40 protein-coding genes, 1 tRNA gene and 4 pseudogenes are annotated in these 52,769 nt (G+C 68.8%); 20 read left to right on the top strand and 25 right to left on the bottom strand.

All coding sequences use genetic code 11. From position 1 onward, the window contains the following. Nucleotides 1-85 precede the first annotated feature (85 nt). From trbF to ABTU92_RS05650, 8 genes and pseudogenes are all read left to right on the top strand, one after another. Nucleotides 86-772, top strand: coding sequence for a conjugal transfer protein TrbF (gene trbF / locus ABTU92_RS05685; RefSeq protein ID WP_408088506.1), 687 nt, complete (start codon nt 86-88; stop codon nt 770-772). Further along, complete coding sequence (gene trbG / locus ABTU92_RS05680) at nt 772-1,761, top strand: P-type conjugative transfer protein TrbG (protein WP_408088504.1); 990 nt, start codon at nt 772-774, stop codon at nt 1,759-1,761. The genes trbF and trbG overlap by 1 nt, the downstream gene beginning before the upstream one ends. 77 nt (nt 1,762-1,838) lie before the next feature. Next, on the top strand, nt 1,839-2,978 hold the full coding sequence (locus ABTU92_RS05675) for a TrbI/VirB10 family protein (RefSeq protein ID WP_408088502.1): 1,140 nt from the start codon (nt 1,839-1,841) through the stop codon (nt 2,976-2,978). A 32-nt stretch (nt 2,979-3,010) separates the two neighbouring features. Then, nucleotides 3,011-3,226: a DUF2274 domain-containing protein gene (locus tag ABTU92_RS05670; RefSeq protein WP_408088500.1), complete on the top strand. Its 216-nt coding sequence runs from the start codon at nt 3,011-3,013 to the stop codon at nt 3,224-3,226. Between the two features lie 276 nt (nt 3,227-3,502). Further along, complete coding sequence (locus ABTU92_RS05665; protein ID WP_408088498.1) at nt 3,503-4,588, top strand: alpha/beta hydrolase; 1,086 nt, start codon at nt 3,503-3,505, stop codon at nt 4,586-4,588. Nucleotides 4,589-4,788: 200 nt separating this feature from the next. Further along, nucleotides 4,789-5,805 (top strand): annotated as a pseudogene (locus ABTU92_RS05660) (alpha/beta hydrolase). A 145-nt stretch (nt 5,806-5,950) separates the two neighbouring features. Then, a complete protein-coding gene (locus tag ABTU92_RS05655) occupies nt 5,951-6,310 on the top strand; it encodes a carboxymuconolactone decarboxylase family protein (protein WP_145912062.1) in 360 nt (119 codons plus the stop codon). 1 nt (nt 6,311) lies between these two features. Then, nucleotides 6,312-6,794, top strand: coding sequence for a cupin domain-containing protein (locus ABTU92_RS05650; protein ID WP_408088496.1), 483 nt, complete (start codon nt 6,312-6,314; stop codon nt 6,792-6,794). Nucleotides 6,795-6,847: 53 nt separating this feature from the next. On the opposite strand, the gene ABTU92_RS05645 is transcribed toward ABTU92_RS05650, so the two are convergent. From ABTU92_RS05645 to ABTU92_RS05635, 3 genes are all read right to left on the bottom strand, one after another. Further along, complete coding sequence (locus ABTU92_RS05645; protein WP_408088494.1) at nt 6,848-7,642, bottom strand: SDR family oxidoreductase; 795 nt, start codon at nt 7,640-7,642, stop codon at nt 6,848-6,850. A 104-nt stretch (nt 7,643-7,746) separates the two neighbouring features. Next, nucleotides 7,747-8,736 carry an aldo/keto reductase gene (locus ABTU92_RS05640; protein WP_408088492.1) on the bottom strand — a complete coding sequence of 330 codons (990 nt, stop codon included), beginning with the start codon at nt 8,734-8,736 and terminating at the stop codon, nt 7,747-7,749. A gap of 85 nt (nt 8,737-8,821) precedes the next feature. Continuing rightward, the gene (locus ABTU92_RS05635; RefSeq protein ID WP_408088512.1) at nt 8,822-9,652 is read right to left on the bottom strand and encodes an oxidoreductase; all 831 of its coding nucleotides are present in this window, start codon (nt 9,650-9,652) and stop codon (nt 8,822-8,824) included. A gap of 311 nt (nt 9,653-9,963) precedes the next feature. Here ABTU92_RS05635 and ABTU92_RS05630 point away from each other — a divergent pair, with 311 nt between their 5' ends. Continuing rightward, nucleotides 9,964-10,860 (top strand): LysR family transcriptional regulator, encoded by an 897-nt coding sequence (locus tag ABTU92_RS05630; RefSeq protein ID WP_408088490.1) that lies wholly within the window; start codon nt 9,964-9,966, stop codon nt 10,858-10,860. Nucleotides 10,861-10,881: 21 nt separating this feature from the next. Here ABTU92_RS05630 and ABTU92_RS05625 read toward each other — a convergent pair whose 3' ends face one another. From ABTU92_RS05625 to ABTU92_RS05605, 5 genes and pseudogenes are all read right to left on the bottom strand, one after another. Then, complete coding sequence (locus tag ABTU92_RS05625) at nt 10,882-12,219, bottom strand: multidrug effflux MFS transporter (RefSeq protein WP_408088488.1); 1,338 nt, start codon at nt 12,217-12,219, stop codon at nt 10,882-10,884. 19 nt (nt 12,220-12,238) lie between these two features. Then, nucleotides 12,239-13,228 (bottom strand): aldo/keto reductase, encoded by a 990-nt coding sequence (locus tag ABTU92_RS05620; protein ID WP_408088486.1) that lies wholly within the window; start codon nt 13,226-13,228, stop codon nt 12,239-12,241. A 568-nt stretch (nt 13,229-13,796) separates the two neighbouring features. Beyond that, a pseudogene (locus ABTU92_RS05615) lies at nt 13,797-14,051 on the bottom strand (transposase); the annotation flags it as partial. 60 nt (nt 14,052-14,111) lie between these two features. Then, complete coding sequence (locus tag ABTU92_RS05610; protein ID WP_408088484.1) at nt 14,112-14,816, bottom strand: Bug family tripartite tricarboxylate transporter substrate binding protein; 705 nt, start codon at nt 14,814-14,816, stop codon at nt 14,112-14,114. Next, a complete protein-coding gene (locus tag ABTU92_RS05605) occupies nt 14,816-15,028 on the bottom strand; it encodes a hypothetical protein (protein WP_408088514.1) in 213 nt (70 codons plus the stop codon). Before ABTU92_RS05605 ends, ABTU92_RS05610 begins: the two co-directional genes overlap by 1 nt. A 264-nt stretch (nt 15,029-15,292) precedes the next feature. Here ABTU92_RS05605 and ABTU92_RS05600 point away from each other — a divergent pair. Both ABTU92_RS05600 and ABTU92_RS05595 read left to right on the top strand, forming a co-directional pair. Beyond that, a pseudogene (locus tag ABTU92_RS05600) lies at nt 15,293-16,328 on the top strand (IS630 family transposase). Between the two features lie 305 nt (nt 16,329-16,633). Next, entirely contained in the window at nt 16,634-17,572 is a 939-nt protein-coding gene (locus tag ABTU92_RS05595; protein ID WP_408088510.1) for an IS630 family transposase, read from the top strand. Nucleotides 17,573-17,620: 48 nt separating this feature from the next. Here ABTU92_RS05595 and ABTU92_RS05590 read toward each other — a convergent pair whose 3' ends face one another. Beyond that, complete coding sequence (locus ABTU92_RS05590; RefSeq protein ID WP_408088482.1) at nt 17,621-18,982, bottom strand: tyrosine-type recombinase/integrase; 1,362 nt, start codon at nt 18,980-18,982, stop codon at nt 17,621-17,623. A 113-nt stretch (nt 18,983-19,095) separates the two neighbouring features. On the opposite strand from ABTU92_RS05590, the gene ABTU92_RS05585 reads away from it, so the two are divergent. After that, nucleotides 19,096-19,207: transfer RNA gene (locus tag ABTU92_RS05585), tRNA-Ser, on the top strand. A gap of 553 nt (nt 19,208-19,760) precedes the next feature. On the opposite strand, the gene ABTU92_RS05580 is transcribed toward ABTU92_RS05585, so the two are convergent. Continuing rightward, nucleotides 19,761-22,553, bottom strand: a complete 2,793-nt coding sequence (locus ABTU92_RS05580; RefSeq protein ID WP_408088480.1) for a cation-translocating P-type ATPase — start codon at nt 22,551-22,553, stop codon at nt 19,761-19,763. 289 nt (nt 22,554-22,842) lie between these two features. Further along, nucleotides 22,843-23,313, bottom strand: a complete 471-nt coding sequence (locus tag ABTU92_RS05575) for a MarR family winged helix-turn-helix transcriptional regulator (protein WP_408088478.1) — start codon at nt 23,311-23,313, stop codon at nt 22,843-22,845. Nucleotides 23,314-23,846: 533 nt separating this feature from the next. Between ABTU92_RS05575 and ABTU92_RS05570 the strand changes: the two genes are divergently transcribed. The 3 genes from ABTU92_RS05570 (at nt 23,847) to ABTU92_RS05560 (ending at nt 28,328) form a co-directional block, all read left to right on the top strand. After that, nucleotides 23,847-25,763, top strand: a complete 1,917-nt coding sequence (locus ABTU92_RS05570; RefSeq protein WP_408088476.1) for a DUF4914 family protein — start codon at nt 23,847-23,849, stop codon at nt 25,761-25,763. Between the two features lie 3 nt (nt 25,764-25,766). After that, on the top strand, nt 25,767-26,693 hold the full coding sequence (locus ABTU92_RS05565; RefSeq protein WP_408088474.1) for a hypothetical protein: 927 nt from the start codon (nt 25,767-25,769) through the stop codon (nt 26,691-26,693). A 102-nt stretch (nt 26,694-26,795) separates the two neighbouring features. Next, complete coding sequence (locus tag ABTU92_RS05560) at nt 26,796-28,328, top strand: pyruvate kinase (RefSeq protein ID WP_408088472.1); 1,533 nt, start codon at nt 26,796-26,798, stop codon at nt 28,326-28,328. A gap of 194 nt (nt 28,329-28,522) precedes the next feature. Here the strand turns inward: ABTU92_RS05560 and ABTU92_RS05555 are convergent, their stop codons facing one another. Together ABTU92_RS05555 and ABTU92_RS05550 are read right to left on the bottom strand one after the other, a co-directional pair. Further along, nucleotides 28,523-29,320 (bottom strand): Crp/Fnr family transcriptional regulator, encoded by a 798-nt coding sequence (locus ABTU92_RS05555; RefSeq protein ID WP_408088508.1) that lies wholly within the window; start codon nt 29,318-29,320, stop codon nt 28,523-28,525. Between the two features lie 92 nt (nt 29,321-29,412). Then, nucleotides 29,413-29,718 (bottom strand): hypothetical protein, encoded by a 306-nt coding sequence (locus ABTU92_RS05550; protein ID WP_408088470.1) that lies wholly within the window; start codon nt 29,716-29,718, stop codon nt 29,413-29,415. Nucleotides 29,719-30,032: 314 nt separating this feature from the next. Between ABTU92_RS05550 and ABTU92_RS05545 the strand changes: the two genes are divergently transcribed. Next, on the top strand, nt 30,033-30,758 hold the full coding sequence (locus ABTU92_RS05545) for a response regulator transcription factor (RefSeq protein WP_408088468.1): 726 nt from the start codon (nt 30,033-30,035) through the stop codon (nt 30,756-30,758). Here the strand turns inward: ABTU92_RS05545 and ABTU92_RS05540 are convergent. From ABTU92_RS05540 to ABTU92_RS05525, 4 genes are all read right to left on the bottom strand, one after another. Next, entirely contained in the window at nt 30,725-33,748 is a 3,024-nt protein-coding gene (locus ABTU92_RS05540; RefSeq protein WP_408088466.1) for a PAS domain S-box protein, read from the bottom strand. The two genes, ABTU92_RS05545 and ABTU92_RS05540, sit on opposite strands and share 34 nt — an antisense overlap. 635 nt (nt 33,749-34,383) lie before the next feature. After that, nucleotides 34,384-35,160, bottom strand: a complete 777-nt coding sequence (locus ABTU92_RS05535; RefSeq protein ID WP_408088464.1) for an HpcH/HpaI aldolase family protein — start codon at nt 35,158-35,160, stop codon at nt 34,384-34,386. A gap of 28 nt (nt 35,161-35,188) precedes the next feature. Then, entirely contained in the window at nt 35,189-36,103 is a 915-nt protein-coding gene (locus tag ABTU92_RS05530) for a hypothetical protein (RefSeq protein WP_408088462.1), read from the bottom strand. Between the two features lie 63 nt (nt 36,104-36,166). Next, nucleotides 36,167-37,093 carry a DUF6282 family protein gene (locus ABTU92_RS05525; RefSeq protein ID WP_408088460.1) on the bottom strand — a complete coding sequence of 309 codons (927 nt, stop codon included), beginning with the start codon at nt 37,091-37,093 and terminating at the stop codon, nt 36,167-36,169. Between the two features lie 487 nt (nt 37,094-37,580). Here ABTU92_RS05525 and ABTU92_RS05520 point away from each other — a divergent pair, with 487 nt between their 5' ends. Continuing rightward, entirely contained in the window at nt 37,581-39,653 is a 2,073-nt protein-coding gene (locus ABTU92_RS05520) for a sigma 54-interacting transcriptional regulator (protein WP_408088458.1), read from the top strand. Here the strand turns inward: ABTU92_RS05520 and ABTU92_RS05515 are convergent. From ABTU92_RS05515 to ABTU92_RS05480, 8 genes are all read right to left on the bottom strand, one after another. Then, complete coding sequence (locus ABTU92_RS05515) at nt 39,643-40,629, bottom strand: D-isomer specific 2-hydroxyacid dehydrogenase family protein (protein ID WP_408088456.1); 987 nt, start codon at nt 40,627-40,629, stop codon at nt 39,643-39,645. The two genes, ABTU92_RS05520 and ABTU92_RS05515, sit on opposite strands and share 11 nt — an antisense overlap. Beyond that, complete coding sequence (buk, locus tag ABTU92_RS05510; RefSeq protein ID WP_408088454.1) at nt 40,626-41,753, bottom strand: butyrate kinase; 1,128 nt, start codon at nt 41,751-41,753, stop codon at nt 40,626-40,628. Before buk ends, ABTU92_RS05515 begins: the two co-directional genes overlap by 4 nt. Before the next feature lie 171 nt (nt 41,754-41,924). Continuing rightward, nucleotides 41,925-42,851, bottom strand: coding sequence for a bifunctional enoyl-CoA hydratase/phosphate acetyltransferase (locus ABTU92_RS05505; RefSeq protein WP_408088452.1), 927 nt, complete (start codon nt 42,849-42,851; stop codon nt 41,925-41,927). A gap of 194 nt (nt 42,852-43,045) precedes the next feature. Next, on the bottom strand, nt 43,046-44,635 hold the full coding sequence (locus ABTU92_RS05500; protein WP_408088450.1) for an FAD-dependent oxidoreductase: 1,590 nt from the start codon (nt 44,633-44,635) through the stop codon (nt 43,046-43,048). A gap of 11 nt (nt 44,636-44,646) precedes the next feature. Next, complete coding sequence (locus ABTU92_RS05495) at nt 44,647-45,189, bottom strand: 2-oxoacid:acceptor oxidoreductase family protein (RefSeq protein WP_408088448.1); 543 nt, start codon at nt 45,187-45,189, stop codon at nt 44,647-44,649. A gap of 42 nt (nt 45,190-45,231) precedes the next feature. Then, the gene (locus ABTU92_RS05490) at nt 45,232-46,110 is read right to left on the bottom strand and encodes a thiamine pyrophosphate-dependent enzyme (protein ID WP_408088446.1); all 879 of its coding nucleotides are present in this window, start codon (nt 46,108-46,110) and stop codon (nt 45,232-45,234) included. Nucleotides 46,111-46,132: 22 nt separating this feature from the next. Beyond that, nucleotides 46,133-47,257: a 2-oxoacid:acceptor oxidoreductase subunit alpha gene (locus tag ABTU92_RS05485; protein ID WP_408088444.1), complete on the bottom strand. Its 1,125-nt coding sequence runs from the start codon at nt 47,255-47,257 to the stop codon at nt 46,133-46,135. Nucleotides 47,258-47,318: 61 nt separating this feature from the next. Beyond that, nucleotides 47,319-48,740, bottom strand: a complete 1,422-nt coding sequence (locus tag ABTU92_RS05480) for an SLC13 family permease (protein WP_408088442.1) — start codon at nt 48,738-48,740, stop codon at nt 47,319-47,321. Between the two features lie 457 nt (nt 48,741-49,197). On the opposite strand from ABTU92_RS05480, the gene ABTU92_RS05475 reads away from it, so the two are divergent. From ABTU92_RS05475 to ABTU92_RS05465, 3 genes and pseudogenes are all read left to right on the top strand, one after another. Beyond that, the gene (locus ABTU92_RS05475; RefSeq protein WP_408088440.1) at nt 49,198-50,544 is read left to right on the top strand and encodes a nicotinate phosphoribosyltransferase; all 1,347 of its coding nucleotides are present in this window, start codon (nt 49,198-49,200) and stop codon (nt 50,542-50,544) included. A 234-nt stretch (nt 50,545-50,778) separates the two neighbouring features. Next, nucleotides 50,779-52,347: a sigma-54-dependent transcriptional regulator gene (locus ABTU92_RS05470; protein WP_408088438.1), complete on the top strand. Its 1,569-nt coding sequence runs from the start codon at nt 50,779-50,781 to the stop codon at nt 52,345-52,347. A gap of 219 nt (nt 52,348-52,566) precedes the next feature. After that, nucleotides 52,567-52,769: pseudogene (locus tag ABTU92_RS05465) on the top strand (hypothetical protein); the annotation flags it as partial.

Raw genomic sequence — 52,769 nt, 5'->3', positions numbered from 1 at the left:
ATGGCGCCTCGGTCGCCGCACATGCCGTGCGGTCTGGCGACCACGGCGGCGGCGGCAGCTCGATTCCCTTGTCGGAGGATCGCCGATGACTCTCATCCGCCGTCCCTCGGTGCGTTACGGCCGCACCCCCGAGCCCGAGACCCCGTACCAGAAGGCCGGCCAGGTCTGGGACGAGCGGATCGGCTCCGCCCGCGTCCAGGCTCGCAACTGGCGGCTCATGGCCTTCGGCAACCTCGCGCTGGCCGGGGGCCTTGCGATCGGGCTCGTCTGGCAGCACGCCCGCGGGGCCGTCACCCCCTGGGTGGTCGAGGTCGACCGGCAGGGTCGGGCCCAGGCCGTCGCCCCGGCGCTCGGCGACTATCGTCCGACCGATCCGCAGATCGCCTGGCACCTCGCCCACTTCATCGAGAACGTGCGGGCGATCCCAGCCGATCCGGTCATCGTCCGCCAGAGCTGGCTCGCGGCCTACGACTTCGTCACCGACAAGGGCGCGCTCGCCCTCAACGACCATGCCCGCGTCCACGACCCCTTCGCCAGGATTGGCAAGGTCCAGGTGACGGTCGAGATCGCGAGCGTGGTGCGCGCCTCGCCGGACAGCTTCCGGGTCGCCTGGATCGAGCGGCGCTACGAGAACGGCAGCCTCGCCGTGACCGAGCGATGGGTCGCCATCCTGACCATCGTGCTCGACCTGCCGCGCGACGCCGAGCGGCTGCGCAAGAATCCGCTCGGCATCTACGTCCATTCCCTCGCCTGGTCCAAGGAGCTCGGCTGATGCAGCCTCGTTCGCTCGTCCTCTGCGTCGTCTCCGCATCCCTGCTCGCGGGCTGCGCGACCTTCAAGCCGCCCGGGATCGCGTATGACGATCCGCCCGAGCCCGCCTCGCTGGTCGCCGAGCCGCCGCGACCCGTGGAGGTGGTGGAGCTGCCGAAGCCGCTGCCCCTCCCGGGCCAGCTCAAGCCGCTGCCGGGGGGCAGGTCGCCGCCCGAGCCGCGCGATCCCCGCCAGCGGGTCGATCGCGCCAACACGGCGGCGCGGGTCGAGCCGAGCCGGGCCGGCTACATCAACGCGGTCCAGGTCTATCCCTTCTCGGAGGGCGCCCTCTACCAGGTCTATGCCGCGCCCGGACAGGTCACCGACATCGCCCTGCAGGAGGGCGAGCAGCTCGTCGGCTCCGGCCCGATCGCGGCCGGCGACACGGTGCGCTGGATCATCGGCGACGCCGAGAGCGGCACCAGCGCGGCGAAGCGGATCCACATCCTGGTCAAGCCGACCCGGCCCGACCTCGTCACCAATCTGGTGATCAACACCGACCGCCGGACCTACCACCTCGAGCTGCGCTCGACCGAGAAGACCTACATGGCCTCGGTCTCGTGGGACTATCCGCACGACCGCCTGATCGCGCTCCACCAACGCAACGCGGTAGCCGAGACGGTCGCTCCGGTCGCGACCGGGCTCGAGGTCGAAGCGTTGCGGTTCCGCTACGTCATCGACGGCGACGCGCCGCCCTGGCGGCCGCTCCGCGCCTTCGACGACGGCAAGAAGGTCTACATCGCGTTCCCGCGCGGCATCGGGCAGGGCGAGATGCCGCCGCTCTTCATCGTCGGCCCGGAGGGCAAGACCTCGGAGCTCGTGAACTACCGAGTCCGCGGCAATCACATGATCGTCGATCGTCTGTTCGCGGCGGCCGAGCTGCGCCTCGGCGACGGCGGCTCCGAGCGCCGCGTCCGCATCGTGCGCACCGACGGGAGAGCGGCGTGGTGAGCGAGCGCGCCGACCATTCTTCCGGAACGAACGATCTCGCAGCCGGGCTCCGCCTCCGACCCGAGCATCCGCCGGTCATGCGCCTCTCCCGCAAGGTGCTGGTCGGGCTTCTCGCCGGCGCGTCTATCGTCGTGTCGGGAGCGCTGATCTGGGGACTGTCCCGCGACAAGCCGAAGCCGACCGGCGGCAGCGAGCTCTACAGCACCGAGCACAAGCCGCTGCCCGACGCGATCGCCGCCTTGCCGCGCGACTACGCGGCCGTCGCCAAGCCAGCTGTATCGACTGTCCCTGCCGGCGTGCCCCAGCTCGGGCCGCCGCTGCCCGGCGATCTCGGCCGGCCGATGCTGAGTGCCGGCGTCACCCCGCCCGACCCGTCGCACGCGGCGGATCCGGCCCAGCAACGCTCCGCCCAGGAGCAGGAGGCGGCGCGCACCAGCCGGCTGTTCGCTTCGGCGACCACGACGGCGCGGGCGGCTGCGCCGACTGCACCGGCGCTCCAACCGGCGGACCCCGCTGCCGCACCACCGGCGCATTCCGACACGCAGCCGCTCGACGCCGACTGGGGACAGAACCTCCAGGACCGCAAGCTCGCCTTCCTCAACGCCGCCGTCGACCGCAAGACCGTCAGCCCCGATCGCCTCGCCGCACCGCCATCGCGTTATGTGGTCCAGGCCGGCGCCGTGATCCCGGCCGCGCTGATCACCGGCATCCGCTCGGATCTGCCCGGCCAGGTCACGGCCCAGGTGACCGAGCATGTCTACGACAGCCCGACTGGCCGATACCTGCTCGTGCCCCAGGGATCGAAGCTGATCGGCGTCTACGACAGCCAGGTCGCCTTCGGACAGGACCGCATCCTCCTGGTCTGGACCCGGCTCATCCTCCCGAACGGCCGCTCGATCGTGCTCGAGCGTCAGCCCGCCGCCGACCCGCAAGGATTCGCCGGTCTCGAGGACGAGGTCGACCACCATTGGGGCCGCCTGTTCATGGCGGCGGCCCTCTCGACGCTGCTCGGCGTCGGCTCCGAGCTCGGCGCGAGCGACACCGAGAGCGAACTCTTCCGCGCGATCCGGCGCGGCGGCAGCACCAGCCTGAACCAGACCGGCCAGCAGGTCGTGCGCCGCAACCTGAACATCCAGCCGACCCTGACGATCCGGCCGGGATTCCCGGTCCGGGTCATCGTCAACCGCGACCTCGTCCTCGCGCCGTATCGGGGATGACGTTGACCGAGCCCTACTGTGGAGGATGAAACATGGACAAGCTGAAGCTCTCGGAGCTGCTCGACGACAAGCCCGTCAAGCTCACCCTCGACCTGCCCGCCCAGGTCCACCGCGATCTCGTCGCCTATGCCGAGCTGCTCGGCCGCAACACCGGGCAGGCGGTCGAGCCTGTGCGGCTGATCCCGCCGATGATCGCCCGATTCATGGCGACCGATCGGGCGTTCATCAGGTCGAGGAAACCCAAGTAGCAGGTTGTGCGGAGTTGGCGCAAAGGCGGCAATCTGCGCGACGGTGGGGCAATCCGGCGCCCGCAGGTCGTTTCGCGCATTCTGCTCGTAGGGCTTGAACGCGCCGACGAACTCCCTTGCCGAATGACGATGTCGTCGAAGACAATCGGCATCCGGACTCGGACGTCAACGGACCTCGTGCGCATTCATCAGCCACACTTATCAGTCTTAGTGCAACTCATCGTCTAATCGTCGTAGCGCACCCGCTATAGGATCGCTCTCATAGAGGTGAGCCGCATGAAAACGTCACGAACCGTCTTGGCCGCAATGGTCGCGCTGTTTTTCTGCGCGACCGGGTTCGCGAGCGCGGCCGATCAGGCCGGTCGCCGGTCGCCCATCGCGCTCGAAGACCAGGGGAGCTTCGCCGTCGGTGGGACCGTGCTGACGGCACCCGGCGCCTTCGATCCCCAAAAGCCTCTCGACCCGGCGGGGCAGACCTATCACGGAGACCACCTCTACGCCTTCTATCAGGTGCCGGTGAATGCGCGCCCTCTGCCGCTGGTCATGTGGCACGGCGCGGGCCAGTTCTCGAAAACCTGGGAGACGACGCCGGACGGCCGCGAGGGCTTCCAGACGATCTTCCTTCGCCGCCGCTTCGCCACCTATCTCGTCGACCAGCCCCGTCGCGGCGACGCCGGGCGCAGCACCGTCGAAGCGACGATCAAGCCGACGCCCGACGAGCAGATGTGGTTCAACCAGTTCCGCATCGGCGTCTGGCCGAACTACTTCGACGGCGTGCAGTTCGCGCGCGATCCCGAGACGCTGAATCAGTACTTCCGGGCGATGACCCCGAACACCGGGCCGTTCGACATGAACGTCGTGTCCGACGCCGTCGCCGCGCTGTTCGCGAAGATCGGCCCCGGCATCCTCGTGACCCATTCGCAAAGCGGGGGACCGGGCTGGCTCGCCGCCATCAAGAGCCCGAACGTCAAAGCCATTGTCGCCTTCGAGCCGGGAAGCAATTTCCTCTTCCCGCAAGGCGAGGTGCCGGCGCCGATGCCGAGCGCTTTCGACACCCTTCAGGGCGTCCCCGTGCCGGTGCCGGATTTCATGGCGCTCACGAGAGTTCCGATCGTCATCGTCTACGGCGACAACATTCCGTCGGCGCCCGTGGATCTTCCGGGTCAGGACAGCTGGCGCGTCCGCCTCGCCATGGCCCGGCTCTGGGTCGACGCCGTCAACCGGCACGGCGGCGACGCGCGACTCGTCCATCTTCCGGAGATCGGGATCCGGGGCAACACCCACTTCCCGTTCGCGGATTTGAACAATGTCGAGATTGCGGATCTGGTCTCGAAGTTCCTCGCTGAAAAACGCCTGGATTGATCGTGAGCCCATTGGACCAGAGCATGTCCGCAAACCGGGGCTCTGAACCAAGACACCAAACCCTCAAGCGACTGCGGACGGCGCCCGACCCGCCTAGCCAGGAGACCATCATGACCGACGACGTGATCACCAAAAATCGACGCGAGTTCCTCGGAGCCTCCGCGCTCGTTGTATCGGCCACAGCAATAGGACTTTCAGCGATGACCAACGCCCCGGCGTCCGCAGCGGATCACAAGCAGAATCCGTTCACCCTGGTCTATGACGGCGCGATCACGAAGAACGAGCCGGGCAAGGTCAACATCCACCCGGTCACCTACAAGCTCAACGGCCTGGACATCGTCGCCAATGTCTACACTCCGGCGAACTACACGCCGCAGCAGAAATATCCTGCGATCGTCGTGGCGCACCCGAACGGCGGCGTGAAGGAGCAGGTCGCCGGCCTGTAGGCCCAGCATCTCGCCGAGCAAGGCTACATAACGATCGCGGCGGATGCGGCATACCAGGGCGGGAGCGGCGGCCAGCCCCGCAGCATGGACAAGCCTCAGTTCCGCACCGAGGACATCCACGGCATGGCGGACTTCATCACCCGCTATGCGGGCGTCGGCACCGCGCGCCTGGGCCTGCTCGGGATCTGCGGCGGCGGGGGCTACGCGCTGGCGGCCGCGAAGGTCGACAAGCGCTTCAAGTCGATCGCGACGCTGAGCATGTTCAACTCCGGTCGCGTTCGCCGCAACGGGTATGTGGACTCGCAGCTCGCGACAATCCAGCAGCGCCTGCAGCAGGCGTCGGCCGCCCGCGCCCAGGAGGTGGCGGGCGGAGCAGTTCTGTATGCCGGCGACGCCAATCTGACGGACGCGCAGATCGCCGCACTTCCGTTCGATCTGTATCGGCAGGGTTACGAGTACTACTGGAAGACGCACGCGCATCCCGGCTCGACCTTCAAGTACACCATGAGCAGCTTGCTGGACCTGATGCGCTGGGATGCCACCGATCAGATCGATCTGATCGACACGCCGCTGCTGATGATCGCCGGAAGCAAGGCCGACAGCCTCTACATGACCGAGGATGCGTTCGCCAAGGCCACCGGCACGAAGACCAAAGAGCTGTTCAAGATCGACGGCGCGACCCACATCGAGACCTACTGGGTCCCCAAATACGTCGATGCCGCGATGGGCAAGCTGAAGACCTTCTTCGGCCAGCATCTCGCGTCCGCCTGAAGGTTTTGTCCGCTTTCGCCTTCGGCCAGGGAACGGGCGCTCGGTGCCCATTCCCGCCCCCGACACGAGGAACACAGCCGTGAAGCAAAGCGCCAGACGTCTCGTCCTCGCCGCCGCCATCCTGGCGGGCGGCGGCATCGCCACCATGGCCCACGCCCAGGCGCCGACCGCGCCGAACCCCGGCGCCGCCCCGCCGCCGTCCCGGGCGCAGCAGCTGATGGGGACCGTCGCGCCAAAACTCGCGGAGCTGACCGACGAGGTGCTCTACGGCGACATCTGGAAGCGCCCGCAGCTGTCCCCGCGCGACCGCAGCCTGATCACCGTCGCGGCGCTGATCGCAATGAACCGGCCCGATCAGCTCCGCTCCCACCTGGCGCTCGCCCGCCAGAACGGCGTCACCGAGGAGGAGCTGGTCGAGACCATCACGCATCTCGCCTTCTATGCCGGCTGGCCGAACGCGGTGTCTGCGGTCGCGATCGCCAAGGACGTCTTTCAGAAGAAATGACATGAACCCTCTCGCCGCGAAGATCCTTCCCATGGTCCTTTCCATCGCGCTGTGTGCGTCGGCCGCAGACGCCAAGGCTGATCCGATGATCACTGTCATGCCGGCCGGATCACAGCCGTCCACCGCTGGCGCCGCCGGCAACTTCACCGGCTCGGTTCGCGTCGACCAGCGTTTCCAGGCCACCGCGCCCGCCCGCGTCGGCGGCGGCGTCGTGACCTTCGAGCCCGGCGCGCGCACGGCTTGGCACACGCACCCTCTCGGGCAGACCCTGATCGTCACCGCCGGTGTCGGTCGGGTGCAGCAATGGGGCGGCCCGGTTCAGGACATCCGGCCCGGTGACGTCGTGTGGATCCCGCCCGGGATCAAGCACTGGCACGGCGCGACCGCGACCAATGGCATGTCGCACATCGCGATCGCCGAAGCGCTCGACGGCAAGTCGGTCGAGTGGATGGAGCAGGTCACCGACGAGCAGTACCGGCGCTGACGCGCCCGGCGCAGCCGCCCCCACGCGCACGGAAGCGATGCCGGCTCGCGATGCTATCGCGACTGGACGCCATCCAAGGAGGCATGCCGCAGCTCGACCGCCTTCAGATCGTCGAGCACCCGGCGCGGCTCCCGATCGAGTGGCATGTTCGCAGCGTCGGAAACGGCATCGACGGTGCTGGGCCTATCGGGGTCCAGGTCAGCGAACAGCCGGTCGAGGTCCGCCTGCTGCGGTCCCTTCTCCGAGACGAACTCGAAGGTTTTGCCCACGGCGGCCGGCGACGTCAGGCTGCGCACCAGTACCTCCGCGAGCTGGCCTCTGGCGATGACTCCGTCGCGCGGCGTGCCAGACTGCCGTTTGTCCCCCTGCAGGAAAACGAGCCGCCGCTGGTCGGGCTCGTTGTAGTCGAACCAGCCGGGCCGAACGATCGTGTAGGGAAGCCCGCTCGCCCGGACCAATCGCTCCGCCCGCCGCTTCCAGTCGTGCGTGCCCTTGCGGTCGGTGACGCCGATCGCGGTCATCAATGCGATGCGCGTTTTGCGGTGTTCCAGCGCGGCGAGCACGTTGCGCACGCCGCCGTAATCGACGGCCTCGGCGGCGGCGGCGGTCCAGCCGTGGGAGCCGTGCGTGAACACGATGGCGTCGATGCCATCCACGGCGGCCAGGAGCGTGTTCGGCCGGGTCAGGTCACCCGCGGCCACCTCGACACCATCCGGGAAGCGGTGTTCCGCAGGATTGCGGACCAACGCGCGGACGCGGTGCCCGCGACGGAGCGCGTCCTCGACGACGTGGCGGCCGATGCTTCCAGTCGCGCCGACGGCGAGGACGGAGATCCGAGGATCGCTCACGGCATGTCTCCTGGTGCTGGTGTGGACGGACTTTCCCAATGCCGCAAACCTCGACGTCATGGTTGGCAGCCGACGGACGACCGGTCGGCCTCTCCCTGTGCTGCTCAGCGCCCGGTCGTCTCCAGGAAGGCTTCGGGCAGGCGCTCGCCCTCGAGCTTCAGCTTCGACAACGCCTCGTCGATCGTCCGAAGATCGTCTGGGGTGAGCACGAGGTCGACGGCGCCGAGATTCTCCTCCAGGCGATGCAGCTTGGTGGTGCGCGGAATCGGCACGATCCACGGCTTCTGCGCCAGCAGCCAGGCGAGCGCGACCTGTGCCGGTGTCGCCCCCTTGGGGACCGCGACCGTCTTGACGATGTTCACCAGCGCCATGTTCGCCTTGCGGGCCTCTGCCGAGAACCGCGGAACGATGTTGCGGAAGTCGGAAGGATCAAAGGTCGTGGTCTCGTCGATCTTGCCGGTGAGGAAGCCGGCACCGAGCGGGCTGAACGGCACGAAGCCGATGCCGAGTTCCTCCAGCACCGCCAACGTCCCGGCCTCCGGCCCGCGATAGAACAGCGAATACTCGCTCTGCACCGCAGTCACCGGCTGGACGGCATGGGCACGGCGGATGGTCTCGACGCCTGCCTCGGACAGGCCGAAATGCTTCACCTTGCCTTCTGCAATCAGCGCTTTGACCGTGCCGGCGACATCCTCGATCGGCACCGCGGGGTCGACGCGATGCTGGTAGAGGATGTCGATGCGATCGGTCTTCAGGCGCCTGAGCGCCGCCTCGACGACCTCCCGGATGTGCTTCGGCCGGCTGTCGAGGCCCAGTCCGCGTTCCCCGGTCGGGGAGATGTCGAAGCCGAACTTGGTGGCGATCACCACTTGGTCGCGGATCGGGGCAAGTGCCTCGCCGACGAGCTCCTCGTTGAGAAACGGGCCATACGCTTCTGCGGTGTCGAACAAGGTCAGGCCGCGGTCGTGAGCGGCGCGGATCAGCCTGATCATCTCGGCCTTGTCGGACGCCGGGCCGTAGGCGGAGGTCATGCTCATGCAGCCGAGGCCGAGCGCCGAGACCTCGAGCGTGTCGCCGAGCTTTCGTGTCTTCATTGTCGATCTCCAGTCGTTGTTGGAACGGCGCAACCCAGTCGGCCGGTCGCGCCTTCAGGGCGCCACCTGCCGCACCGTCCGTTTTTTAGCTCGGAAAGTCGGTGGCGACGCTGGTCGCTTTCCAGGCATCGATCTCGCGGCGCTGGTCATCGACCTCGGCGCCGACGATCCGGACGGCATCGCTGCCGAGCAGCAGCCGGACAGGCAGGGCCGAGCCGGCGACCAGCGCGATGATGGCCTGCGCCGCGCGGGCCGGGTCGCCGGGCTGCGTGCCGTGCGTCTTGTCGTTCTCTTTCCGCCGGGGTCCGGCGGTGTCGCGATAGTCGGCGATCTCCGCCTTCGCCTGCTGCAAGGAGCGCCCGGCGAACTCTGTTCGGAACGCGCCCGGCTCGATGATCGTCACCCGGATGCCGAGCGGCCCGACTTCCTTGCGCAATGCGTCGGACATCCCTTCGAGAGCGAACTTCGTGGCCGAGTAGTAGCCGGAGCCGGGCGCGGCCAGCCGGCCGGCGATGGACGAGACGTTCAGGATTGTGCCGCTTCGACGCTCCCGCATTCCTGGCAGGACCGCCTTGATCATGGCGACGGCACCGAAGAAGTTCGCGGCGAAGAGGTCGTTCACCTCCCGCTCGTCGCCTTCCTCGACCGCGGCGCGGTAGCCGTGGCCGGCGTTGTTGACCAGCACGTCCACGCCTCCGAACCGATCCTTCGCGGCTGCGACCGCCCGCGCCACCTGATCCGGCTTCGTCACGTCGAGCGCGACCGCGAGCGCCGTGTCCGGATGCGCGGTGACCAGCGCCTGCAGGGCAGCGGGGTCACGGGCCGTGACGACGGCGTTGAAGCCGGCGTCGAGCACCCCTTCGGCGAGACTTCGGCCGAGGCCGCTCGAGCATCCGGTGATGAGCCAAGTCGTCATATGTGTCTCTCCTCGCGCTTGACCGGCCCGAGCGGGCTGAAGACGAGCGGGACTGCGATTGCCCCGCCGGATCGCCGACGGCTCCGGCGCGAACGCCGAGCCGGGGCCTTCTCCAGGCGATGCTTCGTGGTGCCGGCAACGGACCCGAACCAGGGCGTCCGTGCGCGCAGCCAAAGGCGCGTCGATATGCGACGGCCGCTGATCGCGCGAGCGACTTGGTCCAGGATCCTCTGTCGAGAGATGATTTAGCGCATGCACGGTCCTGCGATTAGGCGCTACAATCCGGTTGCCGTCATAAGTCAAGGTAATGAATGTCGCAGGAGAACTTCAACGATCTCGCTGCCTTCGCCATGGTCGCCAAGGAGCGCAGCTTTACGCGGGCGGCGGCGAAGATCGGCGTGTCGCAGTCCGCGCTCAGCCAGACGGTGAAGAACCTCGAGGAGCGGCTCGGCCTGCGTCTGCTCACGCGCACGACGCGCAGCGTCTCTCTGACGGAGGCCGGCGAGCGGCTGCTGCAGACCGTCGCGCCGCGGTTCGAGGAGATCGAGACCGAGATCGCGGCGCTGAGCGCGTTGCGCGACAAGCCTGCCGGCACGGTCCGCATCACGGCAGGAGAGCATTCGGCGATCTCCGTCCTGCAGCCGGCCTTGACGCGGTTCCTGCCGGACTATCCCGACATCAATGTCGAGATCATCGTCGACTACGGCCTGACCGACATCGTCGCCGAGGGCTACGATGCCGGCGTCCGCCTCGGGGAGCAGGTCGCCAAGGACATGATCGCGGTGCGCATCGGGCCGCAGATGCGGATGGCAGTCGTCGGCTCGCCGGCCTATTTCGCGCGGCATCCGCCCCCGCAGACCCCTCAGGACCTGGCCGCGCACAACTGCATCAACGTCCGGCTCCCGACCTATGGCGGCCTGTTCGCCTGGGATTTGGAGAAGGACGGGCGTGAGGTCCGGGTGCGTGGAGAGGGCCAGCTCGTCTTCAACAATCTCGGCCTGAGGGTGCAGTCGGCCCTGGACGGGCTCGGCCTGGCCTACATCCCCGACGACACCGTGCTGCCCCATGTCTCGGCCGGCCGCCTGGTGCGGGTCCTGGAGGACTGGTGCCCGTATTTTCCCGGCTATCACCTCTATTATCCGAGCCGGCGGCACTCGTCGCCGGCCTTGGCCCTGCTCGTGGGGCTTCTCCGCTACCACGGCGACTGAAGAGGCCCGAGGTCCGACGGATCAGGCCGGGCCCGCGCCCTTCGGGCGGGCCGTCAGGAGCAGCCGCGCGCAGAGGACGCTGCCGACGCCGAAGACGGCGATCACCCAGCCCATCGGCCGGGGCGTGCCGTCCGCGAAGGCGCCGACCAGCCCGGAGCCGAGAATCCCGCTGCCGTACTGCATCGCGCCGACCAGAGCCGAGACGGCGCCCGCCTGCTTGGGATAGTCGCTGAGCGCCCCGGCGATCGAGTTGGCGACGATCAGGCCGGTCGAGGACGCGAACACGAACAGCGGCACGGCGAGGCCCCACAGGCCGCCCCAATCGGTCGCGGCGGCGAGCGCGACCACGAGGGCCGAGGCAGCCGCCATCACGGTGCCGGCGGTCAGCAGCCGATCGCTGCCATGCCGCGGCAGCAGGCGCACATTGATCATGTTGGCGGCCATGATGCCGACGATGCCGGCGGCGAACAGCAGGCCGTAGAGCTGGGCCGGCAGGCGGTGGTAAGCAATAAAGGCGAAGGGCGAGCCGACGATATAGGCGAACATGCCCGCGTAGAGGCAGCCTCCCGCCCCGGCATAGCCGAGCAGCCGAGGACGGCGCAGCAGCTCACCATAACGGCCGAGCGCGCGACCGAGCGAGTCCCGGCTGCGACGATCGTCCGACAGCGTCTCGGGCAGCGTGATCAGCGCCACGAGTGTCACGAGGCCGACACCGACCAGTGTCCAGAAGATCGCCCGCCACCCGACGAAGACGAGGATCTGCCCGCCGACGATCGGCCCGAGCAGGGGCGCGATCGCCATCACGGTGATGAGCGTCGACAGCATCTGTGCGGCCCGATGGCCGTCGTAGAGGTCGCGCACCATCGCTCGCGACAGCACCACGCCGGCGGACGCTCCGACGGCCTGCACGATGCGCCAGGCGATGATTGACGACACGTCTCCCGCCAGCGCGCAACCGGCGGAGCCGATCACGAACAGCGCGATCCCGATCGCGACCGGCAGCCGGCGTCCATGCCGGTCGCTGACCGGTCCCCAGACGAGCTGACCCAGGCTGAAGCCGACCAGATAGCCAAAGACGGTCCACTCCACCGTGCCGGCGCTGGCGCGAAGCGACAGCCCCATGGCCGGCATCGCCGGCAGATAGAGGTCGGTCGAGATCGACGCGAACCCCATCAGCAGGCTCAGGACGCCGAGCATCCACCAGCCGTGCCGGGCGGCCCCGGCTCGCGCCGGGGCGACCGCGCCGACAGCCTCGACGTCGTCGGCGCGCGGCGCGACGTCGGGGGCGAAACCGTCCGCATCAACGGGAGCAGCCCCCGCGTCCACGTCCTCCGAGCCGTGTTCGAGCATGCGGCTCATCACCCTGGTCCGGCCACGCTCATCGCCCCGTGGTGGCCATCAGTTGCTCGGGGTAACGCTCGCCCTCGATGGCGATGTCGGCCAAGGCCCGCTCGACCGCGGCGAGATCGCCCGCGGCCAGCACGACATCGGCGGCGCCGAGGTTCTCCTCCAGGCGATGGAGCTTCGTGGTGCCGGGGATGGGGACGATCCAGGGCTTTTGCGCCAGCAGCCAAGCGAGTGCGATCTGGGCCGGCGTTGCGTTCTTGTCGCCGGCGATGCGCTTCAAGAGATCCACCAGCGTCTGATTCTTTTCCAACGCCTCCGGCGTGAAGCGGGGCAGGATCTTGCGAAAGTCGTTCTCGCCGATCTCGGTATCCTTGCTGAACGTGCCAGTGAGAAAGCCCTTGCCGAGCGGGCTGTAGGGCACCAGGCCGATCCCCAGCTCCTCGCACGCTGCGAAGATGCCGTTGGTCTCGGGGCCGCGCGTCCACAGCGAGTACTCGTTCTGGATCGCGGTGACCGGCTGGACCGCATGGGCACGGCGGACCGTCTGTGCGCCCGGCTCGGACAGGCCGAAATGCTTCACCTTGCCGGCCGCGATCAGCTCCTTGACGGCGCCCGCGACATCCTCGATCGGCACGTTGGTGTCGACGCGGTGCTGGTAGAACAGATCGATCACGTCGACGCCGAGTCGCTTCAGCGAGGCGTCGCACACCGCGCGGATGTGCTCGGGCCGGCTGTTCATGCCGGCCATCTTGCCATCCTCGATGTCGAAGCCGAATTTTGTGGCGATCACCACCCGGTCGCGGACGGGCGCCAGCGCCGCACCGACGATCTCCTCGTTGGTGAACGGGCCGTAGACCTCGGCGGTGTCGAAGAACGTCACCCCTCGCTCCACCGCGGCGCGAATCAGCGCGATGGCGTCGGCCTTGCTCAAGGGATGACTGTAGCCGAAATTCAGGCCCATGCAGCCGAAGCCGATGGCCGAGACCTCGAGGTCCGACTTGCCGAGTACACGCTTTCGCATCACTGATCCTCACTGGTGCGACGTTTGTTGGTGACGCTCGGCCGTCGCGTTGACCGGGACAATAAGCCGACGGCCGATCATCGATTAGCCGCTATGATCCGCTTGCGGTCATCACGTCATCTAATGAATGGGCCGGCGCCGGCAGGCTGTGGCCATTGCCTCGCAGATCGCGCTCGCTGACGCATTCATGAGCGGCGCTTATCACGGCATGCTGGTTCCTGCATGATCAGGATCATCTCGCAAACCCAAGGAGTTCCGACGGCCGGCGGTGGTCGTCGCCACGATCCTGCCGCGTTTCACGTCAGGGCCGCGGAACCAAACGCCGGCTCGGGCGCTCCATCGGTTGAGCTTGCTTCGACTTCTTCGGCCTCCTCTTCAGCCCGACGGACGACCGAGATGGACATGCCTGGCGACTTGAATCTGTCACGCCGTAATTTGCTGGCCGGAACGGCCGCAGCGGCGCTCGTCGGCGGCACGCGGCTGCGGCGCAAGGACTCTCTGCCGATACCGCGACACGATCGGCCGTCAGCGAGGGCCGAAACGATCCGCCGCCACCAGCTGGTATCAACCACGCATAGAAGTGGCCCTGCACGGTCGAGCGCGGCGGGAAGTCTCCCGGCAGCGCCCGCCACCGGCAGCCCGTGGACAGCACGTAGAGGATCGCCTCGACGAACCCGGCGCAAATCGGTCGTTGCGGGCGACCCATCCGGCGGCGGGGCGGCAGTCGATGCGCGATCAGCGCCCACTCCGCATCGGTCAGATTGCTTGCGAAGTGCAGCCCGTTGCGTCGATACTGGGCGCGAGTGATTTCGGTCCCAGGCATCGTGCTCTCCATCGAATCTTTGCAAATGCGACGGAATCACAGCCCTCCGAAATCACTCACTCAATTTCCGGTCAGGCTCTGAGGATCGGCCAGGATGGCGTTGATCTGCGTGTTGAGCTTGTCGATGACCTCGTCCGGTGTGCCCTTGGGGGGTCCGATGCCGAAGAAGGCGCCCGCCTCGTAGCCTGGCACGGTCGCGGCGATGGTCGGCACCTCCGGCAGCACGTCGACGGATTGCGCGGAGATGACGGCCAGCGCGCGCAGCTTGCCGGCGCGAATGTGCTCGATTGAGGCGGGCAGGGTGTCAAACATGACGTCGACCTGGCCGCCGATCAGATCCTGCACCGCCGGGCCGTTGCCGCGATAGGGCATGTGGGTGAGCTTCACGCCCGTCATGCTCATGAACAGCTCGCCGGAAAGATGGGGCGAGGTGCCGATGCCGGCCGATGCCATGTTGACCTTGCCGGGGTTGGCCTTGGCGTACGCGATGAACTCGGCCACCGTCTTGGCCGGGAACGAGGGCGTGACCTCCATGACGTTGGGCACCCGCATGACGCCGCCGACCGGCGCCATGTCGGCGATGAAGTTGAACGGCAGCTTCTCGTAAAGCAACGCGTTGATGGCATTGGCGGGGTTGACGAAGAAGAGCGTGTAGCCGTCGGGCGCCGAGCGGATCGCCGCCTCGGTGCCGATATTGCCGCCGCCGCCCGTCTTGTTCTCGATCACCAACTGCTTGCCGAGACGCTCGCCGCGCCACTGGCCCATCAAGCGCGCCAGGATGTCATTCGCCCCGCCCGCCGCGTAGGCGAGGCCTGCGGATCGACGTCGTTCAGGCGGGCGGTCTGGATCAGGGTGTACATCAGCGCTGCGCGTTCGCCACCGCAGTCGGAGCCGGCGAACAGCCACGACTTCCGGCCGAGTGCGATGCCGCGCAGGGAGCGGCGAGACCGCTGTCGCAACAATATCGACAGCAGCATCCCAGTGCGTCGGATCGTCGGTCGCTTCGACCAGTCGCCCCTCTGTTGCCGAGCCGCACGCGTCATCCAGATTCCGATGACCCGCACCCTTCCGACACTTCTCCCATAGGGCTCTCGACGCCCGCGGCTTCGCTCAATCCGGCTTCAATGAGGTCGCACTCCGGCCCTCCCGCAGGGCTCCTCCGTGCATCGCGACCTCACAGAAGCCTCCAAGTTCCAGGGAGTGGCCGATTGTGATTCGCTTGGCGCGGGAGGATTCCCGCCATGGCGACAGCGGTTGCTCTGCGGACGGATTTCTCGGCGGCCGACCTGCGGCGGCTGGCGGCGGCATCGAAGAACGCCAACCAGAGCCGACGGCTGTTGTCGCTGGCGGCGGTTCCGGACGGCATGTACCGGACCGAGGCGGCCTGGATCGGCGGCATGGACCGGCAGACGTTGCGCGACTGGGTGCACCGGTTCAACACGCACGGCCCGGACGGGCTTCTGGACATGCCGTCGCCAGGTCCGAGCACCCGGTTGACCGCCGCCCAGCTCGCCGAGCTGGCGCAGATCGTCGAGACTGGTCCGGCCCCGGCCGTGCACGGCGTGGTGCGCTGGCGGCGGGTCGACCTCCAGCGGCTCGTCGCCGAGTTTCGGGGTCGCGTATCACGAGCGGACGATCGGCAAGATCCTCGACACGCTCGGCTTCTCCCACATCAGCGCGCGGCCGCGTCATCCGGCGCAGGACGCCGGAACGATCACGGCGTTCAAAAAAACTTCGCGACGACGCTGAGCGCCCATCTCGCCGACGTCGCCGACCGCAAGCCGATCGAGATCTGGTTCCAGGACGAGGCGCGCATCGGCCAGAAGAACGGCATCGTGCGCATGTGGGCGCGGCGTGGAACGCGGCCGCGGCAACCCACCGATCAGCGCTACGAGAACGCTCGGCTGTTCGGCGCCATCTGCCCGGCGCGTGGCACCGGTGCCGCGGTGGCCATGCGGGCGGCCGACACCGACGCCATGCAGGTCCACCTCGACGAGATCGCCCGCACCGTCGCCGCAGGCGCTCACGCCGTCCTGCTGCTCGACCGTGCCGGCTGGCACACCACGCCAGCCCTCAGGGTGCCGAAGAACGTGACCTTGCTGTTCCTGCCGTCGCGCTCGCCCGAGCTCAACCCGGTCGAGAACGTCTGGCAGTACCTGCGCGGCAACTGGCTCCAACCGCGTCTTCTACACATACGACGAGATCATCGACGCCGCCTGCGACGCCTGGCGCCGCCTCGTCGCACAGCCCGAGACCATCACGTCCATGGGAATGTGAGAATGGGCTCACATCGGTCAGACATGAAGGCCGTTAGTATAATATCACTGACGGACGACTATCGACTCCGTGTTTCTCACAACAAAGTGCCGGGCGAGCTGCGGATGCTGTTCACGAAGCAGATGGACCGCATCCATCTTCCCCGAGATCGGGCACTATGCCTCACCCAGCTTACGTCGCGCGGCACCGCGAGGCATTCAGCTCAAATTAGAGCGTTTTTCGTTGGGGCTGAATCGCAGGGGATTCCCTGGGCGGATGGGCTGGGAGAGTCTGTCGACATTGATTCGTCGGGGAAGAGGCGATCGATGTCACGAGTTTATTCGACTGACCTGCGCGCACGGGTGATCGAGGCCGTCGCAGCGGGAGCGTCACGCCGGGAGGCCGCGGAGCGCTTCGATGTGAGCGTCAGCTCGGCGGTACGGTGGCTGCAACGCTGGCGCGACGAGGGCAGTGCGCGCGCCAAGCCCTCCGGAGGGAGCCGATCGCCCCTGGAGAAGCACGCGGACTGGCTGCTGGGCTTGATCGCCGAGCAACCCGACCTGACTCTCGAGGAGATCGTGTCGGAACTTCGGAAGCGGCGGCTGCCGGGCAGCGTCAGCACGGTGTGGCGGCTGCTCGATCGGCACGGCATCACGTCAAAAAAAACGCTGCACGCCGCCGAGCAGCATCGGCCTGATGTCGCGGGCGCCCGTCGTCGCTGGATGCGCGAGCAGGGTCTGCTCGATCCCGCCCGACTGGTTTTCATCGACGAGACCGCGGTCACGACCAGCATGGTTAGGCTGCGGGGCCGCAGCCCGCGCGGCGAGCGCCTGCTCGCCTTCGCCCCGCACGGGCACTGGAAGACCATCACGCTGGTGGCCGGGCTGCGGCGACGCGGCATGGTGGCGCCCTGCGTGATCGACGGAGCGATGAACGGCGAAACCTTCCTGGCCTATGTCGAGCAGTGCCTGGTCCCCACGCTGCGGCGCGGCGACACCGTGATCATGGACAATCTTCCGACCCACAAGGTGCGCGGCGTCGCCGACGCCATCGAATCCGTCGGTGCGACCTTGCGCTACCTGCCGCAGTACTCCCCGGACCTCAATCCGATCGAGCAGGTCTTCAGCAAGATCAAAGCTCTGCTGAGGAAGGCAGCGGAGCGAACCGTGCCAGGCCTCCAGCGTCGGATCAGAACCATCCTGCGCACCGTCCACCCACGCGAGTGCAGGAATTTCATCCGGCACGCTGGCTATGAACCAAGATGAGCGAAAAACGGTCTAGGACACCAACGCGACGACGATGATGCCGTCGCTCTAAGCGGCCAGGTGTTCTTGCCAGTCGGTCGCCTCGTCGACCTTGCCGGCAGCCGTGCGGAGGAAGCGCGCGAGCGCCGCCTTCCGGGAATCCCGATCGAGGGCATAGGCGGTCTGCTTGAACTCCGTCCCGTCGAGCAGGCCCTGGATGTAGCCCGAGATGATGTCCGCAGCCATGATGAGCGCTGTGTCGAGCGTGTGGATGTATTTGCTCGTAACCGAACCCTTCGCATGTCCGACCAAGGCGGCGATCGTCACTTCGGTGAAGCCAAGGTCGTTGGCGATGCTGGCGAAGCTGTGACGCAGGACATGGGGCGTCACGTCCGACAGAGGAGAGTCCGCGAAGATCTGTTCCCAATTGTTGGGGAAGCTGCCGAAGGCGCCGTCCTCCGTCCGCGGGCCTGGGAACACGTAAGTGCCGGTGCAGTGCTTCTTCCGCTCCTCAAGATACTCGACTACAGGCAAACCGATCGGACGGGTGGACGCCCCTTCCTTGCTATCGGCCAAGCGAATGCAACTGGAATCCGTATCCGCCTCCGTCCACATCAGCCTGATCATCTCGGTGCGGCGGCAGCCGGTCAGGGCGATCTGGCGGATGATGTCCACGGTCATCGCGTATTTCTCATTCTCGGCGGCTTTCCTGAGCATCTCGCCGAGGATGCGATATTCTGCCTCGGTGAGCCGACGGTCGCGCACACGATCCTTCGGTTTGCGGAGGCCATGGGCAGGGTTGTGCTCAATGATACCGGCCTCGACAGCATAGGTGAGGATGCCGCCGAGCAACCCGACCGTTCGGGTCGCCGTTCCGGCCCCGCCGCGGACAATGGCCTTGCCGCGCGGCTTTTTCGTCTTGACAGACATCCGCGTCTTCCCAGCCATGATGTCCTTCAGGACCTTGTTGATGTCGGCTTTGGTAAGATCCTTCACCCTTCGCGTGCCGATCAGCGGAATGATATGTCGGTGGATGCGGCCGGTGTCGGTGGTGACGGTCGTCCGCTTCTTCGGACGTCCTCCTTTTCCTAGGATTAGACCGGCCTCGAGATCGGCGATGTAGAGGGTACATAGTTCTTTGACGGTGATGGCCTTGTGGTCGAGCTGTCGCTCTTCGGCTGGATTCTCGCCCTTAGCGACACGACCGAACTGAACCTTCGCCTCCTGACGGGCCGTATCCGGGGTCCAGACGCCGTGGAGGCCGATCGTGTAGCGACGCGAGCGACCGCTCGCGCGATATTGGATGACGTAGCTCCGCTTGCCGGACGTGAAGACGCGGAGACCGAAGCCTGGTAGTTCGTCATCCCAGACGACATAGTCCTTCTCCCGGGTCTCGGCGGCGTCGACGACTCTCTTGGTGATCTTAGTCATGACGTTCTCTCCGATCCGCGCCGACCTCTCGCGTAAGCACCACGTAAGCACGCGGGCGGAAATCGCAGCGCAGTTTCGGATAAGAACGTGATGCTCGATTCTTGAAAAAGATAGCGAGTTCAAATGGGTAGCGTTCCATAGCGTGCCCTATCGCGTTTTTCGGATGGGCAGCTTAAATTGCTCCGAAGGCAAAGGTCACACGTTCGAATCGTGTCGGGCGCGCCACTTCGGTACAAGGCTGGGAACGGTACAAGGCCGGGAACGCCGAAACCCGCCGTTTTCCGCTCGAGACGGCGACCAGCCTGCACAGCAGCTGGCTTTTCGAGCCCGTGATCCGAACGTCCTTCGCGGCGCCCTCGACGCGCTGGGCGAACGCGCGGAGGTGGTCGCGGCGGTAGCCGCCGTTTTCGGTGTGCATACGCTCGCGGGCCGGCCTGGCGAAGGTCGCGACCGCCGGCGGGGTGACAGGCCCCGCACGGGCAGCGGCTTCCGCGGCCGGCTCCCCGTCGAGGCGAGCCTGGTCGCGGACGCGAGGGCGGGGCGACGATCATCACACCGGCAATCGTCTTGCCTGTGCCGATCACGAGATGTGGTCATGGCGAGCTCGGCACCGCAAGGCGGCCTGTTCCCGACCGGCTCGGCGCACGAGGCGGACGGGTGGATCGTTCAGCTGTACGCGGCCCGACCAGCAAGGCAAGGATGATCGTGCTGCATTGACCGGTCGTCTGGCGGATGTTCACGCACGTGACGACCGGCGCGCGTTGCTGCGACGACCGGCTCAGGATCGTCCTCGATTGCGAATCCACTTCTCCACCGAGATCACCGGCAAGATGATCGTACCGGCCGCCGCGCTGACCAGAAGCGACTCGGCCGGCAGCGGGAAGGTGGAGAAGACCGCCTGCAGAGGTGGGGCGTAGATGAACAGCGCCTGCAGGGCGAGGATGGCGCCGATGCCGACGAACACCGTCTTGTTGCTGAAGACGCCGATCCTGAAGACGGAGTCCTTCAGCGAGCGGCAGCTCAGCATGTAGAAGACCTGGAACATGATCACCGTGGTCACGGCCATCGTCTGCGCCTCGCTCACGATCTGCGCCTCGGTCAGGCCGGTGGTCACGCGGGCGGCCATCTCCAGCTCGTATCTCCAGAGGAAGAGGCCCACGGCCGCGGCGCTCATGAGCGCGGCGGCCAGAATCGTGCGGACCACCAGGAACCTGTTGAGCACCGGCTCCTTCGGGTCCCGCGGCGGGCGACTCATGACGTCCGGCTCCTTCGCCTCGAAGGCGAGCGGCAGGGCGAGGGCCACGGCGGCGACCAGATTGATCCAGAGCAGCTGCGTCGGCAGCATCGGCAGCAGCAGGTCCTTCACCACCTGCCCGTCCACCGTCCTGTCCACCAGCGGGAAGAACGCGACCGCAAAGATCAGGATCAGCGCGAGGCCGAGATTGGTGGGCAGCACGAACGCCAGCGACTTGATGAGGTTGTCGTAGACTCGGCGGCCCTCTTCCACGGCCGCGGCGATGGAGGTGAAGTTGTCGTCCGTGAGCACGATGTCGGCGGCCTCCTTGGAGACCGAGGTGCCGGTGATGCCCATCGCCACGCCGATGTTCGCCTGTTTCAGCGCGGGCGCGTCGTTCACCCCGTCGCCGGTCATGGCCGTCACCTGACCGTCGTCCTGCAGGGCCCGCACGAGCTTCAACTTGTGCTCGGGAGCGACACGGGCGAAGACGTTGTGCTTTTTCACGATGTCGCGCATGGCGGTGGCGTCCATCGCGGCGAGCTGGGCGCCGGTCACGGCCTCGGCACCGGACTCGGCGATACCCAGCTGCTCGCCGATGGCCCGAGCGGTGCCCTTGTGGTCGCCGGTGATCATCTTGACCGTGATGCCGGCCCGGTGGCAGACCCGAATGGCGTCGATCACCTCGGTGCGCGGCGGATCGATCATGGCCTGCAGGCCGACGAACGCGAAATCGTGCGCACAATCGTCCATGGTCAGCTCGGCACGCTCGCTCCGCTTCTCGGCGAATCCGAGCACACGCATGCCCGCGTTCGCGAACGCCTCCACCTGATGGATCACCGCGTCGTGGTCCACGTTGCCGCAGCGCCTCAGCACGACCTCGGGCGCGCCCTTGAGAATGATCTTCCTACCCTCGGCGCCCCAGTCGTGGAGCGTGGCCATGAACTGGTTGGCGCTCTCGAACGGAATGGTGTCGAGGCGAGCGTGGCGCTCGCGGGCGTGCGCGGTGCGGATGCCGAGCTTCTCGCCAGCGGTCACGAGTGCACCTTCGGTCGGGTCGCCGGTGATCCCCCAGCGACCGTCCGTCTGCTCCAGGGTGGCGTCGCAGCACAGGACGCCGGCCAGCAACAGGGCGCGGACCTCGTCGGGCGCGGCGGAGAGGTGGCCGCCATCCTTCGAAAGGCGTCCGACGGGCTCGTAGCCCACCCCCTCCACCCGGTACACGCCCGATCCCGGCAGATGGAGCGCCTGCACCGTCATCTCGTTGCGCGTGAGGGTGCCGGTCTTGTCCGAGCAGATCACGGTGGTGCTGCCGAGCGTCTCCACGGAGGGGAGCTTGCGGACCACGGCGCGGCGGGCGGCCATGCGCTGCACGCCGATGGCGAGGGCGATGGTCACGATGGCGGGCAAGCCCTCGGGAATGGCGCCCACGGCCAACGTGATGGCGAAGATGACGGACTCGCGCAGACCGGTCAGCACGTCGACGCCGCCTTCCAGCACCGCCCGGGCCGTGCCCACGAAAAGGATCACCACCGAAATCGCCGCGATCGCGGCGGTGAGCACGACGCCGATCTTGTGCAGGGCGATGCTGAGCGGGGTCGCCATCGCGGTGGTCTCACCGAGCATCGTGTTGATGCGGCCGAGCTCGGTGCCGTTGCCGGTGGTGGTCACCACGCCCAGGCCCGTCCCGTAGGTCACCAGCGAGCCGCTGAAGGCCATGCTCGTGCGGTCGCCCAGGCCGGCGTTCTCGGCCGCCGGCTCGGTCGTCTTCTCCACCGGCACCGACTCGCCGGTCAGCGCCGCCTCCTCGATCTGCAGCGTCCGCAATTGAAAGAGGCGCATGTCGGCGGGCACCTTGTCGCCGCTCTGCAGGAACACCACGTCGCCGGGCACCAGCTCGGCCACCGGCACCTGCGTGCGCTTGCCGTCGCGATGCGCCATGGCGAAATCCGGCACCATCGCGCTGAGGCTCTCGATCGCCTTGCCCGCCTTGTACTCCTGCGCGAAGCCGATCGTCGTGTTGATGATCACCACCGCCAGGATCACGAGGCCGTTCTTGATCCCGTCCACCGGATCCACCAGCATGGCGATCACCGCGCTGCCGATCAGGATCCAGATCAAGGGGTTGTTGATCTGGCCCCAGATCAGCTCCATGACCGAGACGCCGCCGGCCTTGTCCAACACGTTGGGCCCGTGCTGGGCCAGGCGCGTCCTGGCCTCGTCACTGGCCAGTCCGTTCCGAGCCGCGCCCAGCGCCGACAGCACCTCGTCGGGCGTCCGGCTGTGCCACGGGCGTTCGTCCGGCATCTGAGCGGTCGTGTCCAGGGAAAGGACCATTGTTGTGCTCCTCATTTGCGCGAATGCGCCGCCCTTGGCCCGGGCCTCCACATGAGGTCGCGGTGGTCTTGCATCGCCGCGTCCGCGTCGGGCCACGGCGTGCCCCGGCGGGTCCGTCTCCGGACCGTGCTGACGCCGGAATGCCGCACGGGAGCGACTCCCCAGCGCGTCCGGAGTCCGTGCCGGTTGTCGGGACGTCGTTTCAGCTGAGGTTCATTGTCTGCTCCTCTGGATGGAGGGTCAGGTCTGACGTCGTCGTATCCGAGCGAGTGCAGCCTACAGCCGTCCATCACGGGTCGCGACCTCTGCCCGATTCTTCTGCTCCGAGCGCAGCGGCGATGTTGCTCTTCACGATGGCGAGCTGGTGATCGAGCAGGTGCTGCTGCTCCTCCGTCAGACCCTGCACCATCGTATCCCGCGTGCCGCGCACGACCGTGGCCACCTCGGCGATGCGGGGGAGCGCCGCCGGCAGGACGTGGACGCGCCAGACCCGACGGTCCGAGGGCGTCGGCTGCCGCTCGATCCAGCACCCCTGCTCGAGGTGATCGAGCAGGCGCCCGGCGGTCGGCTTCTCGATCTCGAGCTCCTCGGCGATCTCCGACTGCGTCCGTCCGTCCTGCTGCCCCAGAACGGCGAGCACGGCCCATTGCGCCTTGGTCAGCCCGAACGGCTGCAGGCGCCGGTCCAGGAGCTTGCGGTGCAGGCGCGCGGTCTCGGCGAGCAGAAACCCGAGGCCCTTGTCGTTATCGTCGATGATCATGCGTGCAGCTCGTATCGTCCGGCATTGCCGCGGCTGGTCACCTCGGCCGCGGCTCGTCCACGACTATCGACAAGCAGTCAAACAGTAAGCATGCTTATTATAGTCTAGCTGTTGACTTGGATGAGGCGCCGAAACGGCTCCGAGTGCATCGGAGTTATGCTCCGAACAGAAGAAATATACCTCAGCATACTTTATCGCTTTCATTGTCGACACCTGCGGATCGCTGGGTGTATGGATTGTAATTCAACGTATAGTCATCAAGATGGCAAGTCGATATGCTTCATAATGAAAGACGGCAGGGTCTGACCGGTGTTATCTTGCTGATGGCGCGTCGTATACGCCTTGGCGCTGCGATTGAAAGTGTCATGAAGACGGTCTCGTGAAAGCGGCGCTGTCGCGACATCGAGCCGGCGCTCGAGCGCGCGCGGCCTGGTGTCCGCATGGGCCCGCGCACGGACGCTCCGGGGACACGGCCGGCCGGGAGCAAGCATCGGATTCGATCCACCAGAGGTCACGTGATCAGAGGGCACGCCATGCAAGTCCGCCAAGCCAAGCTCGAGCCGGCACCGATCGCCCCGTTCGTCCTGCCTGCCGAGGTCGAGGAGATTTTCGCAGCCGCACCGTCCGTCACCTTCGCCAGCACGGTCCAGGAACTGACGGCGCTCGCCACGCGCGACGCCGTCAACGGCTGGCAGGAGGTCGCCTATGACGTGCCCGGCAAGGGCCGCGTCGTCGAGGCCGAGGTCTGCCGGGCCAAGAACGGCGTCGTCGCCAACTACACCGAGCTCTACATGCGTCGGCGCGACCCGGACTGCATGGTGATCGGCGACCAGCGCCCGACCGACAAGCCGCGCTTCGAGGAGCGCTTCGGCGGCCCGTTCGAGCCGCTGCGCCGGCGCACCATCGAATGGCTGAAGACCCAGCCGCTCGCCGCCTTCGCGTTCCATGCCGGCCGGCCCGGCAAGGGCACCGACGCCCTCGTCGTCGCACCCGACAACGCCGGCTTCTTCGCCCTCGGCCTCGCGCTGCTGCAGGGCATCCTGCACACCGACGAGATCCCCGAGGGTTTCTCGCCGAAAGCCGTGATCTATGTGGCGCCGCCGTTCCGCCACACCGACTTCGACGGCAAGCAGATCGTGGTCCACCGCCGCACCTCCGACGGTCACGAGCTCTACAGCTACAATCTCTATCCGGGCCCGAGCGCCAAGAAAGGCATCTACGGGGTGCTCCTCAATATCGGCGAGCAGGAGCACTGGTTGACGATGCACTGCTCGACCGTGCGGCTGGTGACTCCATACGGCAACAAGCTCGTCATCTCGCACGAGGGCGCGAGCGGCGGCGGCAAGAGCGAGATGCTGGAGCACGTCCACCGCCGCAGTGACGGCCTGCTCCGGCTCGGCCACAACCTCGTCACCCACGAGGAGATCACCGTGCCGCTGCCGCAGGCCTGCGAGCTGCTGCCGGTCACCGACGACATGGCGCTGTGCCACCCCTCGCTCGACAAGGGCCGGGGCAAGCTGACGCTGATGGATGCCGAGAACGCCTGGTTCGTCCGCTGCAACCATCTCGACCACTACGGCACCGACCCGCACCTCGAGAGGCTGTGCATCAGCCCGCCGGAGCCGCTGCTGTTCCTCAACGTGCAGGGCCATCCCGGCGCCACCTGCCTGCTGTGGGAGCACACCGAGGATGCCCCGGGCGTGCCGTGTCCCAACCCGCGTGTCATCATTCCGCGCAACATCATCCCGCGGGTGGTGGAAGGTCCGGTCGACGTCGACATCCGCAGCATGGGCGTGCGCACTCCGCCATGCACCGCGGATCTTCCGACCTATGGGATCATCGGCCTGTTCCATCTTCTGCCGGCCTCGCTCGCCTGGCTGTGGCGGCTGGTCGCCCCGCGCGGCCATGCCAACCCGTCCATCGTGCAGACCGAAGGCATGACGAGCGAGGGCGTCGGCTCCTATTGGCCGTTCGCCACCGGGCGCCGGGTCGACCAGGCCAATCTCCTGCTCAATCAGATCATCGAGACGCCGGAAGTCCGCTACGTGCTGATTCCGAACCAGCACATCGGCGCCTGGGAGGTCGGCTTCATGCCGCAGTGGATCACGCGCGAGTATCTGGCGCGGCGCGGCGGCGCCCACTTCCAGGCCAGCCAGATGAAGCCCTCGCGCTGCGCGCTGCTGGGCTTCACGCCGGGCTCGATCGTGGTCGAGGGCAAGACCATCGGCAGCCAGTTCTTCCGGGTCGAGAAGCAGCCCGAAGTCGGCACCGCTGCCTACGACGTCGGCGCCGAGATCCTCGCTGCGTTCTTTCGCCGCGAGCTCGAACAGTTCCTGGTGCCGGATCTGCTGCCGACCGGGCGCCGGATCATCGAGTGCTGCCTGTCGGGCGGCAGTGCCGCCGACTACCTCGGCGTGCTCGACCTGCCGCTCTTCGACCCCGAGGAGTGAGATGTGGAGCAGTTCGACTACAAGTTCCGCAAGCTCTACCAGCCGGCTTTCGACAAGGTCCCGGCGGAGGCGCGCGCGCGCCTGTTCGGCGTCGATTACGTCCACATGCGCGGCAAGCAGGGCGGCGATCTGTTCGTCACCCGCCACGGCTGGGGCTGTGTCGAGTCGATCCTGCCGGATGCGTGGTTCGTCGACGAGCGGTTCCGCAAGGTCGGGCGCGCGCTCGCCGGCGCCACGGGCGCCGTCTATCGCGTGCCGGTGGCGCACCGGGCGCGATCGGACTTCGCGCTGGTGGTGAAGTTCAGCCGCGCCGCGCAGGACACCAGCATCACCGTGCTCGACGACGGCCTCCATCTCGATCCGCAGGAGAAGGCGCGCGTCGAGGAAGCGGAGTTCCTGTCGCCGTTCGAGGAGTTCGGCAACGTCGCCCGGCTTCGCGCGGCGGCGAGATCGGCGATCCCGACCAAGCATCCGCTGGCGATCTATTCGCCGCCGACGCGCTATCTCGATTGGCAGCTCGGGCGCAACTCCGGCATCGCCTGGCGCATGAACCGGGCCCTCGAGGCGTCGCAGCGCGGCGTGCCGGAGGCGTGCCGCATCCGCTATGACTGGGAGCGGCTCTACATCCTCTTGTACCGCTGGATCGACGGTTTCGACGCCGAAGCGGCGATGACGAGTGGGGCGATCTCGCGCAAGACGATGGAGGCGCTCGGCCAGGAGGCGCGCAACGCGCTGCGCCGGTTCGGCTGGATGGTGTGCGACCACAAGCCCCGTCACGTCATCATCCGCGCGGCCCGCTCCGGCCGCGGAATCCTCGCGCGCGAGCGCCGGATCCGGTGGGCGCTGATCGACTACGAGCTGCTCGTGCTCCGCGAGCCCCTCGGCGCGAGCGTCGCGACGGGAGAACCTGCTCGCCACGTCTCGGGCTGACCGACATGCCATGATCGACACGCCATGACCGACAGATCGACGATGGGCCGATGCGTCACCCGCGAGACGGCACCACCGTGCGCCGGCGCACAGGCAGGCCGCATGGCCTCCCACGTCACGCTGGAATCGGATGCCGCCGATCTCCTGGCGGCGGTGCGGCGCGTGCGCGCCGTGGTGATCGAGCGATCCGCCGGCCTTCTGGCCGGCTGGTCCGCGGCGCTCGATCGCCCCGCCTTCGCCGCCGGCGCCACCAATCTCGCCCATTATCTGGCGCTGCGCAGCCAGGACCTCAGCGCGCTGCAGCCGCGGCTCGCCGCCCTCGGCCTGTCGTCGCTCGGCCGCAGCGAGAGCCGTGTTCTGGAATCGCTCGATGCGGTGGCGGCGACCCTCGCCCGCCTCGCCGGCGCGGACGGCCCGCCGCATCCCGACCGCGCCGCCTTCGGTGCCGGCGCCGCGGCCCTGGCGCGGGAGCAGGCCGCGGTGTTCGGTCCGGACGGGCGCGGACGGTTGACGCGCATCCTGGTGACGCTGCCGGCGCGCGCCGCCGAGGACGCGCCGTTCGTCGCCGACCTCGTCGCCGCGGGCGCCGACTGCGTGCGGATCAACTGCGCCCACGATTCGGCCGCGACCTGGGCGGCGATGATCGCCAATGTCCGGGCCGCGACGGCGGCCGGCGCGGGCGCCTGCCGCGTGCTCATGGACCTCGGCGGGCCGAAGTGCCGGATCGTCGAGATCGCTGCGCCCGGGACCACGCGCCTGCTGCGCGGCGACGTCTTCGCGCTGGTCGACCGCATGCCCCGCACCGCGCCGCGCCGCATCACCGTCCGCTCCAATGTCGACGACCTGGTCAGCCGCTTGCGTCCGGGCTTGCCGCTCTATGTCGACGACGGTCGCATCGGCGCCAGCATCGAGGAGGTCTCGGCCGACCGCGCCCTGATCCGCGTCGAGACCGTCCGCAGCAAGGGCCTGAAGCTGCGCGTCGACAAGGGCTTCAACATCCCCGGCCTCGATCTCGGGCAGCCGGCGATCACCGACAAGGATCTGATCGACCTCGATTTCGTCGCCGGGCACGCGGATATCGTGGGATGCTCCTTCGCCCAGCATCCAGCCGACGTCGCGCTGATGCAGCGCGAGCTGACGTTGCGGCGCGGCGACCGCCCGCCGCAGCCGCTGGTGCTGAAGATCGAGACCCCGCTCGCCGTGCGCAACCTGCCGGAGCTGATCGCGCAAGGCGCCGGTCGTCAGCCTCTGGCCGTGATGATCGCCCGCGGCGACCTCGCCGTCGAGCTCGGCTTCGGCCGGATCGGCGAGGTGCAGGAGCAGATCCTGTGGCTGTGCGAAGCCGCCCATGTGCCGGTGGTGTGGGCGACGCAGGTGCTCGCCGGCCTGGTCGCGGAGGGGGCGCCGAGCCGCGCCGAAGCGACCGACGCCGCCATGGCCCAGCGCGCCGAGTGCGTCATGCTCAACAAGGGCCCCTACCTGGTCGAGGCGGTGCGCTTCCTCGACGACCTGCTGCGCCGCATGGATCGTCACCAGCACAAGAAGACGCCGCAGCTCGCCGCTCTCGACGCCTGGAGTGCCCTGTGGCCGCCGGCGCGCGCAGGCGGGTCGGACAGGGAGGCGACCGACGCCTGACTCGCGCGGGTTGCCGTCAGAGCCCGTCCCGTGTGTGCGTCTCGACCATCGGCGCCGAGGGATGCCGAGCGCTCGGCCGTGAACACATCGGCGCGAGACGCGCGGGGGCGAGAGACGCGCGGCGCTTTCGTCGCTGCGATCGAGCACCTCTCGCCGGTCCGCCGTGCGGTCCCGGATCCGGGGTCGACTTCACCTCAGGCGCAGGCTTCCGGACCGGCCGGGCGGCTCGCCGCGGCGAGGAGGTCGGCTGGCTGGAACGCCGGGCCGAACGTCTCGCCGCACGGACAGGCGGTGGCCTTGAGGCCGGCCGGATCGACGATCGCGATGATGCCGCGCCGGTAGCGGATGATCCCGGCCGTCTGCAGCGTCTGGGCGATCAGCGTGACGGTCGTCCGCCGCAGGCCGAGGAGCTCGGCGACCGTCTCCTGCGTCACCGCGACGGTGTCGCGGCCGGTCGCCTGGGCGGTGCGGGCGAGCCAGCGGGCGAAGCGCTGCTCGGCCGTGTGGGTCGCGTTGCACACGGCGATCTGCTGCGCCTGCGCGAGCAGCCAGGCCGTGCAGGCGGGGGCGATGCGGCCGAGCTCGGGGCAATCCCGCACGGCGGCGTCGAACTCGCGCGCCGGCAGGCTGGCGATCAGGCCGCCGATCCGCACGACCGGGCGTGCCGCCCCGGGGACCAGATCGGCGTCGAAGCCACAGGCGCCTTCGAGCCCGATGGTGCCGACCTCGAGCTGCGCGCCGCTTCCGACCGGGACGACGAGCAAAACCGTGGCGCTCACCGGGAAGTAGATGCGGTCGGACCGGGTCCCGGTCTCCCACAGCACCAAGCCTTCGCGCGCCACCCGGACCCTGACATGCGGGGCGAGACGGTCGCGGGCGACGGTCGACAGGCCGGCGAGAATGCGGTTCCCCGTCGCGTCGTCGATCTGTGCGGGCTGCTGCCGGAACGCGATCCCCGCCACCGAGGCCGTGCCGCTGAAATCGTTGATCATGTTCGCCACTCTCGCGCTCCTCGAGTTGGTCGTCGCCCGAGGGACCGGTGCCGGTGCGAACGGGTTCGCGGGTGGCCCTCGACGTCAATCGCTCAGTCGTGCGGAAGTTCCTCGAGCCGCCGCTTCAGCTCCCCGAGCACGGCCTCGCTCAGCCGGATGGCGTCGCGCTCCCCGTGGCGCGCGAGCTCCATCACGCGCCGGGCGATCAGGCCGCGCGCTCCGACCGCCGAATGTGGGACATGCAGGGACCCGCAGACGCGGTCGATGGCGATCGACATCGCGTCGATCACCTCCGGCTCGAACGCATCGACCTTTCCGAGCGCGACCACTCTGTCCATGACGGCTGCTCCATGCTCGTGCCACGCCCGCCCGGCCACGCGGGCGATCGCGACGATCACGCGGCTCCTCGCCCGGACGCGCCGATCCCGCCGAGGCTCGGGTTGGTCCAGGCCCTGCGAGGTCCGGACGATCCGAACAGCGGATCGTCTGGAAGGCGGACCGGCGCCTGTAGAACGGGACCCCGGCGGCATCCGACGCGAGCGTGTCGATGGTAATTGACCATGCCGGCCCGCCCCGGTGAAAGGCCGGGTTTGTGCAGAATTGTACGCACAGCTCGGATGTGTTGCGCGCGCCGGCACGGTTCGTTTAAACGGGATTCTCACCGGAAGCGGACATCCATCGGCCGGCAGGCGTGCGCGAAGGCACGACGAAAATGAGCGGAGCGCCAGCCATCCTGGTCGTCGACGACGACGAGGCGGTGCGCGAGGTCCTGCGCAAGGGCCTCGAGGCCGAGGGATTCGCGGTGCGCGAGGCGGCCGGCAAGCAGTCGCTGCTCGAGGCCCTCGACGCCGAGCCGATCCGTCTCATCACGCTCGACCTCGGGCTCGGCCGCGACGACGGGCTGTCGCTCGCCAACGAGATCCGGGCGCGCCGGAACCTGCCGATCGTGATGATCACGGCGCGCGGCGAGCCGGTCGACCGGGTCACCGGGCTCGAGCACGGCGCCGACGACTACATCACCAAGCCGTTCCACATCCGCGAGGTGGTGCTGCGCATCCGCACCGTGCTGCGCCACTACACCGGCCTGCAGACCTCCGCGGAGCGGGACGGGCCGACCAATGTCCGGCATCGCTTCGCCGCCGGCGTTCTCGACATGGGCCGGCGCGAGCTGCGCGATCCGGCGGGGTCGGTACTCGAGCTGACCGACACCGAGATCCGCCTGCTCGATCTGTTCCTGCGCTGCCCGAACCGGGTGCTGAGCCGCGACGAGATCTCGCTCGCGATCGTCGGCCGGCGCTGGGAGCCGCTCGACCGTACCGTCGACGGGCACGTGGCGCGGCTGCGGCGCAAGATCGAGCCGCCCGGCGAGGCGCCGACCCTGATCAAGAGCGTGCGCGGGGTCGGCTACGTGTTCACGGGCGACGTCTCGACCGGCTGATCCTGCGCCACGTGAGGCGTCGGGTGGAGCGCCGCCGCGACGGCCCGGGCGAGCCGCGCCATGCTGTAGGGCTTCTCGAGGATCGCCACCCCGGCGGGCGCGCGGCTGTCGTCGCGGCGCGGATCGCCGGGCTCGAACCCGGTGGTCAGCAGCACCGGGATGGTCGGATGCTCGGCCCGCAGCGTCGCCGCGAGATCGTAGCCCGAGGCGCCCGGCATGCTGATGTCGCTGAACACCAGGTCGACCGGCTCGCCGGCGCGGATCTGCGCCAAGGCGTCGGCGGTGTCGCGCGCCTCCAGCACCGCGTAGCCGAGCATCTCCAGCCGGCGCAGCGATACCTGGCGGACCCGCTCGTCGTCCTCGACGACCAGCACGAGCTCGCCGTCCCCGGTCGGCACCGGCTCGGACGGTCCGGTCTCGATCTCGGCCGTCGCCGCGGCGCGCGGCAGGTAAAGCGACACGCAGGTGCCGGCGCCCGGTGCGCTCGTCACCGCGACGAAGCCGCCGGCGTCTCGAACGAACCCGAACACGCTGGCGAGGCCGAGCCCGGTGCCCTGGCCGAGCCGCTTGGTGCTGAAGAACGGCTCGCCGATCCGGCGCAGGATCTCGGGCGGCATGCCGACGCCGCTATCGGTGACGGAGAGCCGCACATGGTCGCCTGGCGCCGCGCCGTCGCGAAGCTCGGGCGAGCCTGGGGTCACCACGACGTTCGCCACCGCGATGGTCAGCGTGCCGCCCGCCGGCATCGCCTCGCGGGCGTTGAGGGCGAGGTTGAAGAGGACGCTGTCGATCTCGCCGGGATCGACCACGACCGGCCACAGGTCGGGTGCAATCTCGGTCCTCAGCGTCACGGCGGGCCCGACCGTGTGCTCGAGCAGGCGCGCCGCCGTCTTCACCCGCTCGCTGACGACGAGCCGCTCCCGCACCGGCGTGCGGCGCCGGCCGGCCGAGAGAATCTGCTGCATGCGCCGCGACAGGGTGGCGCCGTCGCGGATCGCCGACAGCGACGTGGCGATCGCCCGGCGCACGTCGTCGGGTGCCTCGCGCGTCTCGACCAGCTCGAGGTTCCCGGCGACGACGGACAGGAGATTGTTGAAGTCGTGGGCGATGCCGCCGGCGATCCGGCTGAACGTCTCGAAGCGCTGCGATTGCGACAGCTCCTGCTCGGCCCGCTTGCGCTCGGTGATCTCGATCGCGGCGCAGATCACCCCGCCGATCGTGCCGCCTGGATCGCGCAGCGGCTCGACCAGCAGGTCGTAGCACCACGCGACACCCTGCCAGGTGACCTCGACCTCGTGGCGCTCGCCGATCCCGGTCGTGATCACCCGCGTCTTGAGGGCGTCGAGGACGGCGGCGTCCTCCGCGCGCTCCAGGATCTCGGCGTCGCGCTTGCCGATCACGGTGTCGGCGGCGCACCCATAGACGGCGCTGTTCACCCAGGTGTAGCGCAGCGTGCGGTCCTGCGCGAACACCGTGATGGGCGCCGCCGCGAGCGCGAGGCGGAATCGCTCGTTGGCGAGCCGCAGCTCGCGCTCGGCCCGCTTGCGCGCGCCGACCTCGCGGACGATCGCCCACATCGCGTTCGGCCTGCCCTTCGCATCACGGCCCAGAACGGTGCGCAGCTCCACCGGGATCACGGTGCCGTCCTTGCGCCGGTACTCCTTCTCGTAGACGTCCGAGTAGCCGCGGCGCAGGATTTGCTCCTGCACGATCGTCTCCTCCGCGGCGTGCCAGGTCTCCGGCGTCAGGTCCCGATAGGTCAGGTTGCGCAGCTCCTCGGCCGTGTAGCCGAGCATCTCGGCATAGAGGTCGTTGTGGGCGACGATGCGCCCCGTCATGTCGGTCTGTACGAACGGGTCTCGCATCGACTCGTGCAGGGTGCGGTAGCGCAGCTCGCTCTCGCGCAGGGCGGCGAGGACGCGGTCGCGCTCCTCGGCGCGGCGGGCGAGGTCGTTCGACGCCTCGCGCAGCGCCGCCCCGATCGTGTTGATCTCGGTCACCGGCGTCGCCGCGACCGAGGCGATCTCGCCGCGCCCGATCCGTCGCGCGGCCGCGTTCACGACCGACATCGCGGTCAGGATGCGTCGCCCCGTGATGCGGGTCAGGATCAGCGTGAGCATCCCCAGCGCGGCGCCGAGACCCAGAAGGGTGCCGACGGAGCGGGTCACCGGGGCCTCGAGCGAGGCGGTCGGGATGGCGACGATCACGCGCCAGCCGGCCTGCGACGTGTCGTAGGCGAAGAAGGCCGACACGCCGTCGCCATTGGTCGCGGTGAACGATCCGGCGTCGTCCTGGTAGGTCCAGCGTGTCGGCTGCCCCACGACACCGTCGAGCGCCGGGACACGGACGATCTGCAAGCCGCGCCGGTCGATGATGCCGGCCGACCATCCGGCCGGCAGCGCCATTCGCTCCAAGGTCGGACTGAGGAAATCGGGCTGGAAGCTGGCGCTCACCACCCATCCGGCCGCTCCGGAGACGCGGGTCGGCACGATCAGGTGCAGGGCCGGCTGCCCGGTGATCACGCCGGTCATCAGGTCGCTGGTGTAGGGGCGGCCGGTCGCCACCGCATAGGCGTCCGCCGCCTTCAGCTCGGGGGGGTTGCCGGTGAGCCGCGCCCCCATCGGCAGCCGCGTGCTGACGATGCCGACCCCCTCTGGATCGCGCAGGGTGACGTGGAATCGCTGCCTGCGGTGGACCTCCTGGGCGTGCCGGTAGAACTCGTCGAGGTCGCCGCGCTGCAGGCTCGGCGACAGTGCCAGCGCATCGAGCGTCGTGGAGATGTTCGCGACCTCGCGATCGACCGCGACCGCGAGCGTCCGGGCGACCGTCCGGGTGCGCTCCTTCAGACGCTCGCTCTCGGAGAGCGAGTACTGGACGAACAGGATTCCGGTGAACAGGAAGGCCGGCACGACGAGGCCGAGCCCGAGCACCGTCAGGTGCCAGGCCAGCGAGCGACTTCGGCTTTGGTCGGCGGGGCGGACGTCGGTCACGGCGAGCCCTTCGCCGATCCCGTGAGGCCACGACCAGAATGGGCCGCGTCGGCACCGGCGGTCCGCATCATAGGACGGTGACCGGCTGCCTACGACTGGATCTTCGTCGCCGCCCTGGAAGGTCGCGGGGGACGGCCCTCTTGTGTCGGATAGCCGACTCTGGGCGCGCGGCGGAACGCGCTGCGAGCGCGAACTCGCGCATCAGCGCGCCGTAGGGGCTTGGGTCGCCGAGGCTGCCGACCTTGCGGATGTCGGTCTTGCTCTTCAGGAACTCGTAGCGCGAGTCGACCTCGAACTTGGGCGGCGGCAGGACGCTGAACGCCTACGACTGCTCCTCCGGCGGCTGCGGCAGGATCGAGCACAGCATCATCGCAGCTTGGCGCGGGTGACGAAGCGCGCGGCGGCGAAGTTGCCGGCCGACAGCGGCTTTCGGTCTTCATGACTCGGGCCCGACGTCCGCTCGTCCCCGCGAAGGCGGGGCCCACAGGCTGCCCGCCGTGTGGCTCTCGAGTCCCGCCTTCGCGGGAATGAGCGGAGTGTGGGTCGACGTCAGCGGAAACCACTCCAGCCGAGCACGCCGCCCTTGGCGTTCGAGCGCCTCGACGCAAGCGACGGGCGGGACCGCCGTCCCGCGCTCAGGCCGGCGTCGTGATCCGGGCCTTGACGTCGGCGAGGCCGGCGAGGGCTCCGGCGCGTAGGAATCCCTGATCGGACGACACCACGAAGGTGCTGGCGCCGAGCTCCTTGAGCCAGGCCGCTTCCTTGCCGTTCGCCGCGTACACGCTGATCGACTTGCCGGCAGCGCGCGCCGCCGTCGTGATGCGCTCGACCGCGCGGCGCACCGCCGGCGGGTCGGGCGTCTCGTCGCCGAAGGCGGCGGTGAGGTCGCCGCGGCCGATGAACAGCGAGTCGACGCCCTCGACGGCCGCGATCGCGTCGATCTCGTCGAGTGCCTCGGGGTCCTCGATCTGCGCCACCATCACGATGCTGGCGTCGGACTCGGCGATGTGCCGCCACATCGGCACGGCCGTGTAGCGGCCGGCCGGCGTGCTGGTGGCGAAGCCGCGCTTGCCGCCGCGATAGCGGCAGAGTGCGGCGGCCTTGCGGGCGTAATCCGCGCTTGACACGTGCGGGACGAGCACGCCGGCGCCGCCGCTGTCGAGCACCGAGAGGATCGCGTCCGGGCCCGGCACGCGCACCAGCGCCGGCACGCCGGCGGCACGTGCCGCCATCATGGCGATGTCGGTGGTGCCGCGATCGAACGCCGCGTGCTCCTGGTCGATGACGACGAAGTCGAAGCCGGCGTCGGCGACGATCTCGGTGGCGTGGCCGGTCGGCGTCTTCAGGAACGTGCCGATCAGCGGCTCGCGGGCGAGCACGCGCTGGCGGAACGTCGAGGGCGATGAGGTCATGATCACGTGTCCGCTGTGTCGCTGTGCGTCACGGAATCGGATAGTCGTCGGCGTTGAGCACCCAGCCGGGTTTCTGCGAGAAGTCGAGCCGCGGCGGGCAGAAGATGTCGACGAGCTGGTTGAGGCCGGGGCCGACCGCCTCGGTCGTGTGAATCGCCGGCGGCGGGATGACGGCGATCGACGGGCTGCCGCACAGCTCGTGATCGTCGGCGCGCCAGAACGTCTTGTTGACGGTCCAGGGCCAGCGCAGATGGTGGACGAACTCGCCCTCGATCGCCAGCGAGCACTGCTCGAAGTCGTCGTGGTGATGCGGCGAGAGCCGGGTCGCGTCGCGCGGCCCCTGATAGGAATCGAGGAAGTTCACCATGAAGGTGCTGCCGCGCCAGATGCGGCCGAAGCGGCCCTTCTCGGGCGGCACGTCGAGGCCGTAGACGTGCAGCTTGTGGCCGCCCTTCGGCGCCGGCCACGGCGCGAGCGGCGCGACGAGTGGCTTCGCGTCCGCATACGCGCCGGCGTTGCTGCACATGGCGACGAGGTCGGCGGCCCGCGTGGTGATCATGCGGATGATGCGGCCCGGGACGATCACCTTGATCTTCGATGGTCCCGGCGGGACGAAGGCGAGGGAGTTGCCCTCCACCGTCGTGGTGCCGTCGCGCGTGGTGATCTCGACGACGCTCCGCCGGTCGGGCATCAGCACCGCGTACTCGTCTTCCTGCGCCTCGCGCGCCAGCACGGCGCCTACGGTCGGCTCCGAATAGGCGATGACGAAGTTCTGGCCGCGGGCGTACCAGGTCTTCCCGGCGGGCCCGTCCTCCTGCGGCGCCTCGGCGTAGAAGCGCACATACTCGGCGCCGCCGAACGGGCCTGCGGCCGCGCCGGCGCCGGCCGTCTTGGCGGGAGCCGCCGGCGCGAGGGCGGCGCGGGGGTCGCTGACGTCGTACATGGTCACCTCGTCGTCGTAACGATCGTGATGCTCGCCGCGATCGTCGTTGAAACGCGCCGCGGATCAGGCGGCCGCCGGCAGGTCTGCGTCCAGCCCGAGCACACGGGCCGCGTTCAGCGACACCATGTGCCGGATCTGGTCGTCGTCGTAGCCCAGCGCCAGGCACATCGCGATACCGCGCCGGAATCCCTCGATCGGATCGACCGACCCGACCTGGCCGAGATCCGAGCACAGGATGGTCTTCTCGACGCCGGCCGCCTCGATGTGCAGGCGCAGTTCCTCGGCGCCGGCGATCTTGAAGCGCGAGCCCTCGATGAACATGGCGAGCGAGTGCTCGACATAGGCGCCCATCGCGGCCATGCCCTTCACGTCGTTGAGGCTCGCCTCGACGATCTCCTCCGGGTGGGTGAGGATGAGCCGCGTCACGCCGCGCCGCTTGGCCTCCTCGAACACCACCCAGGTCTCGCTGATGTGGAGGTGCCCGCTCGCCAGCGTCATGTCGAAGCGGGCGACGATGTCGAGCACCGCCTTGACCTCGTCGCGCACGCCGCCGCCGGCGTCGAGCACCGGGATGCCGACCGGCGGGCGCATCCGGTCGGTCGAGGCCGGATGGCTCCACTGCGCCTGCGCCTGCCAGCGCAGATGGTTCTCGGCCGCGAGCGTCGGCAGCCAGACGATCTTGCCGCCCATCGCGGCGGTGTGCTCGACCGCGTAGGGGTTGAACCCGCCGACCACGTTGTTGAGCACGATGCTCGGATAGACCTTCGTCGTCAGCTCCGGAAAGTTCGCCCGGATCAGCGCCGCCGTCATGGCGCTCGAATAGTCGTGGTCCTTCGTCACCACCGCGGCGAAGCCGGCCGCCGAGGCGGCGCGCAGCAGCGCGACGTGGTCGAGCGCGCGCGGCGCGATCGACGGGCCGCTGTGGACGTGCGGATCGACGGCGCCGCGCAGCAGCCGGTCGATCCGGGCCTCGGTGTCGTCGCGCGTCATCGTCGGCACTCGGCTCCATGGTCGTCGCCGACGGCCTGTCGTCGGCAGGGACGTCCGCGGCGGCGTCGCGGACGTCGCGTGAGGGACGATCGTGCGACGGCCGCCCCGATGCCGCACGGGGAGCGGCGAAGGGTGTCGGGACGACGAGTCGGCGATCCTCCTGGCGGTTTCTCTCGTGTTCGCGAGAGCGGAACACCGTTTTCTTTTTAAAAAGTAACGACCGTTCGCCGCGGCTGTCAATCGCCAGCCCTCGGGTGCGGCCCGGCCCCATCGAGCGGCCGCCACCGACGATTGTCGCGGGCCACGGGCGCCGCCGTTTCGCGAGCAATCCGGTCGCAATCGGCATACCCGACGGTCACTGCCCGCCGGTCCGGCGCAACGGAAATCTGGTAGAATTCCACGTTGCGGAACGCGACGACGCCCCGTCGTCGCCGAGGAGCAGTCGAGGACGACGATGACGACGGCGGTCGTCGAACGGAGCCACTCCGTGAGAACCTCAGAGGGCAGGCCGAGCGGCGACCGGCGGGCCGCGCGGTCGCGCATCCTCTTCGTGTCGATCTGCCCGCGCGTGTCCGAGCAGGTGCGCCGGCTCGCGAAGGATTTCGACATCCCGATCGAGATCTTCGAAGGCGGGATGACCAAGGGCGGCCTGCAATACGCGATCGCGCATCAGCACGACTATGACGTGATCGTCAGCCAGGGCGGTACGGCGGCACACATCGAGTCCTGCATCACCTCGATCCCGGTCATCACCATCAAGCTGTCGATCACCGACTTTCTCGACGCCTTCGAGCGGGCGATCGAGCGCGACCGGCCGCTGGCGCTGTTCTGCGTCGCCAGCGAAGTGCTGCCCGAGATGGAGCGGGTGGCCCGCTTCTCCGGCCGGGCGCCGGACTACAAGCTCCTCGCGTACTCCCACAAGGAGGAATTCGAGACGCAGTACCGGCTCGCGGCGACGCTGCAGGGCCACACGCTGATCGGCGTCTCCTGCTACTGCGTTCTCGACATGCAGGCTCAGCTCGAGGGACAGGGCATCGACTTCGCCCTGATCAGCCCGTCGCAGCACAACATCCAGAAGGCCATCCTGTCGGCCAAGAGCATCGTCGAGTCGAAGGGCCGCGAGGAGCTGAAGGCCCAGCGGATGAAGAGCATCGTCGACTACTCGGCGCAGGGGATCGTGTCGGTCGACGGCCGGCGGCGCGTCACCTCGTTCAATCCGGCGGCCGAGCGGATCCTCGACATTCGGGCCGGCGCCGTGCTCTCCCGCGGGCTCGACGAGAAGGGCATGCCGGCGGCGCTGCGCGAACTGCACGGCGACGGCGACTTCCAGCTCAACCAGCTCGTCAAGCTCGACGGCGACGACCTCCTGGTCAACCGCATCCCGGTGCGGGCGAACGACCGTCTCGAAGAGACGATCGTGTCGTTCCAGCGCGTCACCGACATCCAGCGCCTGGAGATCAAGGCCCGCATGCAGCTTCTCTCGAAGGGGCTGGTCGCCAAGCACCGCTTCGAGGACATCGTCGGCACCAGCGCGGCGCTGCGCACCGCGATCGACCGCGCCCGCCGCTTCGCCGAGACCTCCGCCTCGGTGCTGATCGAGGGCGAGACCGGCACCGGCAAGGAGCTGTTCGTCCAGTCGATCCACAACGCCAGCGACCGGCGCGACGGGCCGTTCGTCGCGATCAACTGCGCGGCGCTTCCCGAGACGCTGCTGGAGAGCGAGCTGTTCGGTTACGCCGACGGCGCCTTCACGGGCGCGAAGCGCGGCGGCAAGGCGGGACTGTTCGAGCTCGCCCACAACGGCACGATCTTTCTCGACGAGATCGGCGAGGTGTCGCCGGCGATCCAGAGCCGCCTCCTGCGCGTCCTCCAGGAGCGCGAGATCCTGCGGGTCGGCGGCGACCGGGTGATCAAGGTCAATGTCCGGGTGCTGTCGGCGACCAACAAGAATCTCTATCAGATGGTTCGCGAGGGCCAGTTCCGCGACGACCTGTTCTTCCGGCTCGGTGTTTTGAATCTGCGGCTCCCGCCGCTGCGCGAGCGCACCGAGGACATCCGGCCGCTCGCCGATCGTTTCGTGCGGATGGCGAGCGAGACGACGGGCAAGCGCCTCGACGACCTCTCGGCCGGCGACATCCGGCTGCTGCAGCGCTACGCCTGGCCCGGCAATGTCCGCGAGCTCGAGTACTTCCTCGAGAAGCTCGCGATCCTCGCCGACGCCTCGGTGCGCACCAGCGACCTGATCGGCCTCCTGCTCGGCGAGCACACGCGCGCCCACGGACGCGACGCCGTGTCGCCGCGGCCGCTCCTCGACACGACCGACGACGACGACCGGCTGACCCTCGCGGTCGGCCCGATGCGCGACATGCAGCGCCAGATCGTCGAGCGGATGCTGGAGCGGACCAACGGCAACAAGGTCGAGGTCGCGCGCCGGCTCGGCATCAGCCGGGTGACGGTGTGGAACAAGATGAAGGAGGCCGACGCCGAAGCGCGCGATACCGACGCGTTCCGGACGGACGGCCCCTTCGCGCGCGCCGCCGGGGCTCGGTTCAGGACTTGATCTCCCACGGGCTCGCGCCGGTGCGCACGAAGCTCGCGAGCGAGCGCAGCCCGACCTCGACCATGTCGCACACCGCCTGATCGGTGAAGAAGGCGTTGTGGGTGGTCACCACGACGTTCGGGAAGGCCCGCAGGATCGCGAGCTGCCGGTGCTTGAGGATCTCGTCGCGGTGGTCGGCGTGGAAGATGCCGCGCTCGTTCTCCAGCACGTCGAGGGCCGCGGCCGAGACCTTCTTCTCCTCGATCGCCTCGATCAGCGCCTCGGTGTCGATCAGCTCGCCGCGGGCGCAGTTCACGACGATGACGCCATCCTTCATTTTCTTGATCGTGTCGGCATTGATCAGGTGCCGGGTTCCGGCGGTCAGCGGCGCGTGCAGCGAGATCACGTCGCTCTCGGCCAGAAGCTCGTCGAACGGCACGTAGGTGACGAGGTCTTTCAAGGCCGGGTTCGGCACCACGTCGTAGCCGATCAGGCAGGCATCGAAGCCCGAGAGATTCTTGGCCGTGGCGGCGCCGATGCGTCCGGTGCCGACGATGCCGATCGTCAGGTTGCGCATCTCGCGTCCCTGGGCGCCGACGATCGTGTAGTCCTGGGCGTTGTTGCGCGCGATGATGGTCTTCGCCTTGCGGATCGACATCAGGATCAGCATGACGGCGAAGTCGGCGACCGAGTTTGGCGAATAGTCCGCGTTGGAGAACCGGATGCCGAGGCGCCGCGCCGCGGGCGCGTCGATGTTGTTGTAGCCGGCCGTGCGGGCGGCAACGAAGCGGGTGCCGCCGGCCGCGAGAATCTCCAGCACCGGCGCGCTCGCATCGCAGGCGCTGAGGATCGTCACGCACTCGAAGCCCTTGGCGAGATGCGCGTTGTCGAGCGAGAGGTTCTGCGGCACCCGGGTCAGGGAGATGCCGAGCTCCTCGGCGAAGCGGTCGAAGGCGTCGCTCTCGTAAGCGCGCGCCGCATAGGCGATCACGTTCATGCGCGGGAGACCTCGGCGACGCGCCGCTCGGCGGCAGGACGGGGGCGCGGCGGCGCGACGAAGACATTCGGCGTTTCCTCGCCGCGCAGCACGCGCAGCGTTCCGGCGGCCAGCGCCTCGAGCTCGTTCTCGCCCGGGACGATCTCGACCGGTGCGATGAACGCGACGCGCTCGGACACCATGTCGGTCATCCGCTGCGAATGCGCGATGGCGCCGGTCAGCACGATGCGGTCGACCTTCCCCATCACCACGGTCGAAAGCTCGCCGATCCCCTTGGCGATCTGGTACGCCATCGCCCGATAGACGAGGTCCGCCTCGGCGTCGCCGGCATCGATGCGGGCTTCCACCTCGAGCGCGCTGTTGGTGCCCAGATAGGCGACGAGACCGCCGACGCCGCGCATCAGCTTGGTCGCCGACTTGCGGTCGTGGTCGCCGGAGAAGCAGAGATCGACGAGCTGCCGGCACGGAACCCGGCCTGCGCGCTCCGGCGAGAACGGACCTTCCTCGTCGGTCAAGACGTCGATCATCCGGCCGCCCGAGATCACGGTCGCGGTGACGCCGCCGCCCATGTGGCAGACGACGATGTTGGCGTCCTCCAGCCGCAGGCCGTCGCGCTTCAGGACCTTGATCGCCATCGCCCGCATGTTGAGGACGTGGCAGGAGGCGCGCCGCGTCAGCTCCGGGACGCCGGAGAAGCGGGCGATGTCCTCCATCTCGTCGACCACGACGGCGTCGTAGATGAAGGAGGGGATGCCGAGCGGCTCGGCGATGTCGTGGGCGATCAGGGCGCCGAGATTGGAGGCGTGCTGGTCGATCGGCCGGTGGCGCAGGAACTCGACCATGTCGTCGTTGACGAGATACGCGCCGCGCTTCAACGGCGGCAGCTTGCCGCCGCGCCCCGCGACAGCGGCGAGCGTGCCGAGGTCGAAGCCCTCGGCCGTCAGCGCAGCGACGATCGCGGCCTTACGCATCTGGAACTGGTCGCCGACTGTGTCGAACGGCGCGAGGTCGGCGGCGGAGTGATCGACCTTGCGCTCGAGCAGGCGGGCCTCGTCGGCGAAGACGGCGATCTTGGTCGACGTCGAGCCGGGGTTGATGGTCAGGATGAGTTTTGTGTCGATCATGGCGGTTCTTTCAGGAGCGGGGTGCGCGGCGCGTTCGGGCGCGGAGCGGGTTCGGTTGTGATGAACCGAACCCGGCGTCCGCTCGTCCCCGCGAAGAGGGGGCCCAGGGGCGCCACGACGCGGGGCTCTGGATCCCCGCTTTCGCGGGGACGGGCGGAGGACGGGGCGACGTCAGTGGATCCCGGTCTGGTCGTCGCTCACCGAGGCGGCGATGACCAGCGGCAGGAACTTGTCCTGCGCCTCCACGGCTCGCGAGGTGAGCACGATCGGCACCCGGCCGCCGACCACGATGCCGGCGCTCGCCGCGCCGGCCGAGTAGCGCAGTGCCTTGAGCAGGATGTTGCCGACCGAGATGTGCGGGACGACGAGCAGATCGACGTCGCCGGGCAGGGGGCTGTCGTAGCCCTTGATGCGCGCCGACTCGGCGCTGATCGCGAGGTCGTAGGAGATCGGCCCGTCGACGTGACAGCCGGGCAGCCAGCCGCCGCGGTTGAGCTCCGCCAGCGCGGCCGCCTCGGCGGTCTCGGGCATCTTCGGGTTCACGGTCTCGGCGGAGGACAAGAGCGCCACCTTGGGCGGCTCGAAGCCGATCGACCGCATGGTGGCGACCGCGTTCTCGACGATCTCCTTCTTCTGCGCGAGGTCGGGCGCGATATTGATGGCGACGTCGGTGAGGCCGATCAGCTTGTGATAGTTCGGGATCTGGACGAGGGCGAAATGCGACAGCAGCCGCCCGGTGCGCATGCCGCTTTCCGAGGAGAGCATGGCGCGCAGGAGATCGGCGGTCTGGACCTTGCCCTTCATCACGAAGTCGACGGTGCCGTCGCGCACGAGCTCGGCGGCGCGCCGGGCCGAGGCGGCCGGGTCCTCGGCATCGACGATACGGAAGTCCTCGGCGGCTTCGCCGAGCCCGGCCAGCAGCTCGCGGATTTTCCCCGCGCGACCGATCAGGCAGGCATCGAGAATCCCGTCGCGCCTGGCCTGCGCGACGGCCTCGAGCGTGTGGTCGTCCTCGGCCGCGACCACGGCTACGACCTTGCGGCGCGCCGCGCCGTCGCGGACCTTCTCGACCAGCGTGTCGAAACTCGGATAGATCAAGGCAGCACCTTCGAAAGCACGAGGAAGCACGGCTCTCCGCGCCCGATCGGGGCGGCCCCGTCGGCCTGTCGCCAAGACCCGTCGTCAGGGCGCAGCCCAGGGACCGGCTGCAGCGTGGGCAGCCGGAGCGGAGAGAGTTGAGACCGGACCCGCAGGTCCGGCCGCGTTTTTCGGGATGCGTCAGTGCGACTGCGTCAGCGCACCGCGATGGCGAAGTCCGGGCACACCGCGAAGCACTTCAGGCAGCCGATGCACTGCTCGGGATGCAGCGCCACGGCGGGCTGGTAGCCGATCGCGTTGAACGTCTCGGACATGCCGAACACGCCCATGGTGCAGATCTCGCCGCAGTAGCCGCAGGCCTTGCAGATGTCGGTCGTGATCTCCACCGTGTGATGGTGCGTCTGGCAGGCGAGGCAGCGCTCGGCCTCGCTCTGCGCCATCGCGGCGTCGAAGCCGTCCTCCACCAGCGCGAAGCTCCTCGCCCGCTCGGCCGGGTCGGCCTTCTTCGACGCGAGGCGGCGGCGGCGCGGGCCGCCGAGGGGCGCGTCCGCCTCGACCGGCTCGGCGCGCGGCGGATCGATCCTGCCGTCGCCGCCGAGGAAGATGTCGACGGCGCTCGCCGAGGTCCGGCCCGAGGCGATCGCGTCGATGATGGTCGATGGGCCGCTCACCACGTCGCCGGCGGCGAACACGCCGGGCACCGAGGTTGCGGACTTGTCGTCGACCGCGACAGTGCCGCCGCGCGCCACCTTCAGCTTCAGCGCCGCGGCGTCGGCCTGCTGGCCGGCCGCGACGATCACGGTGTCGCAGGCGATGGTGAACTCGCTGCCGTCGACCGCGACCAGCGTCGCGCCGCGGCCGCTGCCACCGTCCTTCGGGGCGAGCTTGACGCAGGTGAGCCGGCCCGCCTCGATCGTCACGGGCGCCGCCTCGAACACGAAGCCGAGCCCTTCCTCCTCGGCCTCGGCGATCTCCTCGGCCGAGGCCGGCATGGCGATGCGGCCGCGGCGATAGACGAGCGTCGTCTGCGCGCCGAGACGGATCGCGGTGCGGGCCGCGTCGATCGCGGTGTTGCCGCCGCCGATCACGGCCACGGTCTCGCCGAGCGCGACCTTTTCGCCGGCGTTGGCGCGCTTCAAGAAGTCAATGCCGTCGAGGACACCGGCGGCGGTCTCGCCGTCGACCCCGAGCTTCACCGGCGTCCAGGCGCCGGTCGCGACCAGCACGGCGTCGTGGCCATCCGCCAGCAGCGCTTCGGGCGAGCGCACCGCGGCGCCGGTCGTGATCGTCACGCCGGTCGCCGTGATGTGGGCGATCTCGGTCTCGACCACGTCGTTCGGCAGGCGATACTCGGGGATGCCCCAGCGCAGCATGCCGCCGGGCTTCGAGGCCGCCTCCAGCACCGTGACGGCGTGGCCCTTCAGCGCGAGATAGTAGGCGGCCGTGAGGCCGGCCGGACCGGAGCCGACGACCGCGACCTTGCGGCCGGTCGACGCCGCCGGCGCGGGCGGCGGAACCTTCGCGGCGAGATCGGCCGCGGCGCGCTTGAGCAGCCGAATCGCCACCGGCTCGTCGAACTGGCGGCGGGCGCACTTCGCCTCGCACGGATGGAAGCAGGCATAGCCGCACACCGCCGCGAAGGGGATCTTCTCGCGAATGGTGGCGAGCGCCGCGTCGAAGTCGCCGTCGCGGATCTCGCGGACATAACGCGGCACGTCGATCCCGGCCGGGCAGGCCGCCCGGCAGGGCGCGACCCGCGGTTCCAGACGAACATGGTCGTTCATGGCTGGTTCTTTCAGGCTGCCGCGAGGACGTTCGCCGCCGCAGCCGCGCCGGCGCGCAGCGCTGCGAGGTTCGCGTCTCGCTTCTTGTCGGAGAAGCGCTCGGAGATCGCCATCTCCAGCGCGTCCTTGGTCAGGATGCCGCCGGCCGTGCACAGGAAGCCGAGCGCGACGAGATTGGCGAGGCCGGGATTGCCCATCTTGGCGGCCGTGTCGGTGAACGGGAAGCCGGCGAGATTGCGGCCCTCGCGCTCCGGCACGAAGGTGGTGTCGTAGATCACCAGTGCGCCCTCGGCGGCGCTCCCCTCGTATTTCTTCATCGCCTCCGGCGACATCGCCAGGACGACGTTCGGGGTCTCCACCTGCTGGTAGACGATCTCGGCGTCGTCGATGATCACCTCGGTCATCGACGTGCCGCCGCGAGTGGCGATGCCGTAGGACACGGTCTGGACGACGTTGGCGCCTTCCAGGATCGCGGCCTCTCCCAGCAGCGTGCCGGCGAGAAGGACGCCCTGCCCGCCGGATCCGGCGAGAACGATCTCGGATCTCCTGGACATCTCGGTCACCTCGTGAAGTTCTTGAACATCGGTCTCGCGCCCTCAGTTGCCGGTCGCCCGGGCGCCGACCTCGGCGTAGCGCGCGTTGAAGTCAGGCTCGTTGCGGTCGACCAGCCGGCCGATCGGAAACAGTCCGGCGCGGGCTTCCGGCGTCATGGTCCGCCAGGTCTCGACCGGCACGGTCTTCTCCTGCAGCCAGGCGATCATCTCGGTGCCCTTCTTCATCTTGTTGTTGGAGCCGAAATGGGTCGGGCAGGGGCTCAGCACCTCGACCACCGAGAAGCCCTTGCGGCTCAGCGCCTCGCCGATCAGCGTTTTGAGGTCGTCGACGTGCCAGGGCGTCGAGCGGGCGACGTAGTTGGCGCCCGCCACCTCGGCGAGCGCGCAGATGTCGACCTGCCGCTCGGGATTGCCGTAGGCGCTCGTCTGGGTGATCGCCCCGCTGAAGGTCGTTCCCGAGAACTGGCCGCCGGTCATGCCGAAGTTGAAGTTGTTGATGATGATCGCCGTCAGATCCATGTTCCGCCGCGCGGCGTGCAGGAAATGGTTGCCGCCGATCGTGACGCTGTCGCCGTCGCCCATGAAGACGACGACGTGGAGATCGTCCTTCGCCGCCTTGATGCCGGTCGCGCAGGCGAGCGCGCGGCCGTGGGTGGTGTGCAGGGCGTGGGTGACGAGATAGTCGTCGAGCTTGCCCGTGCAGCCGATGCCGGTGACGACGACGGTGTCCTGGTTGCTGTAGCCGAGCTCCTCGAAGGAGCGCAGGCAGGCACGCAGCATCGTACCGATGCCGCAGCCGGGGCACCACATGTGCGGCATCACCCCGTCTTTCAGATACTGCTGGCCGGTCGCGTAGGGCACACCGGTGCGAGCCTCTGGGGCGCCGGCTCGCGGTGCGCAGGTCTTGGTGGCGCAAGTCATGAGAAACCTCCTCGCCGCTCGCTCAGATCGCCTTCAGGATGTCGCGCGGCGTGATGATCTGGCCGTTCCAGCCGTTCACCCGCCGGACGTCCTTGTCGGCGCCGAGCACCTTCTTCACCTCGCCGGCGATCTGGCCGTGGTAGTTCATCTCCGGCACGACGACGGTGCGGGCACGGCCGCCGAGCTCGGCGACCGCCTCGCTCGGGAACGGCCAGACGGTGACGAGCTGCAGCACGCCGGCCTTGACGCCCTCGGCCCGCAGCTTGGCGGCCGCGGCGCGCGCCGCCCGTGTCACGGTGCCGAAGGCGACGAGCAGAATGTCGGCGTCGTCGGCCTCGAACGCCTTGGTCTTCACGATCTCGGCGCGATGGTGCTCGAACTTGGCGTTCTTGCGGGCGATCTGCCGGGCGGCGTTCTCCGGCGAGTTGTTGGAGTAGCCGTCGGGCCCGTGCATCGAGCTCGACACGTGCATGATGTACTCGCTGCCGTAGGACGAGATCGGCGGCACACCGTCCGGCGCCGGGGCGAACGGCCGATAGGCGGCCGGGTCGCCGGTCGGCTTGGCGCGGTCGATCACCTCGATCTCGCCCGCGTCCGGGATCACGATGTTCTCGCGCATGTGGGCGACGATCTCGTCGGCCGCGATAACCACCGGGGTGCGCAACCTCTCCGCGAGGTTGAAGGCCTCGACGGTCAGGCTGAAGCACTCGGCGACCGACGACGGCGACAGTGCGATCAGCTCCTGGTCGCCGTGGCGACCCCAGCGGATCTGCATGATGTCGGACTGGGCCGGCTTGGTGGCCAGCCCGGTCGACGGACCGGACCGCTGCACGTTCATCACGACGCAGGGCACCTCGCCCATGATCGCCAGACCCAGATTCTCCTGCATCAGCGAGAAGCCGGGTCCGGACGTCGCCGTGAACGACTTGGCGCCGGTGAGCGACGCCCCGATGATCGCCGCCATCGAGGCGATCTCGTCCTCCATCTGCATGTAGACGCCGCCCAGCTTGGGCATCACCCGGGAGCATTCCTGGGCGATCTCCGACGACGGCGTGATCGGATATCCGGCATAGAAGCGTGCACCGGCGTAGATCGCGCCCTGTGCCATGGCTTCGTTGCCCTGCAACAATCGTCCGTGATTCTTCATCAGTTCCTCCCGATGGTGTCGGGCAGCGTTTATCCAGTGCCGGCGCGCGTCGCGCCGGGCGTCACATCAGGCCGAGCATCTTCCACCAGGGAATGCTGACGACGGCGCCGAGCACGATCAGGACCATGTAGACGAAGGTGAGCTTCACCATCTGCCCGTCGGTCGCCATCTCGTCTTTGGTGCCGAACTGGGCGCACATGTAGATCGTGTTGGTGTAGCGCAGGACCCAGATGCCGCCGGCGCAGAACGTCACGAAGATCACGATCCACGGATTGACGCCGAGCGGAACCAGCAGCGGCGAGAGGATCATGGCGAACATCACCGACATCGACGTCATGTTGGTGAGCAGAAACTTCAGCCCGTAAACCGACACGGCCATGAAGGCGACGAACAGCACCGGCTGGCGGATCACCGAGTCGAGGAACGGGCCGAGCAGCGAGCCGAGATACTTGTCGATCTTCAGGAAGCCGATCACCGAGGCCATGTTGAAGACGCTGCCGATCAGCATCACGGCCGGCCACTCGATGCCGTTCTTGAAGTCGTTGGCCGTCATGGTGCGGACGCCGAGCAGCGTGCACATGGCCGTGACGGCGACGACGCCCGAGTTGATCTTGTGGTAGCCCTCGGTCATCCACATCAGGAGCGCGCAGATCAGCACGGCGAGGACGATCTTCTCGTCCTTAGTCATCGGGCCGATCTTGGCGAGGGCCTCCTTGCCGTAGTTCGCCGGCAGCGCGACCTTCTCCTTCGGAGAGTAGAGGACCAGGATCGCGACCGTCATGCCGATGCCGACCACCAGGCCCCAGGGCAGCGACCACAGGAGCCAGTCCATCCAGGAGACGTTCTGGAACTCCTTCGGCAGGGCGGCGATCAGGGCGTAGTGCGAGAACGAGCCCGACAGGAAGATGTGGCCCATGATCACGTAGCCGAGATAGCAGGCGCCGAGCATGCCGGCGGCCGCGGCACTCTTGCGCGGCAGGCCGAGCGAGTCGGAGATCGCAAGCGCCATCGGCGAGGAGAGCGCCGCCTTGGCGTTCATCGAGGGCACCAGCGGGCTGATGATGATGCCCGAGCCGACCAGGCCCAACACCTGGCCCTTGAAGGTCGGCGGCACCAGCGACAGCACCCACAGCGAGATTCGCTTCAGGAGTCCGACCCGCCCGGCGACGGCACCGAGGCCGAACGCGCCGACCATGATCCACCAGCCTGGCGTCGAGAAGTTGTAGAAGGCGCGCGGGAACGGCACGGCGCCGAACGCGACCCACAGCGTGCACATCATCAGGCCGGTGACGTATTCCGGCACGAGCTGGGTCATCCACCAGCCGACCGCGCAGATCGTGATGCCGAGCGCGTACATGGCCTGCGTGGTCAGGCCGTCGGGCGGCGGCAGGGTCCCGACATAGACGCCGATCGCGATCGCGGCCAGCGATCCGACGATCCTGATGATCTTGATGACGTCGAGCTTTTCTTTATCAGCTCCCATCGTCCGCTCCTGAAACCTATGAACGTGTTCTGGAGAGGTTCGGCCGCGGATGCGGCGAACCGGCAGAAGAGGCGAAAAGCCTCTGCGGACGCCCACGGGGGGAGGCGCTCGCCGGGAAGAGAGCAACCGAGGTGCCAGTGGGGGCGCCGGAGGCAGGAAGGGGCAGGCGGCGGCGCGGAGCGGCTACTCTTTAATTTGTCGAATCAGAGAATTGTGGTCCGCCCCCGGACGAACCCGTAAGGTGATCTGCGGATTGGCGAACGCAGCGTCGGACGCACGGCAAAGGCGGTCGTGAACGCGGCCGGATGTTCAAACTTTCAACGCCGTCAAAAAAATGAACGCGCCGCCGTTCGATCCTCGGCCGCACGGGCTCCCCCGACCCTCGCCGTCGTGCTACACCGCCGGCGAGGGTGTGCTGGTCAGGCGCCGGCCCCGCAAAAATCCACGGACCGAAAACATGAACATCGGTGACAGTCCGCTGCTGACGGACCTCTACCAGCTCAACATGATGCAGGCCTATCTCGCCAACGGGATGACCGGGACGGCGTCGTTCGAGCTGTTCGTGCGGCGGTTGCCGCCGGGGCGGTCCTTCCTGATGACCGCCGGGCTCGAGCAGGCGGTGGACTGGCTCGCCGGCTTCCGGTTCTCCGCCGACGAGCTCACCTATCTGGAACAGAGCGGCCGGTTCGACGCCGCGATGCTCGACTATCTCGCGACCCTGCGCTTCGCGGGCGACATCGACGCCATGCCGGAGGGCACGGTGTTCTTCCCGCACGAGCCGATTCTCAGGGTCACGGCGCCGCTGCCGCTCGCGCAGCTCCTGGAGTCGCGGCTCATCAACCTGATCCAGATGCAGAGCCTGGTCGCCACCAAGGCGGCGCGCGTGATGCTGGCGGCACCCGGCAAGACGCTTGTCGACTTCGGCTTCCGCCGGGCGCACGGGGCCGAAGCCGGGCTGATGGCGGCGCGCGCGTCCTACGTCGCCGGCTTCGCCGGCACCGCGACCGTGCTGGCCGAGATGCTGTGGGGCATCCCGATCTACGGCACCATGGCGCACTCCTACGTGCAGGCGCACGAGGACGAGAGCGTCGCCTTCGAATCGTTCGCGCGGGCGCGGCCGGACAATCTCACGCTGCTGATCGACACCTACGATCCCGAGGCCGCGGCCCGGAAGGTCGTCGCCCTCGCCCCGAAGCTCGCGCGGGAAGGCATCGTGATCCGCTCGGTGCGCATCGACAGTGGAGACCTCGTCGGCCTGTCGCGGCGGGTGCGCGCCATCCTCGATGCGGGCGGCTGCCCGGACATCAAGATCTTCGTCTCGGGTGGGCTCGAGGAGGGGCAGATCGCCGCGATCGTCGAGTCGGGCGCGCCGATCGACGGCTACGGGGTCGGCACCGCGCTCACCACGTCGCAGGACCAGCCGGTGCTCGACATCGTCTACAAGCTGCAGGAGTACAAGGGCGTGGCGCGGCGCAAGCGCTCGGCCGCGAAGCAGACGTTTCCAGGCCGCAAGCAGGTGTGGCGCACTCATGCGGCGGACGGCACGATCGCGGGCGACGTCATCTCGCTCGACGGCGAGACGCTGCCGGGAGAGACGCTGCTCGCGCCGGTGATGCGGGCGGGCGAGCGGGTGCGTCGCGATCCGACGCTCGCCGAGATTCGGGCGCGCGCCGCCGCCGAGCTCGCCGCGCTGCCGAAGGCGCTGCGCGACCCGCTGCATCCCGGCCCCTACCGGGTCGAGATCGGCACCGCCCTGCACGACCTCACCGAGGCGGTCGACCGCCGCATCGCCGCGCACGGGTGATGTTCCGCCTCGTGCCCCGGACGCCGCGCGGGGCATCGCGCCGTGCGGTGAGCCGGGGCCCAGGGGCGGTTCGACGAGCGGTTCGCCCGGTCGCCCTGGGTCCCGGGTCGCGGCGCTGCGCGCCGCGCCCGGGACACGAGGTCGCGGCCTCCGGCGCCGCCTCGGTAAGCCCCCGTTAAGCCTGATCTGGATTAATGCCCCAATTCGGGACATCCGATCCGGACCGGGGCCGCCATGGCGGAGCGCATCCTCATCGTGGACGACGACCCGGTGCAGCGGCGCCTGCTGGAGGGGCTCGTCCAGAAATTCGGCTTCGACGCGGTGTCGGTCCCGGGCGGCGACGCCGCCGTGGCGCTGCTCGCCGACCCCGACGCGCCGGCCGTCGACGCCGTGGTGCTCGACCTCGTGATGCCGGATCTCGACGGGCTCGGCGTGCTCTCGCGGCTGCGCGACCTCGGTCACGCCCTGCCCGTGATCGTCCAGACCGCGCATGGCGGCATCGACAACGTCGTCTCGGCGATGCGGGCCGGCGCGGTCGACTTCGTGGTCAAGCCGGTCGGGCCGGAGCGGCTGCTCGTGTCGCTGCGCAACGCCCTGCAGGCGCGCGCTCTCGAAGGCGAGCTGTCGCGCCTCAAGCGCAGCCGCGCCGGCACCCTGACGATCAAGGACATCGTCACCCGCAGCCCGGCGATGCGGGCCGTGCTGCGCGCCGCCGAGAAGGCGGCGACGTCGACGATCCCGGTGTTGATCGGCGGCGAATCGGGCGTCGGCAAGGAGCTGCTCGCCCGCGCCATCCACGGGTCCGGCGAGCGCCGGGCGAAGCCTTTCGTCGCCGTGAACTGCGGCGCGCTGCCCGACACGCTCGTCGAGTCGATCCTGTTCGGCCACGAGAAGGGCGCCTTCACGGGCGCCTCGGAGAGGCATGTCGGCAAGTTCGTCGAGGCCTCGGGCGGCACCCTGTTCCTCGACGAGGTGGGCGAGCTGCCGCCGGCCGCCCAGGTGAAGCTCCTGCGCGCCCTCCAGGAGGGCGAGGTCGAGCCGGTCGGCGGGCGGCGCCCCGTCAAGGTCGACGTGCGGCTGATCTCGGCGACCAATCGGGACCTGATCGCCGACGTCGGCGCCGGGCGCTTCCGCGAGGACCTGTTCTACCGCCTGCACGTCTTCCCGATCACGCTGCCGCCGCTGCGGGCGCGGGCCGAGGACATCCCGGAGCTCGTGCGCCATTTCCTGGTGCGGTTCGCGGCCGAGGAGGGGCGGCGGGTGCGCCGCGTCTCGGCCGAGGCGCTGGCCCTGCTCGCCGGCCACGCCTGGCCCGGCAATGTGCGCCAGCTCGAGAACGCGGTGTTCCGCGCCGTCGTGCTGGCCGAGGGCGACGAGATCGGACCTGACGAGTTCCCGCAGATCGTCACCGCCGCGACCGTGCCGATTCCGACCGCGGAGTCGCCGCCTTCGCTGGTCCCGGCAACGGTGCCGGCGGGCGCCGCGAACACGTCCGGCCCGCTCTCGGCAACGAGGCTCGCCGCCACGAATTTGCCGCAGACCGGACCGGTCGCCGTCTCGCTCACCGACACGATGCCGTCCGCGGCCGACCTGATGCCGCTTCTGGGGCCGGACGGCGAGGTGCGGCCGCTGGACGAGATCGAGGCCGGCGCGATCCGCTTCGCGATCGCCCATTACAATGGGCAAATGTCTGAGGTCGCACGCAAATTGCGGATCGGCCGGTCGACTTTGTATCGCAAGCTGGAAGGGCTCGGCATGGCGCCGTCGGAGGACGACGCGACCGTCGACGTGTCCGCCCGGTGACAGCGCCGCGAAAACCGCGACGTAGGCCACGAAAACTGGGGCTCGGCCGCAACCGGCTGAGCTAAGTTGAAGTCCCGATGCCGTGGCCGTGCGTCGCTTCGCGGCGGCTGCGGAGAAATTCGAGTCTCCCGGGTCGGCGGCGCCGCCGATCCGGAACCGTCGGCGTCGCGCGGCGGGCTCGATGTGGTGCTGACGTTTGCCCCTGGGAGGACATCGCCTATGCGCTTCGATCGTCTGCTCGCCGGAACGGCGCTCGCGCTGGTTCTCGCCCTCGGCACCGCCCACGCCCAGTCCGCACCCGACACGCCGGCCGCCGCTCCGACGGCGCCCGCGCTCGACGCGGTTCCGCCGACCGAGCCGGCTCCGCTCGCCGTGACGCCGGCCGATCTCGCGCCCGCCGATCCGGCGCCGGTCGCCGCCGC

Source organism: Rhodoplanes sp. SY1, assembly GCF_046000175.1.
Classification (GTDB): domain Bacteria; phylum Pseudomonadota; class Alphaproteobacteria; order Rhizobiales; family Xanthobacteraceae; genus Rhodoplanes.
Note: the sequence above shows the minus strand (reverse complement) of the source record. Positions and strands in the feature narration are given on the sequence as shown.

Excerpts from the sequence above, each read along its gene's own strand:
- trbF (WP_408088506.1), top strand. The coding sequence starts at position 86 with ATGACTCTCATCCGCCGTCCCTCGGTGCGTTACGGCCGCACCCCCGAG.
- trbG (WP_408088504.1), top strand. The coding sequence starts at position 772 with ATGCAGCCTCGTTCGCTCGTCCTCTGCGTCGTCTCCGCATCCCTGCTC.
- ABTU92_RS05675 (WP_408088502.1), top strand. The coding sequence starts at position 1,839 with ATGCGCCTCTCCCGCAAGGTGCTGGTCGGGCTTCTCGCCGGCGCGTCT.
- ABTU92_RS05670 (WP_408088500.1), top strand. The coding sequence starts at position 3,011 with ATGGACAAGCTGAAGCTCTCGGAGCTGCTCGACGACAAGCCCGTCAAG.
- ABTU92_RS05665 (WP_408088498.1), top strand. The coding sequence starts at position 3,503 with ATGAAAACGTCACGAACCGTCTTGGCCGCAATGGTCGCGCTGTTTTTC.
- ABTU92_RS05655 (WP_145912062.1), top strand. The coding sequence starts at position 5,951 with ATGGCCCACGCCCAGGCGCCGACCGCGCCGAACCCCGGCGCCGCCCCG.
- ABTU92_RS05650 (WP_408088496.1), top strand. The coding sequence starts at position 6,312 with ATGAACCCTCTCGCCGCGAAGATCCTTCCCATGGTCCTTTCCATCGCG.
- ABTU92_RS05640 (WP_408088492.1), bottom strand. The coding sequence starts at position 8,736 with ATGAAGACACGAAAGCTCGGCGACACGCTCGAGGTCTCGGCGCTCGGC.
- ABTU92_RS05635 (WP_408088512.1), bottom strand. The coding sequence starts at position 9,652 with ATGACGACTTGGCTCATCACCGGATGCTCGAGCGGCCTCGGCCGAAGT.
- ABTU92_RS05630 (WP_408088490.1), top strand. The coding sequence starts at position 9,964 with ATGTCGCAGGAGAACTTCAACGATCTCGCTGCCTTCGCCATGGTCGCC.
- ABTU92_RS05625 (WP_408088488.1), bottom strand. The coding sequence starts at position 12,219 with ATGAGCCGCATGCTCGAACACGGCTCGGAGGACGTGGACGCGGGGGCT.
- ABTU92_RS05620 (WP_408088486.1), bottom strand. The coding sequence starts at position 13,228 with ATGCGAAAGCGTGTACTCGGCAAGTCGGACCTCGAGGTCTCGGCCATC.
- ABTU92_RS05610 (WP_408088484.1), bottom strand. The coding sequence starts at position 14,816 with ATGGGCCAGTGGCGCGGCGAGCGTCTCGGCAAGCAGTTGGTGATCGAG.
- ABTU92_RS05605 (WP_408088514.1), bottom strand. The coding sequence starts at position 15,028 with ATGCTGCTGTCGATATTGTTGCGACAGCGGTCTCGCCGCTCCCTGCGC.
- ABTU92_RS05595 (WP_408088510.1), top strand. The coding sequence starts at position 16,634 with ATGTCACGAGTTTATTCGACTGACCTGCGCGCACGGGTGATCGAGGCC.
- ABTU92_RS05590 (WP_408088482.1), bottom strand. The coding sequence starts at position 18,982 with ATGACTAAGATCACCAAGAGAGTCGTCGACGCCGCCGAGACCCGGGAG.
- ABTU92_RS05580 (WP_408088480.1), bottom strand. The coding sequence starts at position 22,553 with ATGGTCCTTTCCCTGGACACGACCGCTCAGATGCCGGACGAACGCCCG.
- ABTU92_RS05575 (WP_408088478.1), bottom strand. The coding sequence starts at position 23,313 with ATGATCATCGACGATAACGACAAGGGCCTCGGGTTTCTGCTCGCCGAG.
- ABTU92_RS05570 (WP_408088476.1), top strand. The coding sequence starts at position 23,847 with ATGCAAGTCCGCCAAGCCAAGCTCGAGCCGGCACCGATCGCCCCGTTC.
- ABTU92_RS05560 (WP_408088472.1), top strand. The coding sequence starts at position 26,796 with ATGGCCTCCCACGTCACGCTGGAATCGGATGCCGCCGATCTCCTGGCG.
- ABTU92_RS05555 (WP_408088508.1), bottom strand. The coding sequence starts at position 29,320 with ATGATCAACGATTTCAGCGGCACGGCCTCGGTGGCGGGGATCGCGTTC.
- ABTU92_RS05545 (WP_408088468.1), top strand. The coding sequence starts at position 30,033 with ATGAGCGGAGCGCCAGCCATCCTGGTCGTCGACGACGACGAGGCGGTG.
- ABTU92_RS05535 (WP_408088464.1), bottom strand. The coding sequence starts at position 35,160 with ATGACCTCATCGCCCTCGACGTTCCGCCAGCGCGTGCTCGCCCGCGAG.
- ABTU92_RS05530 (WP_408088462.1), bottom strand. The coding sequence starts at position 36,103 with ATGTACGACGTCAGCGACCCCCGCGCCGCCCTCGCGCCGGCGGCTCCC.
- ABTU92_RS05525 (WP_408088460.1), bottom strand. The coding sequence starts at position 37,093 with ATGACGCGCGACGACACCGAGGCCCGGATCGACCGGCTGCTGCGCGGC.
- ABTU92_RS05515 (WP_408088456.1), bottom strand. The coding sequence starts at position 40,629 with ATGAACGTGATCGCCTATGCGGCGCGCGCTTACGAGAGCGACGCCTTC.
- buk (WP_408088454.1), bottom strand. The coding sequence starts at position 41,753 with ATGATCGACACAAAACTCATCCTGACCATCAACCCCGGCTCGACGTCG.
- ABTU92_RS05500 (WP_408088450.1), bottom strand. The coding sequence starts at position 44,635 with ATGAACGACCATGTTCGTCTGGAACCGCGGGTCGCGCCCTGCCGGGCG.
- ABTU92_RS05495 (WP_408088448.1), bottom strand. The coding sequence starts at position 45,189 with ATGTCCAGGAGATCCGAGATCGTTCTCGCCGGATCCGGCGGGCAGGGC.
- ABTU92_RS05490 (WP_408088446.1), bottom strand. The coding sequence starts at position 46,110 with ATGACTTGCGCCACCAAGACCTGCGCACCGCGAGCCGGCGCCCCAGAG.
- ABTU92_RS05485 (WP_408088444.1), bottom strand. The coding sequence starts at position 47,257 with ATGAAGAATCACGGACGATTGTTGCAGGGCAACGAAGCCATGGCACAG.
- ABTU92_RS05480 (WP_408088442.1), bottom strand. The coding sequence starts at position 48,740 with ATGGGAGCTGATAAAGAAAAGCTCGACGTCATCAAGATCATCAGGATC.
- ABTU92_RS05475 (WP_408088440.1), top strand. The coding sequence starts at position 49,198 with ATGAACATCGGTGACAGTCCGCTGCTGACGGACCTCTACCAGCTCAAC.
- ABTU92_RS05470 (WP_408088438.1), top strand. The coding sequence starts at position 50,779 with ATGGCGGAGCGCATCCTCATCGTGGACGACGACCCGGTGCAGCGGCGC.